57 protein-coding genes and 3 pseudogenes (2 of these 60 only partly in view) are annotated in these 56011 nt (G+C 59.7%); 43 read left to right on the top strand and 17 right to left on the bottom strand.

Annotation, left to right across the window (positions count from 1 at the left end):
• Positions 1 to 29: the final stretch of a rhodanese family protein gene (locus tag EL199_RS06395; RefSeq protein ID WP_004139855.1), read on the top strand. The gene continues 484 nt to the left of window position 1, outside the view; only the last 29 of its 513 coding nucleotides appear in the window; its start codon lies beyond the left edge, outside the window; the stop codon is at positions 27 to 29.
• Between the two features lie 24 nt (positions 30 to 53).
• The gene (locus EL199_RS06400; protein ID WP_004139856.1) at positions 54 to 260 is read left to right on the top strand and encodes a YgaP family membrane protein; all 207 of its coding nucleotides are present in this window, start codon (positions 54 to 56) and stop codon (positions 258 to 260) included.
• Positions 261 to 675: 415 nt separating this feature from the next.
• On the opposite strand, the gene EL199_RS06405 is transcribed toward EL199_RS06400, so the two are convergent.
• From EL199_RS06405 to lptF, 5 genes are all read right to left on the bottom strand, one after another.
• Complete coding sequence (locus EL199_RS06405) at positions 676 to 1053, bottom strand: RidA family protein (RefSeq protein ID WP_004139858.1); 378 nt, start codon at positions 1051 to 1053, stop codon at positions 676 to 678.
• Positions 1050 to 3257: a RelA/SpoT family protein gene (locus tag EL199_RS06410; protein ID WP_004139860.1), complete on the bottom strand. Its 2208-nt coding sequence runs from the start codon at positions 3255 to 3257 to the stop codon at positions 1050 to 1052. The genes EL199_RS06405 and EL199_RS06410 overlap by 4 nt, the downstream gene beginning before the upstream one ends.
• Before the next feature lie 3 nt (positions 3258 to 3260).
• The gene (rpoZ, locus tag EL199_RS06415; protein WP_004139863.1) at positions 3261 to 3518 is read right to left on the bottom strand and encodes a DNA-directed RNA polymerase subunit omega; all 258 of its coding nucleotides are present in this window, start codon (positions 3516 to 3518) and stop codon (positions 3261 to 3263) included.
• A gap of 140 nt (positions 3519 to 3658) precedes the next feature.
• Positions 3659 to 4711 carry an LPS export ABC transporter permease LptG gene (gene lptG / locus EL199_RS06420; RefSeq protein WP_004139865.1) on the bottom strand — a complete coding sequence of 351 codons (1053 nt, stop codon included), beginning with the start codon at positions 4709 to 4711 and terminating at the stop codon, positions 3659 to 3661.
• A complete protein-coding gene (gene lptF / locus EL199_RS06425; protein ID WP_004139866.1) occupies positions 4708 to 5766 on the bottom strand; it encodes an LPS export ABC transporter permease LptF in 1059 nt (352 codons plus the stop codon). Before lptF ends, lptG begins: the two co-directional genes overlap by 4 nt.
• Before the next feature lie 95 nt (positions 5767 to 5861).
• On the opposite strand from lptF, the gene EL199_RS06430 reads away from it, so the two are divergent.
• The 17 genes from EL199_RS06430 to EL199_RS06510 all read left to right on the top strand — a co-directional run bounded on the left by EL199_RS06430 (position 5862) and on the right by EL199_RS06510 (position 20080).
• A complete protein-coding gene (locus tag EL199_RS06430) occupies positions 5862 to 7313 on the top strand; it encodes a leucyl aminopeptidase (RefSeq protein ID WP_004139868.1) in 1452 nt (483 codons plus the stop codon).
• Positions 7313 to 7942 (top strand): 16S rRNA (guanine(527)-N(7))-methyltransferase RsmG, encoded by a 630-nt coding sequence (rsmG, locus tag EL199_RS06435; RefSeq protein ID WP_004139869.1) that lies wholly within the window; start codon positions 7313 to 7315, stop codon positions 7940 to 7942. The genes EL199_RS06430 and rsmG overlap by 1 nt, the downstream gene beginning before the upstream one ends.
• Complete coding sequence (locus EL199_RS06440) at positions 7939 to 8706, top strand: ParA family protein (protein ID WP_004139870.1); 768 nt, start codon at positions 7939 to 7941, stop codon at positions 8704 to 8706. Before rsmG ends, EL199_RS06440 begins: the two co-directional genes overlap by 4 nt.
• A gap of 16 nt (positions 8707 to 8722) precedes the next feature.
• A complete protein-coding gene (locus EL199_RS06445) occupies positions 8723 to 9601 on the top strand; it encodes a ParB/RepB/Spo0J family partition protein (protein WP_004139871.1) in 879 nt (292 codons plus the stop codon).
• A gap of 41 nt (positions 9602 to 9642) precedes the next feature.
• Positions 9643 to 10059: an ATP synthase subunit I gene (locus tag EL199_RS06450; protein ID WP_232008361.1), complete on the top strand. Its 417-nt coding sequence runs from the start codon at positions 9643 to 9645 to the stop codon at positions 10057 to 10059.
• 9 nt (positions 10060 to 10068) lie between these two features.
• Complete coding sequence (atpB, locus tag EL199_RS06455; RefSeq protein WP_004139873.1) at positions 10069 to 10866, top strand: F0F1 ATP synthase subunit A; 798 nt, start codon at positions 10069 to 10071, stop codon at positions 10864 to 10866.
• Positions 10867 to 10920: 54 nt separating this feature from the next.
• Complete coding sequence (gene atpE / locus EL199_RS06460) at positions 10921 to 11196, top strand: F0F1 ATP synthase subunit C (RefSeq protein WP_004139874.1); 276 nt, start codon at positions 10921 to 10923, stop codon at positions 11194 to 11196.
• A 28-nt stretch (positions 11197 to 11224) separates the two neighbouring features.
• Positions 11225 to 11695, top strand: coding sequence for a F0F1 ATP synthase subunit B (locus EL199_RS06465; protein ID WP_004139876.1), 471 nt, complete (start codon positions 11225 to 11227; stop codon positions 11693 to 11695).
• A gap of 4 nt (positions 11696 to 11699) precedes the next feature.
• A complete protein-coding gene (locus EL199_RS06470) occupies positions 11700 to 12245 on the top strand; it encodes a F0F1 ATP synthase subunit delta (RefSeq protein ID WP_004139878.1) in 546 nt (181 codons plus the stop codon).
• Positions 12246 to 12257: 12 nt separating this feature from the next.
• On the top strand, positions 12258 to 13799 hold the full coding sequence (gene atpA, locus EL199_RS06475; protein ID WP_004139880.1) for a F0F1 ATP synthase subunit alpha: 1542 nt from the start codon (positions 12258 to 12260) through the stop codon (positions 13797 to 13799).
• 10 nt (positions 13800 to 13809) lie between these two features.
• A complete protein-coding gene (gene atpG, locus EL199_RS06480) occupies positions 13810 to 14682 on the top strand; it encodes a F0F1 ATP synthase subunit gamma (protein WP_004139882.1) in 873 nt (290 codons plus the stop codon).
• Between the two features lie 30 nt (positions 14683 to 14712).
• Positions 14713 to 16092, top strand: a complete 1380-nt coding sequence (gene atpD / locus EL199_RS06485; RefSeq protein ID WP_004139885.1) for a F0F1 ATP synthase subunit beta — start codon at positions 14713 to 14715, stop codon at positions 16090 to 16092.
• Between the two features lie 18 nt (positions 16093 to 16110).
• Positions 16111 to 16527 (top strand): F0F1 ATP synthase subunit epsilon, encoded by a 417-nt coding sequence (locus EL199_RS06490; RefSeq protein ID WP_004139887.1) that lies wholly within the window; start codon positions 16111 to 16113, stop codon positions 16525 to 16527.
• Positions 16514 to 17167 (top strand): tyrosine-protein phosphatase, encoded by a 654-nt coding sequence (locus EL199_RS06495; protein ID WP_081447797.1) that lies wholly within the window; start codon positions 16514 to 16516, stop codon positions 17165 to 17167. The genes EL199_RS06490 and EL199_RS06495 overlap by 14 nt, the downstream gene beginning before the upstream one ends.
• A 150-nt stretch (positions 17168 to 17317) precedes the next feature.
• Positions 17318 to 17692: an exodeoxyribonuclease III gene (locus tag EL199_RS06500; protein ID WP_232008362.1), complete on the top strand. Its 375-nt coding sequence runs from the start codon at positions 17318 to 17320 to the stop codon at positions 17690 to 17692.
• A gap of 18 nt (positions 17693 to 17710) precedes the next feature.
• Positions 17711 to 18886 (top strand): hypothetical protein, encoded by a 1176-nt coding sequence (locus EL199_RS06505; RefSeq protein WP_004139893.1) that lies wholly within the window; start codon positions 17711 to 17713, stop codon positions 18884 to 18886.
• A gap of 24 nt (positions 18887 to 18910) precedes the next feature.
• A complete protein-coding gene (locus EL199_RS06510; RefSeq protein WP_004139895.1) occupies positions 18911 to 20080 on the top strand; it encodes a hypothetical protein in 1170 nt (389 codons plus the stop codon).
• On the opposite strand, the gene EL199_RS13295 is transcribed toward EL199_RS06510, so the two are convergent.
• Positions 20077 to 20424, bottom strand: a complete 348-nt coding sequence (locus EL199_RS13295; protein WP_232008363.1) for a hypothetical protein — start codon at positions 20422 to 20424, stop codon at positions 20077 to 20079. The genes EL199_RS06510 and EL199_RS13295 overlap by 4 nt on opposite strands.
• A 42-nt stretch (positions 20425 to 20466) precedes the next feature.
• Between EL199_RS13295 and EL199_RS06515 the strand changes: the two genes are divergently transcribed.
• Together EL199_RS06515 and EL199_RS06520 are read left to right on the top strand one after the other, a co-directional pair.
• Positions 20467 to 21246 carry a hypothetical protein gene (locus EL199_RS06515; RefSeq protein WP_004139901.1) on the top strand — a complete coding sequence of 260 codons (780 nt, stop codon included), beginning with the start codon at positions 20467 to 20469 and terminating at the stop codon, positions 21244 to 21246.
• Positions 21247 to 21361: 115 nt separating this feature from the next.
• Positions 21362 to 22036 carry an NAD(P)H-binding protein gene (locus EL199_RS06520; protein WP_004139903.1) on the top strand — a complete coding sequence of 225 codons (675 nt, stop codon included), beginning with the start codon at positions 21362 to 21364 and terminating at the stop codon, positions 22034 to 22036.
• 6 nt (positions 22037 to 22042) lie between these two features.
• On the opposite strand, the gene EL199_RS06525 is transcribed toward EL199_RS06520, so the two are convergent.
• Positions 22043 to 22678, bottom strand: a complete 636-nt coding sequence (locus EL199_RS06525) for a nitroreductase family protein (RefSeq protein ID WP_004139904.1) — start codon at positions 22676 to 22678, stop codon at positions 22043 to 22045.
• Positions 22679 to 22909: 231 nt separating this feature from the next.
• Here EL199_RS06525 and EL199_RS06530 point away from each other — a divergent pair, with 231 nt between their 5' ends.
• Positions 22910 to 23482 carry a hypothetical protein gene (locus EL199_RS06530; RefSeq protein WP_004139905.1) on the top strand — a complete coding sequence of 191 codons (573 nt, stop codon included), beginning with the start codon at positions 22910 to 22912 and terminating at the stop codon, positions 23480 to 23482.
• A gap of 120 nt (positions 23483 to 23602) precedes the next feature.
• Positions 23603 to 23884 (top strand): annotated as a pseudogene (locus EL199_RS06535) (aldo/keto reductase); the annotation flags it as partial.
• 377 nt (positions 23885 to 24261) lie between these two features.
• On the opposite strand, the gene EL199_RS06540 reads toward EL199_RS06535, so the two are convergent.
• Positions 24262 to 25053 carry a M48 family metallopeptidase gene (locus EL199_RS06540; protein WP_004139908.1) on the bottom strand — a complete coding sequence of 264 codons (792 nt, stop codon included), beginning with the start codon at positions 25051 to 25053 and terminating at the stop codon, positions 24262 to 24264.
• A 146-nt stretch (positions 25054 to 25199) separates the two neighbouring features.
• On the bottom strand, positions 25200 to 27731 hold the full coding sequence (locus tag EL199_RS06545; protein WP_004139909.1) for a glycogen/starch/alpha-glucan phosphorylase: 2532 nt from the start codon (positions 27729 to 27731) through the stop codon (positions 25200 to 25202).
• A 180-nt stretch (positions 27732 to 27911) separates the two neighbouring features.
• Here EL199_RS06545 and EL199_RS06550 point away from each other — a divergent pair, with 180 nt between their 5' ends.
• The 14 genes from EL199_RS06550 to rpoN all read left to right on the top strand — a co-directional run bounded on the left by EL199_RS06550 (position 27912) and on the right by rpoN (position 41568).
• The gene (locus tag EL199_RS06550) at positions 27912 to 29429 is read left to right on the top strand and encodes a porin family protein (protein WP_232008364.1); all 1518 of its coding nucleotides are present in this window, start codon (positions 27912 to 27914) and stop codon (positions 29427 to 29429) included.
• Between the two features lie 129 nt (positions 29430 to 29558).
• The gene (gene cysE, locus EL199_RS06555) at positions 29559 to 30224 is read left to right on the top strand and encodes a serine O-acetyltransferase (RefSeq protein ID WP_004139911.1); all 666 of its coding nucleotides are present in this window, start codon (positions 29559 to 29561) and stop codon (positions 30222 to 30224) included.
• Positions 30214 to 31344 (top strand): cysteine desulfurase family protein, encoded by a 1131-nt coding sequence (locus EL199_RS06560; RefSeq protein ID WP_004139912.1) that lies wholly within the window; start codon positions 30214 to 30216, stop codon positions 31342 to 31344. The genes cysE and EL199_RS06560 overlap by 11 nt, the downstream gene beginning before the upstream one ends.
• A gap of 103 nt (positions 31345 to 31447) precedes the next feature.
• Positions 31448 to 32758, top strand: a complete 1311-nt coding sequence (locus EL199_RS13660) for a threonine/serine exporter family protein (RefSeq protein ID WP_004139914.1) — start codon at positions 31448 to 31450, stop codon at positions 32756 to 32758.
• A gap of 27 nt (positions 32759 to 32785) precedes the next feature.
• Positions 32786 to 34342: an SLC13 family permease gene (locus tag EL199_RS06570; RefSeq protein ID WP_081447798.1), complete on the top strand. Its 1557-nt coding sequence runs from the start codon at positions 32786 to 32788 to the stop codon at positions 34340 to 34342.
• A gap of 210 nt (positions 34343 to 34552) precedes the next feature.
• Entirely contained in the window at positions 34553 to 34990 is a 438-nt protein-coding gene (locus tag EL199_RS06575; protein ID WP_004139916.1) for a CopD family protein, read from the top strand.
• Between the two features lie 9 nt (positions 34991 to 34999).
• The gene (gene ubiG / locus EL199_RS06580; RefSeq protein ID WP_004139917.1) at positions 35000 to 35695 is read left to right on the top strand and encodes a bifunctional 2-polyprenyl-6-hydroxyphenol methylase/3-demethylubiquinol 3-O-methyltransferase UbiG; all 696 of its coding nucleotides are present in this window, start codon (positions 35000 to 35002) and stop codon (positions 35693 to 35695) included.
• The gene (locus EL199_RS06585; RefSeq protein ID WP_004139919.1) at positions 35692 to 36363 is read left to right on the top strand and encodes an HAD family hydrolase; all 672 of its coding nucleotides are present in this window, start codon (positions 35692 to 35694) and stop codon (positions 36361 to 36363) included. Before ubiG ends, EL199_RS06585 begins: the two co-directional genes overlap by 4 nt.
• Positions 36360 to 37040: an SDR family NAD(P)-dependent oxidoreductase gene (locus tag EL199_RS06590; protein WP_004139921.1), complete on the top strand. Its 681-nt coding sequence runs from the start codon at positions 36360 to 36362 to the stop codon at positions 37038 to 37040. Before EL199_RS06585 ends, EL199_RS06590 begins: the two co-directional genes overlap by 4 nt.
• The gene (locus EL199_RS06595; protein WP_004139924.1) at positions 37037 to 38002 is read left to right on the top strand and encodes a KpsF/GutQ family sugar-phosphate isomerase; all 966 of its coding nucleotides are present in this window, start codon (positions 37037 to 37039) and stop codon (positions 38000 to 38002) included. Before EL199_RS06590 ends, EL199_RS06595 begins: the two co-directional genes overlap by 4 nt.
• Before the next feature lie 256 nt (positions 38003 to 38258).
• Positions 38259 to 38798 carry an LPS export ABC transporter periplasmic protein LptC gene (gene lptC, locus EL199_RS06600; RefSeq protein WP_126316037.1) on the top strand — a complete coding sequence of 180 codons (540 nt, stop codon included), beginning with the start codon at positions 38259 to 38261 and terminating at the stop codon, positions 38796 to 38798.
• On the top strand, positions 38782 to 39264 hold the full coding sequence (gene lptA / locus EL199_RS06605) for a lipopolysaccharide transport periplasmic protein LptA (protein WP_004139927.1): 483 nt from the start codon (positions 38782 to 38784) through the stop codon (positions 39262 to 39264). The genes lptC and lptA overlap by 17 nt, the downstream gene beginning before the upstream one ends.
• A 141-nt stretch (positions 39265 to 39405) precedes the next feature.
• Positions 39406 to 40128 (top strand): LPS export ABC transporter ATP-binding protein, encoded by a 723-nt coding sequence (gene lptB / locus EL199_RS06610; RefSeq protein WP_040354558.1) that lies wholly within the window; start codon positions 39406 to 39408, stop codon positions 40126 to 40128.
• Between the two features lie 15 nt (positions 40129 to 40143).
• The gene (gene rpoN, locus EL199_RS06615) at positions 40144 to 41568 is read left to right on the top strand and encodes an RNA polymerase factor sigma-54 (protein ID WP_004139929.1); all 1425 of its coding nucleotides are present in this window, start codon (positions 40144 to 40146) and stop codon (positions 41566 to 41568) included.
• A 146-nt stretch (positions 41569 to 41714) separates the two neighbouring features.
• Here the strand turns inward: rpoN and EL199_RS06620 are convergent, their stop codons facing one another.
• The gene (locus EL199_RS06620; RefSeq protein ID WP_126316038.1) at positions 41715 to 42923 is read right to left on the bottom strand and encodes an integrase core domain-containing protein; all 1209 of its coding nucleotides are present in this window, start codon (positions 42921 to 42923) and stop codon (positions 41715 to 41717) included.
• Between the two features lie 275 nt (positions 42924 to 43198).
• Here EL199_RS06620 and EL199_RS06625 point away from each other — a divergent pair.
• A pseudogene (locus EL199_RS06625) lies at positions 43199 to 43989 on the top strand (IS5 family transposase).
• A gap of 92 nt (positions 43990 to 44081) precedes the next feature.
• Here the strand turns inward: EL199_RS06625 and EL199_RS06630 are convergent.
• From EL199_RS06630 to EL199_RS06640, 3 genes are read right to left on the bottom strand one after another with little or no spacing between them, the layout of a single operon-like run.
• Positions 44082 to 44630, bottom strand: a complete 549-nt coding sequence (locus EL199_RS06630; RefSeq protein ID WP_391527313.1) for a transposase — start codon at positions 44628 to 44630, stop codon at positions 44082 to 44084.
• Positions 44518 to 44853 (bottom strand): IS630 transposase-related protein, encoded by a 336-nt coding sequence (locus tag EL199_RS13665; protein ID WP_081447799.1) that lies wholly within the window; start codon positions 44851 to 44853, stop codon positions 44518 to 44520. Before EL199_RS13665 ends, EL199_RS06630 begins: the two co-directional genes overlap by 113 nt.
• Positions 44854 to 44898: 45 nt before the next feature.
• Positions 44899 to 45306, bottom strand: coding sequence for a MerR family DNA-binding protein (locus EL199_RS06640; RefSeq protein ID WP_004139931.1), 408 nt, complete (start codon positions 45304 to 45306; stop codon positions 44899 to 44901).
• 100 nt (positions 45307 to 45406) lie between these two features.
• On the opposite strand from EL199_RS06640, the gene EL199_RS06645 reads away from it, so the two are divergent.
• From EL199_RS06645 to EL199_RS06655, 3 genes and pseudogenes are all read left to right on the top strand, one after another.
• Positions 45407 to 45616, top strand: a complete 210-nt coding sequence (locus EL199_RS06645; RefSeq protein ID WP_004139932.1) for a heavy-metal-associated domain-containing protein — start codon at positions 45407 to 45409, stop codon at positions 45614 to 45616.
• A gap of 101 nt (positions 45617 to 45717) precedes the next feature.
• Positions 45718 to 47877 carry a heavy metal translocating P-type ATPase gene (locus EL199_RS06650; RefSeq protein ID WP_004139933.1) on the top strand — a complete coding sequence of 720 codons (2160 nt, stop codon included), beginning with the start codon at positions 45718 to 45720 and terminating at the stop codon, positions 47875 to 47877.
• Between the two features lie 286 nt (positions 47878 to 48163).
• Positions 48164 to 48793: pseudogene (locus EL199_RS06655) on the top strand (transposase).
• Positions 48794 to 48830: 37 nt separating this feature from the next.
• Here EL199_RS06655 and EL199_RS06660 read toward each other — a convergent pair.
• The 3 genes from EL199_RS06660 to EL199_RS06670 all read right to left on the bottom strand — a co-directional run bounded on the left by EL199_RS06660 (position 48831) and on the right by EL199_RS06670 (position 54209).
• Positions 48831 to 52427 (bottom strand): DUF2339 domain-containing protein, encoded by a 3597-nt coding sequence (locus EL199_RS06660; protein ID WP_004139934.1) that lies wholly within the window; start codon positions 52425 to 52427, stop codon positions 48831 to 48833.
• Positions 52424 to 52831: a hypothetical protein gene (locus EL199_RS06665; protein WP_004139935.1), complete on the bottom strand. Its 408-nt coding sequence runs from the start codon at positions 52829 to 52831 to the stop codon at positions 52424 to 52426. Before EL199_RS06665 ends, EL199_RS06660 begins: the two co-directional genes overlap by 4 nt.
• 190 nt (positions 52832 to 53021) lie before the next feature.
• Complete coding sequence (locus EL199_RS06670; RefSeq protein WP_004139937.1) at positions 53022 to 54209, bottom strand: hypothetical protein; 1188 nt, start codon at positions 54207 to 54209, stop codon at positions 53022 to 53024.
• A gap of 167 nt (positions 54210 to 54376) precedes the next feature.
• Here EL199_RS06670 and EL199_RS06675 point away from each other — a divergent pair, with 167 nt between their 5' ends.
• Both EL199_RS06675 and EL199_RS06680 read left to right on the top strand, forming a co-directional pair.
• A complete protein-coding gene (locus tag EL199_RS06675) occupies positions 54377 to 55411 on the top strand; it encodes a threonine aldolase family protein (RefSeq protein WP_040354564.1) in 1035 nt (344 codons plus the stop codon).
• Positions 55412 to 55440: 29 nt separating this feature from the next.
• The gene (locus EL199_RS06680; protein ID WP_004139939.1) at positions 55441 to 55824 is read left to right on the top strand and encodes an MAPEG family protein; all 384 of its coding nucleotides are present in this window, start codon (positions 55441 to 55443) and stop codon (positions 55822 to 55824) included.
• A 63-nt stretch (positions 55825 to 55887) separates the two neighbouring features.
• On the opposite strand, the gene EL199_RS06685 is transcribed toward EL199_RS06680, so the two are convergent.
• Positions 55888 to 56011, bottom strand: the 3' portion of a protein-coding gene (locus EL199_RS06685) for an enoyl-ACP reductase FabI (protein WP_004139940.1). 671 nt of this gene lie beyond the right edge of the window; only the last 124 of its 795 coding nucleotides appear in the window; its start codon lies beyond the right edge, outside the window; its stop codon occupies positions 55888 to 55890.

Raw genomic sequence — 56011 nt, forward strand, 5'->3', positions numbered from 1 at the left:
TGCCGTGGAATCAGAAGGCATCGCGCTGATGCCAGCAAAAACAGGAGAAAACCATGAAATTTCAAACCAATATTGGCGGTCTCGATAAAGGGATACGCATCGGCGTAGGGGCATTGCTGATCGTGCTTGCCCTCTTGGGCATTATCGGCTGGTGGGGCTGGCTGGGTATCATCCCGCTGGCAACCGCATTTGTGCGCTTCTGCCCGCTGTATGCGTTGTTTGGCATCAATACTTGCCCGCTCAAATCCCGAGATGAATAAGGACGTCGTCCTTTCGTCACCACAGCACGCCCTGTGGTGATTTTTTTGTCCGCTCGTCGCTGGGGCTGTTTGCATTTCAGCGGATAAGCCCCTCTCCCAGTGGGACTGGAACAGCTTGCGTAGCGACAAGTATTGCTTGCGCAGCAAGAGAGAGGGGTTGGGGTGAGGGCAGGGATAAACAAACTTCGCATGACAACATACGTTTTAGGATTACCTCGTTTTGAATAATGCCGTCGCTACGCGATTTTTCACACCCCCGCTCCGCGGGGGAGGGGGACTCAAATTGCAAACAGCCCCTAAGGGCGAGCAGGGCAGGGCGGCGGCGTGGCGGGAAGGTGAGGGTCATGCGGGTTAAGGCGACCAGATAGCATTCGCGCGGGACTGGCCCGCGCGAGTGGTTGTGGTGTTGGCAGGTTTAGAGTGCCATCACGCCTTCGATTTCGATCTGCACGTCACGCGGCAGGGCGCGTACGGCTATCGCGGCGCGTGCCGGGAAGGGCGCGGTGAAGTAGCGTTTCATGATTTCGTTTACTTCGGCGAAGCGCTCCATGTCGGTGAGGAAGATGTTGAGTTTGACGATGTTGCTGAAGTCGCCACCGGCAGCCTGGCAGACGGCGAGCAGGTTGGTGAAGACGCGCTCGACTTGTGCCGGGAAGTCGTGTTCGATTTCCATGGTTTCGGGGTTAAGCGGGATTTGGCCGGAGAGGAAGACGAGGTTGCCGGTGCGCACGGCTTGTGAGTACGGGCCGATGGCGGCGGGGGCTTTGTCTGAATGGATGACTTGTTTACTCATGGATTTTGGCTCCTTTCTACCCGGCGGATTTGGATGGTGTCTTCCAGCAGGCGCAACCGCCGGGTGAGTTGCGCCAGGTGTTCGCGGTCGCGCACTTCAACCCATACGGTGAGGATTCGCCGGTGAAGGTCGTGCGCGGCGTGGTTCATCTGGAAGTCGGTGATGTTGGCGTCGGCGTCGGCGATGTGGCTGGAGACGTCGGCGAGCAGGCGCGGGTGTTCGTAGGCTTCGATTTCCAGCGCCGCCGGAAAGAGGCCTTTGCGTTCTTGCGCCCAAGTGGCGCTGATCCATTCTTCGTTGCCGTCGATGCCGCGCAGCGGGCATTCTTGGCGGTGGATGTGGATGCCGATGCCCGGCACGATTTGTCCGATGATGGGTTCTTGCGGCAGCGGGTAGCAGCATTGGGCGAGGCTGATGCCGCTTTCAAAGGCGCTGTGTACTTCGAGTTGGCGGGTGGTGTCGTCGTCCTGGGCGGCGGGGATGGTTTCGCCGTGGCCTTCCAGCAGGGCGGTGGCGACGAGTGCCGCCTGGCGCAGTCCCTGGCCGATTTGGGTCAGGAGGCTTTCGCGGGTGAGCGCGCTTTCTTGCAGGTAGTGTTGCCAGCGTGTTTTGCCGACGCTGTCCAGGGTGTGTCCGTGACGGCGCAGGGCGTTGCCGAGCAGGCGTTGGCCAAGTGCCTGGGCGTCGCTGCGGGCGAGTTCTTTGAGGTATTTGTTGATGGCGCCGCGCGCTTTGGCGGTGACGACGAATTGTAGCCAGCCGGCGTGCGGGTGCGCGTCTTCGCTGGTGATGATTTCGACGGTTTGCGCCATTTCCAGCGGTTTGTAGATGGGGTAGGCGTGGCCGTTGACTTTGGCGCCGATGCAGTGGTTGCCGATTTTGGTGTGGATGGCGTAGGCGTAATCGACCGGCGTCGCGTGGCGCGGCAGGTCGATGACTTCGCCTTTCGGCGTGTAAACGTGCATGTCGCCGGAGACGATTTCTTTTTTGATGGTGTCGTAGAACTGGAGCGGGTCGTCGGTGTAGTTCTGCACTTCTTTCAGGCGCGACAGCCATTCGCGCAGGGTTTTTTCGGCTTCGATGCTGCTCGCCTCGATTTGCACGGCGCGCTGTTTGGCGTATTGGTGCCAGACGGAGATGATGCCCGCTTCGGCGAGTGTGTGCATGTCGCGCGTGCGGATTTGTACGTTGAGGACGATGCCGCCGGGCATGAGGACGCTGGTGTGCAGCGAGCGGTAGCCGTTGCTCTTCGGGGCGGCGATGTAGTCTTCAAATTTGCCGTGGATGGGGCGGTAGAGGCTGTGCAGGCTGCCGAGGACGCGGTAGCAGTTGTCTTCGTTGTCGGTGATGATGCGGATGGGGACGGTGCGGATGGCTTCTTCGAAGCTTTCTTTGCGCTCCATGCGTTGATAGACGCCCCAGAGGTGGCGCTGGCGTTTGTTGATGGAGGCTTTGATGCCGAGCGTTTGCAGGCGCGGTTGTAGTGCGGCGCGGACGCGGTCAAGGGTTTCGTTGCGGGCGAAGCGCTCCAGATAGCGCTTGCGCAGGACGGCGTAGCGCCAGGGATAAAGGTAGGAAAAGGCGAGGTCTTGCAGCTGGATGCTGAAGTAAAAGAGGCCGAGGCGGCTGGCGATGGGCGCGTACACGTCCAGCGTTTCCAGGGCGATGCGGCGCTGTTTGTCGCGGCGCAGCGCACCAAGGGTCTGCATATTGTGCAGGCGGTCGGCCAGTTTGATGATAAGGACGCGCGGGTCGTCGGCGGTCGCAAGGAACATCTTGCGGAAACTGTCGGCGACCGCCGCCTGCGGCGCTTTTTGTTTGAGGCGGTCGAGCTTGCTGACGCCATCAACGAGGCGGGTGACTTCTTCGCCAAATTCCGCCGCCATGTCGGTTTTTTTCAGGATGGTGTCTTCGAGGACGTCGTGCAGGAGTCCCGCTTGTAATACGGGCAGGTCAAAGCGCTGGCGGGCGAGGATGCGGCAGACGGCGATGGGGTGGACGAAGTAGGGTTCGCCGGATTGGCGCTGCTGTCCTTCGTGCGCTGCCGCGCCGTAGATGGCGCAGCGCAGCACTTTTTCCTGGTCTTCCGGGTCGAGGTATTTTTTGAGTTCGTCGGCGAGTTCGTTGTACGCCGCTTGCAGGGTGTTGGCGCCGCTGAAGACGGCGAAGGGTTGGTATTCGAGGGCAAGCGGCGCGGGGTGCATGGGTTATTCCGTCATGATTTCAGGGTCTTCTATTTCCGGTTCAACGACCAGTACCGGGATTTTGTCGTTCAGCAGGCCGGAAATGGTGGTTTTGTCTTCGGCGATTTCGCGCAGGGCGATGACGGTGGTTTTGTCGTTTTCGGGCAGTACCAGCGGCTGGTGGCCGTCGGCGATTTGTCGTGCGCGCTTGGAGGCGGCGAGGACGAGGCGGAAGCGGTTGTTTTCGTCTTTAAGGCAGTCTTCGATGGTAATGCGGGCCATGTGTTCTCCGTGATGATTTGGTTCGGTTTAAGGGAAGGGGATAAGCGGGCATTTTAGCAAATGTTCCCGTGGTTGCGGGCTTCGTTTGTGTTATGTCGGCGGGTGTTTTGCGTCGCGCTTTGTTTGATGCGGCGGCGCTTTTATTGCCGCATGAGCAGTATCAGCGGCGGAAGGGTGAAGATGAGGATGGGGAGTGCCGCGCCGAGCAGTGGCGGCCAGTGCAACAGCAGGGCAAGGTTGGCGATGACGCCGCTTATGACGTAGTAGGCGACGCCGAGCAGGATGCCGGTGACGAGGCGCGTGCCTTGTTGGCCGCTGCGCGCGTTGCCGAAGGTGAAGGGTAGGGCGAGCAGGACCATCGCTGCGGTGGTGAGCGGGGTGAGCAGGCGTTGCCAGAGTTTGAGGCTTTGTTGTTGGTGGTTGAGGCCGTTGGCCGCCATGAAGCGGGTCAGGGTGTAGAGTTCACGCAGGGTTTCGGCGGATTTGACGGCGGAGAGGGCGTGCAGCGCCTGCGGAGTTGCGCCGTTTTGCCAGCTCTCCGGCGCGGTCAGGCGTTCGGTTTTGTCGGCGCGGGTGCGCCAGGCGCGCGGGTTTTCCAGTTGCCAGTCGGGCGCCTGCCAGGTGGCGCGGTCGGCTTCGCTGATGGTGATGCTGTCGGCGTCGCTGTAATAGCTGCGGATGCGGGCAAGGCTGCCGTCCGGGTTGAGCGCGCCGATGTGGATGTGGGTGTTTTGTTGTTTGAGCCAGATGCCTTGTTCGCGGCCGGGGTCGCTGCTTTGGCCGAGCGCCTGGTTGCGCAGCAGGCGGCTGCGGTCGGCGAGTTGGGGGGCGAGGGTTTCGCCGTTCACGATGTTCAGCACGCCGACGATGAGCGCGAAGGCGATGCCGGCACGGGCAAGGCGCAGGCGCGAGATGCCGGCGGCGCGGACGACGGCGATTTCGTTCTGAGCGGCGAGTTGGCCGAGTCCCATGATGGTGCCGATGAGGACGGCAGCGGGGGTGTAGAGCAGCAGTTTTTCTGGCAGGACGAGGAGGAGTTGCAGGAGGAGGATGGCGAGGGTGTAGTTGCCCTGGCCGAGGTCGTCGGCATCGACGGAGATTTGTACGATGTAATCAACGGCGAGGAGGAAGGCGAGCGCGATGAGGCTGGTGGCGAGGATGGTGCGCAGCAGGTAGCGGTCAAAGCGGGTCATGCGCGCCCCCGGCTGCGTTGCCAGCAGATGAGGATGAGGGCGAGTACGGCGCCGTGCAGCCAGTAGCTGCCGGGCAGCGGCGGGATTTGTTGTTTGCGGATGGCGATGGTGATGAGGTCGAGCAGGTTGATGTAGAGGGCGAAGGCGATGAAGGCGGGGACGATTTTTTGGTAGCGTCCCTGGCGCGGCTGGCTGCGCGCGAGCAAGGGCAGGGCGAGGGCGTAGATGAACAGCGCAACGGCGGGGTTGCTGCGGCTTTGCCATTCGCTGAGGTGTTCGGGGCTGGTGCCGAGTTCGCTGGTAGGGAGGTTGCGCAGGCGGTTGTCGCTGCTGGCGGCGAGGGTGTTGGCGCCGGGCAGGCGCAGGTCGGCGTGTTGGTAGGTGAAGAGGGTGGTGTGCGCCGGGTCGTGGTCGGCGTTCCAGGCGAGGCGGCGGCCGTCGTGCAGCAGCAGGTGGCGCTGTTGTTCGTCGCCCTGCATTTCGCCGTTTGCGGCGAGGATGAGGCTGTGGCCGCCGTCGGGTTCGTCGCGGGCGATGAAGAAGTCGCGCAGTTGGCCGCCTTCGATGGATCCGGTGTGGACGATGGTGCCGTCGTCCAGGCGGCGGTAGGTGTTGGGGGTAAAGAGGATCATGCCCGCTTCTTGTTGTGCCTGTTGGCGCAGCGCTTCCTGGCCGCGATAGACGCGCGGCAGCACGCTCATGCTGAGCGTGAGCAAGAGCAGGCCGATGGGGATGGCGCAGGCGAGCAGGGCGCGGGTCTGGTGGCGCGGGGCGATGCCGCAGGCGAGCGCGGCGCTGATTTCGTGGTCGCGGTAGAGGCGACCGAGGGTCATGACGGCGGCGAGGACGAAGGCGAGCGGCATCAGGATGACGAGGAAGCGCACTGCTTGCAGGCCGATGAGCATCCATACGGCAGAGAGCGCCATGTTGCCGGCAGCGGCGGCGGCGAGCAGGGTGGAGAGGCGGAAACTCAGGAGGATTGCTAGCAATATCAGGTTGGTAGCGAGGAAGACGGCGAGGGTTTCGCGTATCAGGTAGCGGTAGAGGATGGGCATGGTCGGGGTGAGTTTGTGCTATGCTATCGCGCTTTGTCAGCGCCTGTTTCTGTTTGATTTATGAGGGCGCAGCTTAACTGATTGGAGTGTGGTTTATGAAATTTTCTTTGAAGGCTTGTTCGCCCGCTGAAGTCGCCGCCGATGTGGTCGCGGTATCGCTTGCCGCCGATGGCAGTTTTTCGCCCGCGCTCGCTGTTTTGGATGCGGCGGCGGACGGTTTTTTTGCGCAACAGGCGGAAAAGGGCAATTTGCCGCCCGGCAACGGTACGCTGCGTCTGTTTGTGGATGTGCCGGGCATTGCCGCGCGCCGTGTCGCCGTGGTGCGTCATGACGGCAGCGAGCGTGCGCTGGAGCGGGCAACGGCCGCGGTGCAGCAGTTGGCGGACGAGTCCGGTTGGGCGAAGGTCGCGCTGTTGCTTGGTGCGGGCGCGGGCAGTATTGCGCTGATGGCGCGCGCCGCCGCGCATGACGCCTACCGCTTTGACGCTTTCAAGAGTAACGCGGGCAAAGCGCGCAAGCATGAATGGATTTTCGTCTGCGACAAGGCGGAGAAGAAGGCAGCGCAGGTCGCGCTCGATTTGTCCCGCGCCTGGGCGGCGGGCAGTTATTTCACCCGCGATTTGGTCAATACGCCGCCGAATGTTTGCGTGCCCGCCTGGCTCGGCGAGCAGGCGAAAGCGATGGCCAAGGATTATGATGCGCTTACCGTCAAGGTGTTGAAGAAGAAGGATATCGAAGCGCTCGGCATGGGCGCGTTGCTTGGCGTGGCGCAGGGGAGCGTCAATGAGCCGCGCTTCATTATTTTTGAGTACCGCCCGGAAAACGCGCAGAACGCCAAACCGCTGGTGCTGGTCGGCAAGGGCGTTACCTTCGACACCGGCGGCATTTCCATCAAGCCCGCGGGCGCGATGGATGAGATGAAGGGCGACATGGGCGGCGCGGCGGCGGTGTTCGGCGCGGTGAAAGCGCTGTGCGAAGCGGAACTGCCGCTGTATGTGGTCGGCCTGGTCGCCTCGGTCGAAAACATGCCGGACGGCAACGCCATCCGCCCCGGCGATATTCTGAAAACGATGTCCGGCAAGACGGTCGAGGTGCTGAACACCGACGCCGAAGGCCGTCTCATCCTCTGCGACGCGCTCACTTACGCGACGCGCTATCAGCCGCAGGCGGTGATTGACATGGCGACGCTGACCGGGGCGATTGTCGTCGCCCTTGGCGGTGTGCGCAGTGGTCTGTTTAGCAATGACGACGCGCTCGCCGATGCCCTGCTGCGTGCTGGGGAAGCGGCACGCGACCCCGCCTGGCGCATGCCGCTTGATCCGGAATATCGCGAGATGCTGCGCAGTCCGTTCGCTGACATCCCCAATATCTCCGGCGTGCGCGATGCGGGCGCAGTGACCGCCGCCGCTTACCTCTCGGAATTTGTCGATTACCCCTGGGCGCATCTGGATATCGCCGGCAGCGCCTTCAAAAGCAGCGGGCCGAAGGGCGGCACCGGGCGGCCGGTCGGGCTGTTGCTCGAATACTTCCGCGCGCAGGTGGCTTGATGCTGCCAGCCGGGGCGCAGGAAAAACTGGAGCGCGGGCTGGATGCGCTGCCGTTCGCCGTTGATGCGGCGCAGCGGGCGCAGTTCGCCCGCTATCTCGACCTGCTCAACAAATGGAATCAGGTGCATAACCTCACCGCCGTGCGCGACGTGGAAGAACAGGTATCGCGCCATGTCCTCGATTGCCTCGCCGTGCTGCCTTATATAGAAGACGCGGCGACGCTCGCCGACATCGGCAGCGGTGCCGGGTTGCCCGCGCTGATGCTCGCTATCATGCGCTCGCAACTGGCAGTCACCGCGCTGGAAAGCAACGGCAAAAAAGCAGCGTTCATCCGCGAAGCGGTGCGCGTGTTGGCGCTCGCCAACGTGCAAGTCGTAGCGCAGCGGGTGGAAGACTGGCAGGCGCCGCCACAAGCGGTCATCATCAGCCGCGCGCTTGCTGCCGCCGACCGCTTTATTGCCTTGACCGCTCATTTGGGCGACGCCAACAGCCGTTGGTTGCTGATGAAAGGACGCGAGGCGGAGATGCTGACCGTCCCTGGTTTCGCCATCCATGCGGTTTATCCGCTCACCGTGCCGCTGCTGGATGGCGAACGCACCCTGCTGGACATCCGCCGGGAGCGCGCATGAGCCACATCATCGCCATCACCAACCAGAAAGGCGGCGTCGGCAAAACCACCACCGCCGTCAGCCTCGCCGCCGTCCTTGCAGAAAGCGGTGCCGACGTGCTGCTGATAGACATGGACCCGCAAGCAAATGCGACCGTCGCCTGCGGGGTGGAGCGGCGTAGCGTCGAACACGGCGTGATGGACGTCATGCTCGGTACGCGCAGCGTTGAAGATACCTGTATCTATTGCGAAAACTCGCACATCTGGCTGATGCCCGCCAATGCCGACCTCACCGGCTCGGACGAAGCACTCTTTCAGGAAAATATGCGCCACGCGCTCCTGAAAAGACACATCCACGGCTGGGCGGAGCGCTTCGACTGGGTGCTGATTGACTGTCCGCCAACGCTCAACCTGCTTACCGTTAATGCGCTGGTTGCCGCCAACTACGTCCTCGTGCCGATCCAGTGCGAATACTTCGCCCTCGAAGGCGTCAGCGCCCTGCTCGATACCGTCGGCCAACTGCGCCAGACGGTAAATCCCGACCTGCGCGTCGCCGGCTTCATCCGCACCATGTTCGACAACCGCTCGCGCCTCACCCGCGAAGTCTCGGACAGCCTGGAAGCCTATCTAAAAGGGATGCTGTTCACCACCGTCGTGCCGCGCAACGTCCGCCTCGCCGAAGCGCCGAGCTACGGCCTGCCCATCGTCCAGTACGACAGCACCGCCAAAGGCGCTGTCGCCTACCGCGAAATCGCCGCAGAGCTGAAACAGCGACTGGGGCAATAAACAAGGAGAGACCAACATGCTGAAAACCAAACGCGGCGGCCTCGGACGCGGCTTCGAGTCCCTGCTCGGCGAAGCGGCGCGCGACGTCATCGCCCAACCCGAATTTGAAGCGCTCAAACAAATTGACGCCGCAAAAATCCGCCCCGGCATCTACCAGCCACGCAAAGTCTTCCACGACGACACCCTGCAAGAGCTGGCGCAGTCCATCGCCGAACACGGCATCCTGCAACCACTGGTCGTCCGCCCGATTGCCGACGGTCAATACGAAATCATCGCCGGCGAACGCCGCTTCCGCGCCAGCCAAATTGCGGGGCTGACGAAAATCCCCTGTGTCGTCAAAAATTACAACGACCAGCAGGCGCTCGCCGTCGCCCTCATCGAAAACCTGCAACGTAGCGACCTTAACATCCTCGAAATCGCCAGCGCCCTGCAACAACTGGTACAAGACTTCAACCTCACCCACGAAAAAGCAGCACAACTCGTCGGCCGCTCGCGCTCGTCTGTCACCAACATCCTGCGCCTGCTCGAACTGAGCCAGCCGGTGAAAGACGCGCTCTACAGCGGTGAAATCGAAATGGGGCACGCGCGCGCCATGCTGACCTTGAGCGAAAGCCAACAAAAAATGCTGCTCGCCGAAACACTAGCGCGCAAATACAGCGTGCGCCAAATCGAGGCGCGGGTAAAACAACTGCAAACCACGCCCGACCTGCCGCCGTTACCCAAACCGCGCGACGTCAATATCTACGCGCTGGAAGAGCGCCTCGGCAACTACCTCGGCTACCCCGTCGCCATCCGCGACAACGGCAAAGGGCGGGGCAGGGTGGTACTCAAATACAACAGCCTCGACGAACTGGACGGCATCCTCGCCAAATGGGGCTTTGACGCCGCCGAATAAACGCGGCGTCACGGCCAAATTCACCAAAAGAAACGACAATTTTGGCGAAATTACCGGAAGATGGATTTTTATTGACCCTCTCCGGCATAGCTCTTATAATCCGCGCACCACTGATGAAGGCAACCCTGAAATATCTGCTGAAAACACAAAGCGTTATCCTGATGATTCTGATGCTTTGCGTACTGGTAAGCCCGTGGCGACACGCCAGTCTCTCCGTCCTGATTGGCGGATTGCTTTGCCTGCTGACCACGGTGGCGGCATTACTGATATTCAGGCGATTACCGCAAGTATTACCGGCCAGACAGTTCGTCCGCGCGGTACTGCTCGCCGAAACACTAAAATGGCTGATAGTGGTCATTCTGGGGGCATGGCTGGTCCAGCACGGACAAGCGATCGCTATCCTGACTGGCTTCGCGGTAACTTACAGCGCCTATTTCTGGGCAATCTTGAAACACTAAGAGGAACGTATGGCAGAACAAAGCGCAGCAGAAATCATCAGCCATCACATGACCAACCTCAGCGTTGGCGAAGGCTTCTGGTCCCTGCATATCGATACCCTGTTCTTCTCCATCCTGCTTGGCGGACTGTTTTGCTGGTGGATGCGCAAAATGGGACAGCGCGCCCTGCAACACCTCGAAAACAACGAACCACCGGCGTTCGCGGTCAACGTCGCCGAAATGATCTTTGACTTCGTCGATGGCGTCGTCAAAGACTTCTTCGGCACCTCGCGCGCCGACATAGGCTCGCTCGCCTTCACCATCTTCTGCTGGGTACTGCTCTGGAACGTCATGGACATGGTTCCGGTGGATTTCCTCCCCGGCGTCGCTGCCCAGTTCGGTATCCACCATCTGAAAATCGTCCCTTCTACAGACGCTAACGCCACCTTTGCGCTTTCCATCACCGTCGTCGTTCTGACCTACATCTACCTCTTCAAAAATCACGGCTCCTTCGGTTTCGTCAAGGCGCTGGGCGGGCATCCCTTTGAGGCGAACAGCCTCGCTGGCAAACTGTTGCTTTATCCCATCAACCTTGCCCTGAAAATCGTTGAAGACTTCGCCAAAATGATTTCGCTCTCGTTGCGGCTATTCGGCAACCTGTTCGCCGGTGAGCTCGTCTTCATCCTGATTGCTTTCCTGCCGTGGTTCATCCAGTTCGTCCCCGGTGGCGTCTGGGCTATCTTCCACATTCTGATCGTCTCACTTCAGGCGTACATCGCCATGGTGCTTTCCGTCGTCTATCTCTCGATGACCGAGCCGCACCACTGACTTTCCCGTTTTCTTTCCGCTTTTTCCGTTGCTTAATTAACTTTGGAGGTTCCCATGGAAAAAATCGCAGCCATTGCCCAACTGCAAGGCTCTACCGCAATCGCAGCCGCGATCATCCTCAGTCTTGCCGCGCTGGGCACCGCGCTCGGTTTTGGCATACTTGGCGGCAAATACATTGAAAGCAGCGCCCGCCAGCCGGAAATGATGAACCCGCTGCAAGGCAAATTCTTCATCATCGCGGGCCTGTTGGACGCCGTTGCGATGATCGGCGTGGTCGTTGCCCTCATCCTTGTCTTTGGTAACCCGCTCTTGGGGGCGCTGAACGGCTAAGCACGGCGACCCGCCGGAAGGTGTCACTATGAATCTCAATCTGACGCTGATTGGCCAGATCGGAACATTTCTCGTCCTGTGGTGGTTTACCCACAAATACATCTGGCCGCTCTTCTCCAAAGTGGCAGAAGCGCGCCGCCAGAAAATTGCCGAAGGGCTGAGCATGGCAGATAAAGCCAAGCACAGCATCGCTGACGCCCAGGAAGAATCCGCCCGCCTCATCGCGCAAGCGAAAACACAGGCGACTGAAATCGTCGGTCGTGCGCAAAAACAGGCCGAACAATTGGTCGTGGATGCGCGTAGCGAGGCGAAAACCGCCGGTGAACGTGAAATTGCCGCGGTACGCGACAACTTCGAGCAGGAAAAACGCAAAGCGCGCGAAACCCTGCGCAGCCAGATCGCGGATCTGGTCGTTCAGGGCGCGGAAAAAGTCATTGGCCGCGAAGTCAAGGCCGATGACCACAAACGCCTGCTGAACGAACTGAGCGAGAAACTATAAAACCATGGCCGAGTCAAAAACCATCGCCCGTCCCTATGCCAGAGCCATTCTCGCCAATGCGACAGATGGCAAGGCGCAGCAACACTGGCAGCAGTTCCTGCATACCGCCAAAGCGGTCATGCAGGCGTCGGAAGTCCCGGAACACCTCGCGCTGCCAGGCTTCTTGGCACAACTGCAAAACTGGCTGGAACAGCTGCTGAAAAAACAGCGCAAGCAGGGCATCAGCGGCGAAGAACACAACTTGCTGCGCCTTCTGGAAGAACACGACCGTATCGCAGTATTGCCGGAAATCGCCGACGTCTATGACGAGCTGCTTTACGCGCAAAGCGATACCTGTATGGTGCGCGTAACGAGCGCCAAGCCACTTTCGTCTGACGACGAAGCGCTGCTGCGCAGCCTGATGCAGAAAAAAACCGGACGCGAAGTCGTGCTGGAAATCCATGAAGACCCTGCATTGCTTGCCGGAGTGGTGCTGGAATACGACGGGCTGGTCATTGACCAGACGCTGAAGGGCAGAATCGCCGAATTCGCCCAGAAACTCGATGACTAAGGGAAACGAATCATGCAACTCAATCCTGCTGAAATCAGCGGCTTTATCCAAGAAAAAATAGCCGACTACGACAACAAAGTCGAAAGCAAAGCCGAAGGCACGATTATCAGCCTTTATGACGGTGTCGCCCGCGTCCAGGGATTGCGGCAGGCGATGCTTGGGGAAATGATTGCCTTCCCCGGCGGCGTTTACGGCCTTGCGCTCAACCTGGAACGCGATAGCGTGGGCGTCGTTATCCTCGGCGAATATGACCACCTCTCTGAAGGCGACAAAGTCACCTGTACCGGACGCATCCTCGAAGTGCCGGTCGGGCGCGAATTGCTGGGTCGTGTTGTCAATGCCCTCGGACAGCCCATTGACGGCAAGGGCGACATCAAAACCAGTGAAAGCTCGCCCATCGAAAAAATCGCGCCCGGCGTTATCGAACGCCAATCCGTTGACCAACCGCTGCAAACCGGCCTTAAATCCATCGATTCGATGGTGCCGATTGGTCGCGGTCAGCGTGAGCTGATTATCGGCGACCGTCAAACCGGAAAAACTGCCATTGCGGTGGATGCCATCATTAACCAGCGCGATACCGGGGTGAAATGCATCTACGTCGCCATCGGACAGAAGGCCTCCTCCATCGCCGCCGTCGTGCGTAAACTGGAAGAGCATGACGCCCTCAAGCACACCATTATCGTTGCCGCAACCGCTTCCGATTCTGCGGCGATGCAATACATTGCGCCCTACGCCGGTTGTGCCATGGGCGAATACTTCCGCGACCGCGGTGAAGACGCGCTCATCGTCTATGACGATCTCACCAAACAGGCGTGGGCTTACCGCCAAGTCTCGCTGCTGCTGAAACGTCCGCCGGGTCGTGAAGCCTATCCAGGCGACGTCTTCTACCTGCACTCCCGTTTGCTGGAACGCGCTTCCCGCATCAATGCGGACGAAGTAGAGCGCCTCACCAAAGGTGCGGTCAAGGGCAAAACCGGCTCGCTCACCGCGCTGCCGATTATCGAAACCCAAGCGGGCGACGTTTCCGCATTCGTTCCGACCAACGTTATCTCCATCACCGACGGTCAGATCTTCCTTGAAACCGACCTCTTTAACGCGGGTATCCGCCCGGCAATCAACGCCGGTCTCTCTGTTTCGCGCGTCGGTGGTGCGGCACAAACCAAAGTTATCAAAAAACTCGGTGGCGGCGTGCGTCTCGCACTTGCGCAATATCGTGAGCTAGCGGCATTTGCCCAGTTCGCTTCTGACCTTGACGAAGCCACACGCAAACAGTTGGAGCGCGGTCAGCGCGTGACGGAACTGATGAAGCAGCGTCAATTTGCGCCGATGAGCGTCGCGGAAATGGCCGTTTCACTCTTTGCCGCAGAAAATGGTTATCTCGATGAAATTCCGGTCGAAAAAATCCAGGCTTACGAACATGCGTTGATGCAATACATGCATAGCGACCATCAAGAACTGTTGGACAAAGTGAACGAACGTGGCGCCTATGACGACGAAGTTCAACAAGGATTCACCGCCGCCCTGACCGCCTTCAAAGACAAAGGCGCTTGGTGAGGAATCCGCCATGTCTAATGCCAAAGACATACGCTCGCAGATAAAAAGCATCAAAAGCACGCAAAAAATCACCAAAGCCATGCAGATGGTGGCGGCTTCCAAAATGCGGCGCTCGCAAGATGCCATGCAAGAAGGGCGACCCTATGTGGAAAACATCCTGCGCGTCATTGCCCACTTGCTCAAGGCACACGGTGAAGTAGCGCATCCGTTTTTTAGCGAGAGCGACAAGCCGGTGAAGAAAGTCGGCTATATCGTCGTCAGCACCGACCGCGGCCTGTGCGGTGGATTGAACATAAACCTGTTCAAAAAGCTGCTGGCACATGTTGAAGAACAGTGTCAGCACGAGCGCGAACTGCAATTTAGTGTCTTCGGCCGCAAAGGCATCGCCTTCGTCAACCGCATCAACGGCAATATCATCACCACCGTTGATGCTTACGGCGACAATCCGGCGTTGCGCGACCTCATCGGTGGTATCAGCGCGATGATTGATGCCTACCGCAACGGTGAATTGGATCGGGTCTATCTCGTGGGTAACCGCTTCGTCAATACCATGACACAAGAGCCGATGATTATGCAGTTCTTACCTGCGACCATCATCAGCGACGATCACTACGCACCGGAATATTCCTGGGCATACGATTACGAACCCGACGCCGAGCAAATCCTCGACAAACTCGCGGTGCGCTATCTTGAATCAGTGGTCAAACAGGCGGTTGCGGAAAACATCGCCTGCGAAATGTCGGCGCGGATGATCGCCATGAAAAACGCATCGGACAATGCCGCCAATCTCATTGGCGAGCTCGAATTGCAATACAACAAAGCCCGTCAGGCCGCGATTACGCAGGAGCTGACGGAGATCGTCAGCGGCGCTGCAGCCGTGTGAATGAACGGATTGAATTAAAAAGAGGTAAAGATGAGTACCGGTAAAATAGTTCAGGTCATCGGCGCGGTCGTCGATATCGAATTCCCCGAAGACGCAGTGCCGAAAATCAATGACGCGCTGATTGCCGAACAAGGCGATACCGTCTTTGAAGTACAGCAACAATTGGGCGACGGCGTTGTGCGCACCATCACCATGGGTTCCTCCGAGGGCTTGGTTCGCGGCATGGAAGTCAAAAACACCGGCGAGCCGATTACCGTGCCGGTGGGCAAGGCGACGCTTGGCCGCATCATGAACGTACTCGGCAAAGAAATCGATCACGGTCCGAAAATCGAAGCCGAAGCCTACTGGGGCATTCACCGCAAAGCCCCCGCTTACGACGAGCTGGCGAACTCCACCGAACTGTTGGAAACCGGCATCAAGGTTATTGACTTGCTTTGCCCGTTCGCCAAAGGCGGTAAAGTCGGTCTCTTCGGCGGTGCCGGTGTGGGCAAAACCGTCAACATGATGGAGCTCATCCGTAACATCGCGATTGAGCACAGCGGTTACTCCGTTTTTGCCGGGGTTGGCGAACGGACGCGCGAAGGTAACGACTTCTACTACGAAATGAAAGAGTCCAACGTCCTCGACAAAGTGTCGCTGGTCTATGGACAAATGAACGAACCGGCGGGTAACCGCTTCCGCGTCGCCCTGACCGGTCTCACCATGGCGGAATACTTCCGTGACGAAGGCCGTGACGTCCTCTTCTTCGTTGACAATATCTACCGCTATACCCTGGCCGGTACCGAAGTATCGGCGCTCTTGGGGCGGATGCCGTCAGCGGTGGGCTACCAGCCGACACTCGCCGAAGAAATGGGCAAACTGCAAGAACGTATCACTTCAACCAAAACCGGCTCCATCACCTCCATTCAGGCGGTGTACGTACCGGCGGACGACTTGACCGACCCCTCACCGGCGACCACCTTCGCCCACTTGGATGCCACCGTCGTACTTTCCCGCCAGATTGCCGAGCTTGGCATCTATCCTGCGGTTGATCCGCTGGATTCCACTTCGCGCCAGCTTGACCCGCTGGTTATCGGTGATGAACACTACGAAACCGCGCGCCGCGTGCAAGGCGTGTTGCAGCGCTACAAAGAACTGCGCGACATCATCGCCATCCTCGGTATGGACGAACTCTCCGAAGAAGACAAACAAGTGGTGTACCGCGCGCGTAAAATCCAGCGCTTCCTCTCGCAACCCTTCTTCGTTGCCGAAGTCTTTACTGGTTCACCCGGCAAATACGTGCCGCTCAAAGAAACCATCCGTGGCTTCAAGGGCATCGTTGATGGCGAGTACGACCACATCCCGGAGCAGGCCTTCTACATGGTCGGCACCATCGACGAAGTGCTGGCAAAAGCCGAAACCGTCAAATAAACCCGCAGGGGACACACGATGGCGAAAACCTTTCACGTCAACATGGTCAGCGCCGACCGCCAACTCTATTGCGGCGAGGCGGAGCGTATCGTCGCCACCGCCGACCACGGCGAACTGGGCATCCTCGCGGGACACGCCCCGCTGCTGGCCGTCCTCAAGGCAGGACAAGTGCGCCTGACGCAAGAAGGCGGCAAAGAAGAAGTCATCTACATCTCTGGCGGCTTCATCGAAGTGCAGCACGAGCAGACCATCATCCTCGCCGATGATGCCGAACGCGCCGAACACCTCGACGAAGAACGGGTACGCGAAGCGCGCCGCCGCGCCGAGGATAAAATGCGCGACAAGGCCAGTACCAAGCTGGAACTGGCGCGCGCGCAGGCAGAGTTGGCGCAAACGATGGCGCAACTTGCCGCTATCCGCCGTGCCAAAAATTAAGCGACTGACCACCATCCTCACGGTGCTGCTCTGCCTACTAGCGAGCAGCACCGTTTCTTATGGAGAAAACGCAGCATCTCCGACTATCACCGCCCAAGAACGTGCGGTGCTTTTGGAAAGAACAAATCACCTGCACGAAGTCACACCGAGCCTGTATCGCAGTGAACAACTGGATCAAGACGATACTGCCTTGTTACAGGCGCTGAACATCCGCACCATCATCAACCTGCGCTACTTCAATCGCGGCGATGACCACCGCAATTTCGGCCATACCGGCATCCGCATCATCAACATCCCGCTGCTGACTTGGAACATTAAGGCTGAAGAAATGGCGCAAGTACTGTACACCATCGAACAGAGCGAAAAATACGGCAACGTACTGGTGCATTGCTACCACGGCGAAGACCGCACTGGCCTGACTATCGGCCTCTACCGCATCCTTTACCAGAACTGGAACACCGCAGACGCAGAAGCGGAAATGCGTCGCTATGGCTACAACCGCATCTGGCGCAATATCCCCCGCTTCTACAAACCGAAAAAACTCACCGCCGTACGCCGCGCTCTGGAAGAGCTACGCCGTAGCGACGACTCATCAGTTGCACACACGGCAAGCACAACATCCGGCGAATCTGCCAGATAGAAACTGCAAAAATTGCCTCTTTCTCAGTAAGCCAAAACCCTGTCTAAGAACGTGTTCATTGTCTCAGTCTCTGCTGTAAACTATCGGCATGAACAGAAAAACCTACCCAAGCGATATCAGGCGCGGGCGATTGCAGCGAGCGTTGGCGACGTGCGCGTCCTCAACCTCTACGTCCCGAACGGCAAAGCGATCGGCGACTTCAACATCACCCCGGCTGACCTCGACGTACACGATCCGGACGCCTGGCGCGACAAAATCCTCTGCTCGGCGCCGGAAAGACAGGCGCTTGCCGACATCCTCGCCCTCGGCTACCGCGACGCCTACCGCAACCTGCACCCCGACACCGTGCAATACAGCTGGTGGGATTACCGCATGGGCGGCCTGCGCCGCAACATTGGCATGCGTATCGACCTGACCTTGTGCAGCGACAACCTCGCCCTGCATGATGCCGGCATCGACACCGAACCACGCCACTGGGAACGCCCCTCTGACCACGCCCCGGCATGGGTGGCTATCAAACCCTGAAACAAACAAAGGAAAAACATGACACCCATCCAATACCTCTTTAGCGTTTACGTCAGCGCTCTCGGCACTATCCTGGGAACTCCGCAAGTCGAACCTGATCCGGCACTGATTGCGCAGCTCGAACAAGAACGCCCCGCTGCTGTCGGCAAAAACGGCGCGGATGCCCTTTATGCCATTCCCCAAGCCCCGACAGGCGAACTTACCCTATTTTGCAATGTCGACCAGGCCGACTGCCTTGACGCTGCGCGGCAAAACCTCGTCGCCTACCGCGCAGCCGCCCAACAGCACAAAAAAGCTTGGCAGGTGCAAGAAAAAGCCATCGCTGCCCTGCGGCAATACGACCATTTCCGCTACACCACGACCCTCGAAGGCCCGCTACCGCCCTACGACCGGATTTTCCGGCAGCGCATCCTCGCCGCTTACCGCTTTGCCGATGGCGAAAAAACAGCTGCCATCGAAAGCCTCTGCACCACGACGGCAGTGGGTTTGCACCTCCTCAACAACGACCAAAACGGCCTGTTCCCCGGCCTGATAGCAGCAGGGCTGATTGGAGCAAACACGACCATGCTGGCAGAAATGCTGGCCGAAAGCCCGGCAGGAACCCGCCTGCCTGCTATCTGCGACGAAATCAAAGTACAACCGGCGGAAAACCTGTCCCTATGTCCGCACCTGGCAGGAGAGTGGGAGTATCTATCCGCGCAACAGGCAAGATCCTTGCAAGAAATCCTTGACAGCTTAAAAGACATGGAAGACGAAGCGCGGCAAAACGGCTTTACAAACACCGCACCCCGGAAAGCCTTCATCAGTATGTTCAAACAGACACAAGCCTATATCGTGCATGAATCCACTCGTTTTTGCAGCGCCGAAAACAAAGCCGCCGTCGCGCGTGGCGAACTACCCGATCTCAATCCTGATCCCAATGCCAGAGCGCAATATTGCAACCCGTACAATGTCTTCTGCATCGCTTGGGCACAGGATTACACTCCCTTCCAAGCGCGGCTGCTCAACGTCAACCGCTACCTCACCGCGCTCGACTACCTGCGCCATCCCACAGACACCCCACCCGCGGGCTATCACATCGAAAACAATACCCTAACCTTCACCCGCTACCCGATACGCAGAAACGAAGAAGGGATGCAAACCGTCACCCTGCCGCTGCCCGGCAGCCGGTATAACAACCCAAAAGCACAATAACTGACTAAAACAGAAGGGAAAAACATGACTCCGTTCATTGCCAACGTTTTCCTCAGCGCACTCAGCACCATCGCAACCACTCCGCAAGTCGAACCCGATCCGGCACTGATCGCGCAGCTCGAACAAGAACGCCCTGCTGCCGTCGGCAAAAACGGCGCAGATGCCCTTTTTGCCCTGCCTAAAGCCCCAACAGAAGCCCTTACGATGCCCTGCAATGCCGATAGCAACCAATGCCTGAACGCCGCGCGGAAAAACCTTGCTGCCTACCGCAAAGAAGCCAAACAGCACCAGAAAGCCTGGCAGAAACAGGAAAAAGCCATTGCCGCCCTGCTGCAATATGGTCACTTCCGCTATCCCGCAAGCCTCTACGGCAAAGCACCGCCGTATAGCCAAATCAGCAAACAAAGCATCCGCGCTGCCTACCGCTTTGTAGAAGGAGAAAAACAAGCCGCGATGCAAAGCGTCTGCACCCATGCCACGCTGGGATTACACCTCATCAACACCGCACAAAACCAAATGCTTGACAGCGACTTCGGGGCAACCACCGTGATCCGCAATACCGCCCTGCTTGCAGAAATGCTGGCGGAAAGCCCGGCAGGTACCCGTCTGCCTGCTGCCTGCGACGAAATCAAAGTACAACCGGCGGAAAACCTGTCCCTCTGTCCGCGTATGTACAGCGAATGGCACATCATTTCTGAAGTACTGCAAAAAGACATGCAAGAAGGACTGACAAAAATGCCCTTCACAGACGAACAATACCGCGAGCTTGGCGTCAATTTCTTTCCGAACACCATGCTCACCAGCCTATTCAACCAAGCCGAAGCCTACGCCCTGCAAGAATTCTCGCGTTCTTGCAGCGCAGAAAATCGAGCCGCCGTCGCGCGCGGCGAACTGCCCAACCTCACCCCCGACCCTAGCCTCAGGGCGCAAAATTGCAGCCCGTACAACGGTCTCTGCATCGCCGCCGCGAGCTGGGACTACACCCGCTACCAAGCGCGCCTGCTCAACGTCAACCGCTACCTCACCGCGCTGGACTACCTGCGTCACCCCACGGATACTCCACCGGCGGGTTATCACCTCGAAAACAACACCCTGACCTTCACCCGCTACCCTGATCGCAAAGACGAAGAAGGAATGCAAACCGTCACCCTGCCGCTGCCCGGCAGCCGGTATAACAACCCAAAAGCACACTAACTGACTAAAACAGAAGGGAAAAACATGACTCCGTTCATTGCCAACACGTTTTCCTCAGCGCACTCAGCACCATCGCAACCACTCCGCAAGTCGAACCCGATCCGGCACTGATCGCGCAACTCGAACAAGAACGCCCCGTTGCCGTCGGCAAAAATGGCGCGGATGCCCTCTTTGCCCTGCCCAAGGTTCCTACTGTACCGGCACTTCAATGTCAGACAGACAGTACCGATTGCCTTGCTAAAGCGAGAGAGAACCTCGCTACCTACCACAAAGAAGCCACACAGCACCAAAAAGCCTGGCAGAAACAGGAAAAAGCCATTGCCGCCCTGCTGCAATATGGACACTTCCGCTACCTTGCCAATTTGGACGCACCGCCTTACGGGCACATGATTAGCGAACGCTTCCGTGCTACTTACCGCTTTGTGGATGGAGAAAAAGAAGCGGCGATGCAAAGCGTTTGCACCGATGCCGCACTTGGGTTGCACTTTATCAACACCGCACACAGCCAAATACTGGATGGCATCATCGGGGCATCCATGATTGGCCGAGACGTGCCCCTGCTTGCTGAAATGCTGGCGGAAAGCCCCGCAGGCACCCGCCTGCCCGCTGCCTGCGACGAAGTCAAAGTGCAGCCTGCGGAAAACCTGTCCCTGTGTCCGCGTATGTACGGTGAATGGCGCGGCATGTCTGAACGGTTACAGAATGCCCTGCAAGCAGAGGAGTTGAAGAAAAACGACGAAAAACTCTACAAAGAATCCGGCATAGATCCCAAAACCCACATTATCGCTGCTAGTTTTCGGCAACAAACCCTCGCCTACGCCTTGCATAAAGTCGCGCGTGCCTGTACGGCGGAGGCGAAAGCTGCCGTCGCACGTGGCGAGTTGCCCGACCTTAGCGCGAGCATTGAGGCTAAAGCGCAATATTGCAGCCCATACAACGGCATCTGCATCGCCATAGAAGGGTTGGACTACACCCGCTACCAAGCGCGCCTGCTCAACGTCAACCGCTACCTTACCGCGCTGGACTACCTACGCCACCCCACGGATCCCCCACCGGCAGGCTATCACATCGAAAATAACACCCTGACCTTCACCCGCTACCCTGATCACGAAGACGAAGAAGGGATGCAAACCGTCACCCTGCCGCTGCCCGGCAGTCGTTTATAGCGGGCCCCATTTGTATTCCATGCAACAATCCGCAGAAGAAAATCCTTGCTTCTGCGGAAAGCGGGGCAGGCATGCATGGAATACAAATGGGATGGCTATACATTAAGGAGTAATCATGACAACCCAAATGAAAAAAGACACTTGGAAAGCCATCATTATTGGCGCGACAGGCGCAACCGGGCGGGAATTGCTGGCGCAATTACTCGCGCATCCGCCATGCACACAAGTGGATATTTTCGTCCGCCGTGCGCCCACGTTTCAGCATGAAAAATTGCGTGTGCATATCGTCGATTTTATGCAGCCGGAAACTTGGGCAAGCGAAGTGCAGGGCGATATTCTCTTTTCCTGTCTGGGAACGACGCTAAAGGATATGGGCAGCAAAGAAGCGCAATGGCGCATTGATTATCAGCTGGTGTTGGATTTCGCTCGCGCAGCGCGGCAAAACGGCGTCGATAAAATGGTATTGGTATCTGCCGCGGGCGCGAATGCGGCTTCCCGCATTTTCTATTCGCGCATGAAAGGGGCTTTGGAAAATGCGATAGCCACTCTGGGATTTTCTTCGCTATGGATTTTTCGCCCGCCGTTATTGTTGCGTCCTGATAGCCGTCGCCCGATGGAAATCTGGAGCGCGCGAATCTTGCGCGGGCTAAATGCCATGGGGTTTATGAAAAATCAGCGCCCGTTACCGGTCGCGCAATTGGCGCAGGCGATGATTGCTGCCGTTGAAGAATCCCCTGAAATGCCAGCTATATTCAAGGCTAAAGACATTCGCGCCTTGTTGGGCGAGTAAGCAGCGTCAATCCGGCGTTGGCAGCGCATTCCAGCCGACAAGGCTTTCTGCCGGACGACGCAAGCTGCGGTGACCTTCCTTACTGCCTTTGCCGATGGCAATCAGCATCACGTCCAAATAATGCGGTGGCAGAGCGAGCAGTTCGCGTAACGCCGCCGGCTGATAACCGCTCATCGGCACGGTATTCCAGCCGGCATCTTCCGCCGCAAGCATGAAACTCATCGCCCACAGGCCGCAGTCCAGCATGAGCGCCTTGTCTGTTTCCGCATTATCCAGGCTGGCGTAAAAGCCGACGGCCGCTTCGGTGAGAAAATCGCGCACTTCGGCGCTGAAACAGCCGTTCTCAAATCCCTCCTGATGAATACGCGCCAGATTGTCGCGTTGATAGGCGCGGCGGTCGGCCAGTAGCAGCACGATAGCGGAAGCGGTTAGGATTTGTTGCTGGTTGTAGGCGACGGGCAACAGCTTTTCGCGCAGTGGCGCCTCGGTGATGATAAGAAACCGCCACGGCTGCGCATTATTGCCGCTTGGCGCGCGGCAGGCGGCGTTCAGCAGGCGCGTCAGCTCGTCGCGCTCAATGGCGGTATTGGCATCGTAATGGCGGGTGGAACGGCGTTTGTGCAAGAGTTCGCTTAGGTTCATGAAGTTCCGTGGTCTGAAATTTGGGGGCGACAGTATAATGCGCAACTTTTTGAATTGAAATAACTTAATTGAACATCTGCGGGTAATTTTTGCTATTGATGGGAGGGGCGATGGAAATGGCGATATAGATACTGCCGGGCTGGCGTTGTGTCGCGGAGGTGGTATTACCTTGTCGCTCCCGGCGTTATCTGGCACAATCCGCCTTGCATTTACTCAACGAAAGGAGCACTCATGAAGAAAATGCTATTAATCCCCGCCTTGGCTATGGCGCTTATCCCCTCACTAACTTTGGCGCAGCAAGAAAAAGGTAATGGTGTCGGTCTTGATGTCAGTAAATTTGATGTCGCCGGTGTGAAATTGGGCATGAGCAAGGATGAGGCCATTGCAGCCATTAAAGATAAATTCGGTTTCCAGGATGGCGATATAGAATATAAAGAATCGGATACGAAAAATACTGCTGAATTAACCGTTAAGGATAAAGTGCATAATATTTTTATCCGTTTTAATCGCAACATTAACGAAAGCGGTGAACTGGGCGCGTATTGGATAAACTATACCCTGCCTTCCAGCAAAGAAAATGCCAGTGCATTGAATGCCGCAGCACAGGAAAAATATGGCGAACCTACACAGGATGACGGAACCAAAATGTCGTGGTGTGCTGCACCTATCGTAGAGAAAGAGGTTACAACGGTCATTAAGTGTGATGAGAGTAGAGGCGCTGTATTGGTACGCCAAGGAACGATTATTTTCCTGCGTGATTCTCGTGAGCGGGATACAAAAGCGGCGGTACAACCCAAATTGTAAAAACCAACGGCATAGCGTGAAAGGGCGGTTAACCGCCCTTTTTTTATGCTACCGATTTGCCCGCTTGCGCGACCTCTGCCGCCAACTGCGCGCGCAGCCAGCGTTGCGCCGGATCGGTGTGGCTGCGTTCGTGCCATTGGCGTCAGCAATTTCACCCCGGACCGCGCCGTTGATTTGGGAATTTTCAACCAAACCATGCCGCAGATGAACCAGATTGAAATCAATTCTTTCCACCAGCGGCAGGCACAAGTGGAAGCCTTGCAGGCAGAAGGTATGCTTGTCGAAGCCTGGGCGCCTTTTGCCGAGGGCAAGCATGACATTTTCCACAAGCCCGTGCTGACACAAATCGGTGCGCAATACGGCAAATCGGTGGCGCAAGTCATTCTGCGCTGGCTGGTCGAGCACATTCCTCCTCCCCGTAGGGAGAAGCCCGGCAGCGGGCGGGTACTCATGCAAAATGCGGACGTATTTTGCATGGGGTAGGGGAGGGAGTGGGTAATATTGTTTATAAACTGAAATTCCGGTTTTTCACATTTGTAGCCCTCACTCCAGCCCAGACACTCTCCCGCAGGGAGAAGGCTTGTTTATCGAATTGTCACAGTGTGTTATTTGGCTTTTTTCGCCCAGAACAGGTCGCCGTGGCGGTTATGGCGGATGGCGGCGATGCGCCAGTTGATGACCGGGTGGTCGATGAAGAAGTTGTGCACGCTCACCCAGTATTGGCTGCCGTGGATGTGCTCTTTTTCGTAGGCGTCGATGTTTATCTTGCGGTAGAGGTGTTAGCCGACGGCGAGCATGATTAGTCCTTTGCAGTCACGGTCTGCGGCAAGCGCATAGCCGAGTTTGTCGCAGCCGTATTCGCGTGCGCGGCTTAGGGGCTCGCCGATGAGGTAGTTGAGTCCGGGCATGTTGCCGATAAAGGTGAGCAGGTTGTACCACCACATGACGTGTTTCAGGCGGATGTGGCCGAGTTCGTGGCCGAGGATGAAGCGCAGCGCGTCGCGGTCGTCGTTGGCGAGCGCGCGTTCGAGGATGTCGGCGTAGATGACGCCAAAGGCGCGGTAGCCGGGCATGCAGGTGGCAAAGGCGTTGAGCGTGCCGTTGCCGTTTTGTATGTAGAGTTCGGGGACGGTTTTCAGGCCGAGTTTTTCTGCCATGGCTACCCATTCGGCGTGTACTTCGCCGAATTGTTCGGGGGTGATGCGCACGCCGTCGGCACGCGCCTTGCCGTATATTTTGCCGATGGTGTAGGCAATCATCAGCAGGAAGCCAAGCGGGATGAGCGCGACGAGCAGCGGGTTCAGTCTGTCCACCATGTCGAGCAGTTCGCGGTCGTCCGCGGGGACTTTTTGCAGTACGGCAGCGTCGTCAAGTTCGGCTGTTTCCGGGTGGTCGGCGCGGTATTCGGCAATGATGTTTTGTTGGAGGAAGGCGACGGTGTCTGCTTTGGCAAAGGAGAGGGCAAAGAGGATGAGCCAGACGCCGAGGGTGAGCGTGGCGGCGAGGGTAAAGAGTGGGCGCTCGTAGCGGTGGCGCGATTTTTGGATGAGTTCGGCGTGGTTTTGGCACATGGTGGTTTTTCCGGATGGTTAATGGGCGGCGCAGTATAGCGGAGTGGGTTCGGGGAACACGGTTTGGTTCTGGCGCCACCGTGTTTTTAGTGGGGTTCTGGACAGGGTATGAAAAACCGCCCCGGAGGGCGGTTGGGTTTTTGGGGTTATTTGCCTTTTTTCTTCGGCGCCGCTGCGGCATTTGCCGGAGGGGGCTCGGGGACTTCGCTCAGTCCACCGCTCACGTTAATCGGGGTTTCCGGTAGCGGCTTGATGTACCAGATGTCTTTGGCGTAGTCCTCGATGGAGCGGTCGGAGGAGAAGTAGCCCATGTGCGCGATGTTGGTAATCGCTGCTTTCGCCCAGGCATCCTGGTCGCGGTAGCGGCGGTCGACGCGGTCTTGCGCTTCGATGTAACTGCGAAAGTCTGCCAGTACTTGGTAGTAGTCGCTGAAGACGTGCAGGTTTTCGTGGTAGCGGCTCGGCTCTTCCGGCGAGAACGCGCCCGAGGTGATCTGGATGATGGTTTCGTGCAGTTCGGGGTCGTTTTCGAGGTAGAGCAGCGGGGAGTAGCCGCGTTGGCGCAGCGCTTCGACTTGTTCGACGGTGTTGCCGAAGATGAAGATGTTGTCTTTGCCGACGGCGTTCAGGATTTCGACGTTGGCGCCGTCCAGGGTGCCGATGGTGAGCGCGCCGTTTAGCGCGAATTTCATGTTGCTGGTGCCGGAGGCTTCGGTGCCGGCGAGCGAGATTTGTTCGGAGATGTCCGCCGCCGGGATGATGATTTGCGCCAGGCTGACGCCGTAGTTGGGGATGAAGACGACTTTGATGAGGTCGCGGATGCGGCCGTCGTTGTTGATGACTTTGGCGACGTCGTTGATGAGGTGGATGATTTTTTTCGCGGCGTAGTAGGCGCTCGCGGCTTTGCCCGCGAAGATGTATACGCGCGGCACCCAGTCGGCATCCGGGTTTTTCAGGATGCGGTTGTAGCGGTTGATGATTTGCAGGACGTTCAGCAGTTGTCGCTTGTATTCGTGGATGCGCTTGATTTGGACGTCAAAGAGCGCGTCCGGGCTGACTTTGATGCCCAGTTCGCTGTTGATCCATTCGGCGAGTCGGCGTTTGTTTTCGTGTTTGACGGCGCGGATTTCGGCGCGCACGGCGGCGTCTTCTTTGAGCGGATCGAGTTTGACGAGTTGTTCCAGATGGTTGCGCCAGCTTTCGCCGATGTGTTTGTCCAGTACTTGTGCGAGGCCACGGTTGGCAAGGGCTATCCAGCGGCGCGGGGTGACGCCATTGGTAACGTTGGTGAAGCGCTCGGGGTAGAGGCGGGCAAAGTCGGCGAAGATGGATTTGACCATCAGCTCGGAGTGGATTTTGGCGACGCCGTTGATTTTGTGCGAGCCGATGACTGCCAGCCACGCCATGCGCACACGGCGTTCGCCGCCTTCGTCAATGAGGGAGACGCGGCGGATGAAGTCGCCGTCGTAGCCTTGTTTGCGCAAGCCGTCGAGGAAGTGTTCGTTGATTTCAAAGATGAGTTGCAGGTGGCGCGGCAGGACGCGACCCATCATTTCCACCGGCCAGGTTTCGAGCGCTTCGCCCATCAGGGTGTGGTTGGTGTAGCTGAAGATTTTGCCGCAGGCCGCCCAGGCGTCGTCCCATTTGACGCGGTGTTCGTCAATCAGGATGCGCATGAGTTCGGGGATAGCAAGCACCGGGTGGGTGTCGTTCAGGTGGATGGCGACGGTGTCGGCCAGTGTGCTGATGTCCGGGTTTTCTTTGAGGTGGCGGCGGACGATATCCTGCACGGAAGCGGAGGTGAGGAAGTATTCTTGGCGCAGGCGCAGTTCGCGGCCGACCGCGGTGGAGTCGTCCGGGTAGAGGACGCGCGAGACGTTTTCGGAGGTGTTTTGTTTTTCCATCGCCGCGAAGTAGTCGCCGCGGTTGAAGTCATTGAGGTTGAAGACGTCACCGGCGTGTGCCGACCACAGGCGCAGGGTGTTCGCCGCTGCGGTGCCGTAGCCGGGGATGATTTGGTCGTAGGCAAGGGCGGTGATTTGTTCGCTGTTGTTCCAGATGCATTGTTCGCCCTGGTAGTGGATATTGCCACCGAAGCGGATGACGTAGTGTTTGCTCGGACGGCGGAATTGCCAGGCGATGTCCTGCTCCGTCCAGGTATCCGGGCGCTCAACTTGTTTGCCGTTTTCGATATCTTGGCGGAACATGCCGTATTCGTAGCGGATGCCGTAGCCCATCGCCGGGATGCGCAGGGTGGCAAGGCTGTCCATGAAGCAGGCGGCGAGGCGTCCCAAACCGCCGTTCCCCAGGCCCGGATCGCCTTCTTCGGCGATGATGTCGTTCAAATCCTGTCCCAGTTCGGCGAGCGCTTCGCGCAAGGCGTCGTAAACGTCTTCGGCGATGAGCGCGTTGGACAGCGCCCGCCCCATCAGGAATTCCATGGAGAGGTAATAGACGCGGCGCAGGTTTTCACGGCGCAGATAGCGGGTGGTTTGCAGCCAGCGTTCGGCGGCGAGATCGCGCACGACGAGCAAGGCGGCATTCAGCCAGTTGGTTCTGGTCGCATCCGCTGGCGGACAGCCGAGGCTGAAAATGAGCTTATATACCAGCGCTTCCTTCAGGCTTTGCACATCGCTGCCCGGTGCGCGGTATTCGTATTTTTGATTATGACTGAGCATGAGCTCCTCTCTATTGGGTGAAATTATTAAAATAATACGCCTATCGCCGCTTTTTGGGAATTACGCGTGCAGATTCCCGCCGCATCGCCTGCGATATTGCGATGGATTCATAGCCAATAAAAAAAGCATTGCTTTATAATGCGCCGCTTTGCGTTACCCATCACAACAAACGAGAACCTCATGAATATCACCCGAATGACCCTCGCCGTAACTACCGGCCTGCTGCTCACCGCTACTGCTGTCGCCCAACCCGCACCGCCTGCCGGACGTGACATTCCCGTCCCCCTTGACCGCGGTAACGAACGCCTTTCAGAAGACAACATCGGCAAGGCTGCCGTAGAAAACGCGCCGAAACAGCCCACGGTGCGCCCCGCCAACACCCTGCCGAGCGACGCGGCCAGTAGCAAGGAAGACATCGTCTATACCCCCGAATACCTGATGGAACACCCGGACGAGCTGGAAAAACTCCTGGTCGAACTTATCCGCCGCAACGAAACCGACGGTCTCAAACTGCTGTTGCCGATTTATGCCAAAGTACCGAATCGCGATGACTCGCTCATTGACTGGGGCAATGCCATCATCGCCATGAACGAGAACCGTACGGATGACGCCGTCCGTCTCTATCGCAAACTCGTCGCCGCCCTGCCGGACAACCGCATGCTGCGCTTCCAGACGGCACTGGCGCTCTACCGCAACAACGAAATGATCGCCGCCAAAGAACAGCTGCAAAAACTGCGCAGCTCGGATGTCTCCGAAGCAGACCGCAAAGCGCTGGACGAATACATCGCTGCCATTGATCGCCGCGACCAATGGTCATTCAACGGCAGTCTGAGCTACGTTCACGACAATAACGTCAACGGCGTTGCCAAAAAAGGCACACGCCTGGAACTGGGCAACGGCCGCACCTTCACCGCCAGCCGTGAGCAAGAAAAAGCCAACGGCATCAGCTACAGCATCGGTGCGGACAAAAAATGGTCGCTCAGCGACAACCTCTACAGCTCGCTGCACGGCGACATCAGCGGTGTGTACTACTACAACAACAAAAACTACAACGACATCACTGCCCGCCTCGCCGCCGGTGGTGGCTACCGCAACGCGCGCATTGACGTAGAAGTCACCCCGTTCGTACAAAAACGCTTCTACGGCCAGGGCAGCAGCGGCGACGGCAACCTGCACAGCTACTCCGAATCCGCCGGGCTGCACGTGGACACCTCCTACTGGCTGACCCCGCGCTGGCGCTGGCAAAACAGCCTCGATTACAGCTACGACAAACACATCAAAACCTACAACTACCTCGACGGCAACCGCGTCAGCATCGGTAACACCGTCATGTTCTCGCCGAACCAAAAACAATACTGGTTCGCCGGACTGGATCTCAGCCACAAAAGCGCACGCAGCGCGAGCGATGCCTACAACCGCTTCTCCACCCGCCTTGGCTGGGGGCAAGAATGGGGCAAAGGCATCTCGACCCGCCTGATCGGCAGCTTCGGCAAACGCTACGCCAAAGGCGAAGACTTCTTCAACATCAAGCGTCGCGACAACGAATACAACGCCAACCTGGCGCTGTGGCACCGCAACATCCACTTCTTCGGCATCACCCCGCGCATCGTCTTCTCCTACAGCAAGATCGACAGCAACAACAAGTTCTACAGCTACGACACCAGCAAAGTCTATCTGGACTTCAGCCGCTCCTTCTAACCGCAGCTGCCGCAAAAAAGCCGGACACGTTCCGGCTTTTTTCATGTCTGCTGCAAAACAGCGACTTTTTCCCCCGCGGCCGCATCGTTGTGCTACATTCCCGCCAATTTTTCCCAATACAGAGGTGATATGAACTGGTTACAACTCATCCGTGAAGACTTCTCCGTAGTATTCGCACGCGACCCGGCGACGCGCAGCCGCTTTGCCGTACTCACCCTGCACACCGGCTTCTGGGCGGTGGCGTGTTACCGCATGCAGCACGCACTGTGGAAGCTCGGCCTGCGCTGGCTGGCGCGCTGGCTGTCATTGCTGTCGCGCTGGCTGACCGGCGTGGAAATCCATCCGGCAGTCAAAGCCGGGCGGCGACTATTCATTGACCACGGCATGGGCATCGTCATCGGCGAAACCACCGACCTCGGCGACGACGTCAGCATCTACCAAGGCGTGACCCTCGGCGGCACCTCGTGGAGCGCGGGCAAACGCCACCCCTCCATCGGTTCGAACGTCATCCTCGGCGCGGGCGCCAAAGTCATCGGCACCGTGCGCGTCGGCGATCACGCGCGCGTCGGCAGCAACGCCGTCGTCGTCAAAGACGTCGAACCCTACACCACCGTCGTCGGCGTCCCGGCGCGGGCAGTGCGGGTGCGCCGCGAAGACTGCGAGTCGTTCACCTCCTATGGTGTCGGCCATGACGCCATCCCCGACCCGATAGCGACCCTGCTCGAACAACTCAACGAACGCGTCGCCAAACTGGAAGCCGAAAACGCCGCACTGAGACAACGCGATGAGCGCTGATTGGGCATACTTCGACTACGCCGCCACCGCCCCCTGCGAGCCGCAAGTCGCGGCACAACTGGTAGCCGACCTCAGCGCGCCGTGGGCGTTCGCCAACACCGGCGCAACCTACCAACCCGCACTCGAAAACCGCCGCCGCCTCGAAGACGCGCGGGCGCAATTGGCGGCGAACATCGGGGCGGAGGCGCGCGAAATCGTCTACACCAGCGGCGCGACCGAAGCGGACAACCTCGCGCTCAAAGGCGCACTCGGCTACCACGGCGTCAAGCGCCCGCACCTCATCACCGTCCAGACCGAACACAAAGCCGTGCTTGACCCCGCCGGAGCGCTGGCAAAAGCGGGCGCCAAAGTGAGCGTCCTGCCCGTTAGCCGCGACGGCCTGCTTGACCTCGCCGCGCTTGACGCCGCGCTCCATGACGCGCCGACACTGGTGAGCGTCATGGCGGTCAATAACGAAACCGGCGTCATACAGCCCATTGCTGACATCGCCGCGCGGGTACACCGCGCCGGCGCGCGGCTGCACGTGGACGCCGCACAAGCACTCGGCAAACTGGCGATTGACGTACGCGCCTGGGACGCCGACATGCTGAGCCTCTCCGGCCACAAAATCGGCGCGCCGGTCGGCATCGGCGCGCTCTACGTGCGGCGCCTGCCGAAAATGCGCCTGCAAGCCCAACAACACGGCGGCGGACAAGAACGCGGCCGCCGCTCTGGCACCTCGCCGGTGGCGCTCATCCGTGCCTTTTCGCTCGCCGCCGACATCGCCACAAACGCACGGGAAGCGCGTTGGCAACAAGTGGCGGCATTGCGCGCCCAACTGCTAAGCGGACTGCCCGCCGCCATGCATACGAACCTTCCGGAAACCACACCGCAAGTACCGCACATCGTGAACCTCTTTACCGGACTTCCCGCAGCGGACGTCCTGCGCGCGGCAGACGCTGCAAGACTGGCGCTGGCGGCGGGCTCGGCATGCAGCGCCTCGGACGAAGGCTCGCACGTCCTGAAAGCCATGGGGCTAGGCGACACGGCGACACACAGCGTGCGCATCAGCCTCTCGCACCTAACGACCGCGGCAGAAATCGCACGCCTCACCGCATTCCTGCGCGAGCTGGCGCCCTAGCGCGCAGCGCCTGCCCCAACCGACACCTAACCGCCCCGCCGATACTGCCGGCGCGCGCGGGAAGCGGTAAAATTGCCGCCATCCGTTTTTTCTTGAAGATTCTATGAACAGGCAAACGCCGCCCGTTGCCGCGGCACATCTGGATGAGGAAGCGCAACACGAAGTTACCCGCCTCTGCGTGCAGTCGGCGCTGTTGCTGCTGCAATACGGCGCGGAGAGCAATCTGGTGGTCGGGGTTTCGACGCGGCTCGGCTATGCCCTCGGCGCGACGCGGGTGGAATGCACGCTTACCGCCAATTCGATTGTCTTGACGACGGTTTTTGACCGCTATTGCATCACCACCGCGCGGCGCAATGTGGACCGCGGCGTCAATATGACGGTGGTCAGCAGCGTGCAGCGCATCATGCTCGCCGCCGAGGAAGGGCGGCTTGACCGCGTTGGCGTGCATGAAGCGCTGGAGGCGGTGCAGCAGCGGACGCAGGTGTATCCGCCGTGGCTGGTGCTGGTGATGGTCGCGCTGTCCTGCGCCTGCTTTGCCCGCCTCTCCGGTGCGGACTGGCCGGTGTGCGCGCTCACTTTTGCCGCCAGCGTCTGCGGGATGCGGGTGCGGCAATGGCTCGGCGGCCTGCATTTCAATGCGATGCTGGTGTTTATGGCGACGGCGTTTGTTACCAGTCTCATCGCCGGGCTGGGGCTGCGTTTTCAGGTGGGCAACGACGCCCATATTGCGATGGCGTCTGCGGTGTTGATGCTCGTCCCCGGTTTTCCGCTGATCAATTCGCTTTCGGATGTGCTCAAGGGCTTCATGAATATGGGCATCGGCCGCTGGGCGCTGGCGACGGTACTGACGCTTGGCTCGTCGCTCGGTATTGTCATGGCGCTTGCCGTGCTGGGTATTGATAACTGGAGCAGTACGGCGGTGGCGCGTCCGGCGTTGCGTGCGCTGCTTGATGCCGCATGGTTGTTGGCGAACGATTGGTTTTTTGCCGCCATTCCGGCGGTCGGTTTTGCGCTTTTGTTTAATGTGCCGCCGCGCGCGCTCAAATTCTGCGCGGCGCTGGGCGCGCTCGGCCACGGCACGGCGACGCTATTGAAGCTCGCGCAGGTAACGCCGGTTTTTGCGACGTTTTTTGCCGCCGCCCTCGTTGGCTCGCTCGGCGTCTGGCTGGCGCAGCGTTATCACCGCGCGCATCCGAAGGTGTTTACCGTTGCCGCCGTCATCCCGATGTTCCCCGGCATTCCCGCGTACAAGGCGATGCTGGCGCTGGTACTCATTGAGAAGGAAGGCTATTCGCCGGAGCGCTTCGCGGTGATGGTCGATCAGTTCGTGCAGACGGGCTTTTTGCTGTCGGCGCTGGTCTTTGGCCTCGCCCTGCCGGGGCTGCTATTTTACCGGCAGAAGCCGGTGGTTTGATTTTTTAACCTGATAAAAGAGGCAATTATGCAAGAGACAAAACCCGGCCACACGTCGCGCTGGCGTGCGTTCGTATCACGTTGCCGCGAACGTTGCCGCAAACTCGTCCATGACGCGCGGGCGTCTGCCGTCGCCAGTTGGCACGCATTCGTGGCGCGCTGCCGCAGGCTTCCCCGTGATACGGCAGTCTATATCGCCACCACCTGGCGCGCGCTGTCGCCGGAAAGCCGCAAGAAAATCAAACAGGCCATCGCCGCCTTCGTCATTTCCGTTGTTCTCGCGCTCGTGGTCGCGGGCGAGGGCTTCAGCTACGCGCAATATTGCACGCTGTTTCTGCTCTTTTTCGCCATCCAGCTCTGGATTACCGAAGCGGCGCCGCCGTTTGCCGTCGGCGTTTTCATCGTCGGCTTCCTCGTCTATGCGCTCGGCAATGCGGACGGCATTGACGTCGGCCAGTATGTGAAAACCTGGTCGGACGGCATCATCATCCTCTTTCTCGGCGGCTTCTTCCTCGCCGAAGGGATGCAGAAAACCCGCCTGGATTACAAGCTGCTGCAAAAGCTGCTGCCGCGTTTCGGCCAGCAGGCGCGCTATATCCTCCTCGGCCTGATGCTCACCACCGCCTGCATTTCAATGCTGATGAGCAACACCGCCACCACCGCGATGATGATTGCCACCGCCGCGCCGCTCTATACCAACAGCAAGGGCAGTTTTTCGCGCGCGCTGTTGCTCGGCATTCCGGCGGCGGCGTCCATCGGCGGCATGGGCACGATTATCGGCTCGCCGCCGAACGCGATTACCGTCGGCGCGCTGGCCAAACAGGGCATACATGTCGGCTTTCTTGACTGGATGATTGTCGGCATGCCGCTCGCCATCATCCTTACCCTCGTTTTTTGGCGCATCCTCGTCAGCGCCTACAAAATCGGCAAAGATCCGCTCGACACCAGCTTCCTCACCGCACCCAGCGATGAGGCGCCCGCGGTGAATGCCCTGCAAGAGCAAATCATGATAGCCATCCTCGTCCTGACCCTGTTCTTCTGGATGCTGGGCAAACAGCTTTTTGGCATCCCGACTGCCGCCGTCTCCGGCATTCCCATCGCCGGGCTGACGCTTACCGGTATTTTGACCGGCAAAGACGTGCGCGCCCTGCCGTGGGACACGCTGATGCTGGTCGCAGGCGGTCTCGCGCTCGGCCTTGCCATCGAAGAGCAGCACCTCGCCACCTATTACGTGGAAAAATTGAAGCACGTGCAGATTGACTACACCGTACTCGTCGTCCTCTTTGCGCTGATTACCGTCAGCCTGTCGAACTTCATGAGCAACACCGCGGCGACCGCCATCCTCATCCCGGTCGCGCTTTCCTCGACCGCGCTCATTGGCGACCACAACCCGATTGCGCTGCCGCTGATTATCGGCCTGTCGGCATCGTGCGCGCTGTTCCTGCCGGTCTCCACCCCGCCGAACGCCATTGCCTACAGCACCGGCCTGCTCAAGCAGTCTGAATTCCGCCTGGGCGGCGTGAGCGTTGGCCTGATTGGCCCGGCACTCATCATCCTCTGGGTGCTGATGACAAACGGCAGCTAAGACCCACGAGCAAAGCAAAAACCCCGCTGATGCGGGGTTTTTTGTCTATCGTCGGTTTTTAGGGATGCGGAAAACGCGGCAGGATAGCGGTTATCGCGGGGCGGTGCCATAGCGTGATTTGATGATGTCCGTGTTGTCAGCCGCGCGGCTTAGCAATATCCATGCCAATGCGGTAAACTGCGCGGTATAATTCATCATAGAGGCTTGTTCATGACGTATTTGACCTGGAAGGCGCTGCATATTATCGGTATGGTGTGCTGGTTTGCCGCGCTGTTTTATTTGCCGCGGTTGTATGTTTATCACGCGATGGCGCAGGATGACGGCGAGGAAGCTACGATGCGCCGCTTCTGCGTGATGGAGCGCAAGCTATACATCATGGGGCATATCGGCATGGGGCTGACGCTCGTCTTTGGCGGGCTGCTGCTCTGGGCAGGCGGCTGGGCGTTCTTGAAGGGGCAGGGCTGGCTGCACGCAAAGCTGGTTTTGGTCGCGGGGCTGGTGGCGTATCAGGTTTTTTGCGGGCGCATCAACCGCACGTTTGCCGCGGGACGCAACCGCCGCAGTCATGTGTTTTATCGTTTTTTTAATGAGGTGCCGAGCGTGGCGCTGATTGGCATTGTCCTGTTGGCGTCGCTCAAGCCGTTTTGAGGAGGTTTTATGGTTTCTGCTCCGCTTTCCGCCGATATTGGCAGTTTTCAGCAGCACGGCAGCGCGTTTTGGGATGTGCAGGGGCCGTACCGCACGCTGCATCAGATTAATCCCGCGCGTTTGCAGTTCGTGGAGCGTTTTGTGGTGTTGTCGGGCTTGCGCGTGCTGGATGTGGGCTGTGGCGGCGGTATTTTGAGCGAGGCGCTGGCGGAACGCGGCGCGTCGGTGCTGGGTATTGATCTTGCAGAGAGCGCGTTGCAGGCGGCGGAAGCGCACCGCGCCGGGCAGGCGGTCGAATACCGGCTGGAGTCCAGCCGCGAGACGGCGGCGCGCGGCGAGGTGTTTGACGTGGTTACATGTATGGAGATGCTGGAGCATGTCGCCGATCCGGCGGCGGTCTTGCGCGATATTCACGCGCTGTTGAAACCGGGCGGTTGGGCGTTTTTTTCGACGATTAACCGCACGTTTAAAGCCCGCCTCGGCGCGGTTTATGCTGCCGAATACCTGCTGCATCTCGTGCCGCAGGGCACGCATCAATACGACTGGTTTATCAAGCCGGCGGAGCTCTCGCGCATGGCGGAACGCGCCGGGCTCACGCCTGTCGCCTTCTGTGGCATGGATTATTTGCCGCTGCGGCAATCGGCGTGCCTCTCGCGCAATCTCGACATCAATTATTTGTTCGCCGCGCGCAGGGAGGCGGCATGAGTGCGCCGTATCAGGCGGTGTGGTTCGATTTGGACGGCACGCTGCTCGACACCGCCCCCGACCTCATCGCTGCGGTCAATCGCGCGCTGGTGCAGCATGGTCACGCCCCCGCGCCGCCGGAAGTCATCTTGCCTTATGCCGGGCATGGTTCGCGCGCGATGCTGATGCACGCCCTTGCCGCCGCCGCGGATGATCCGCGCCTGCCCGCCTTGCAGGAGGCGTTTTATGCCGATTATTTACAGCATATTGCCGACCACACCCGCTGGTTCCCCGGCATGGAAGATTTGCTGGCGGCGCTGGAGGCGCGCGGCGTGCTGTGGGGCGTGGTGACCAACAAGCTGGAGCGCTTCACTTATGCCATCGCCCGTCATTTTGGTTTTGAGTTGCGCGCGGCGGCGCTGGTTTGCGGCGATACGCTGGCAGTCGGCAAACCTGACCCGGCGCCGCTCGTCTATGCCTGTTCGCTGGCGGGGGTGCGGCCGGAGCGCTGCATCATGATTGGCGACAGCAACGCCGACGTGCAGGCCGCCAGCCGCGCCGGCATGCCGTCGATTTACTGTGATTATGGCTACACCAGCCGCGCCGAACTTACCGCCGCTGACCGCCCGCTGGCGTTCGTGCCGGATGTCGCCGCGCTGCGTCCTTATCTTTTGGGAGTTGAACCATGAAAACCATCCTCCTCACCGGCGCCTGCGGCGGTATCGGTCAGGCGCTCGCCCGCGCGCTGGACGCCGAAGGCTATCACCTGCTGCTGCTTGACCTTGACCCGCTCTCGCTGGAAGCGCTGGACGGCGAATTGCGCGGCGACCACACGCTAGTGCCGTTTGACCTGTGGCGCAGCGGCTACGACGCCTACACCCGCCTCGCCAAAATGATTGCGGAAGACCACGGCAAACTGGACGCGCAGATTCATCTGGCGGCGGTTTGCGGTGGCCTGCGCCCGCTCATTCACGACGCGCCGGAAAGCTGGCTGCAAGGGCTGCAAGTGAACCTGACCGCGCCGCTGTGGCTGTTCCAGACGCAGCGTGAACTGCTGGAGGCAGGCACCAACCCGCGCGTCATCTTCAGTCTGCACAGCCAGCACCGCGTGCAAAGCGCCTACTGGCACAGCTATGGCGTCGCCCAGGCGGCGCTGGAAAAACTCATCGCCACCCTGCACGCGGAAAAACACGCCTATCCGGCGATTGGCTTTGCCACCGTGGACCCCGGCTGGGTGGATACCCCCTTGAGCCGCGCCGTCTACCCCGCTGGACAGGCGCATTGGCGCGCTGCTGAAGCGGCGGTGCCGCTCTATCTGGACGCCCTGCGCGGCAACCCTGAACCGCTGGAACAACACCACGCATGAAGAACGACACCCGCCTTGCCCACGCCCGCGACGTCTTGCGCCTCGAAGCTGACGCCGTGCGCGCGCAGATTGACCACCTCGGCGCACCCTTCCTCGCCGCCTGCGAGCTGCTGCTCGCCACGCGCGGCCACGTCATCGTTACCGGCCTCGGCAAATCCGGACATATCGGCGAAAAAATCGCGGCGACGCTCGCCAGCACCGGCACGCCCGCCTTCTTCGTCCACGCCGCCGAAGCCGGACACGGCGACCTCGGCATGATTACCGCCGACGACACCATCCTCGCCATCTCCTACTCCGGCGAAAGCCAGGAAATCCTGATGATGCTGCCCATCGTGCGCGCCCTGGGCGTAAAAACCATCGCCCTCACCGGCCGCCCGCAGTCGAGCATGGCGCAACAGGCCGACCTGCACCTGCCCGTCGTCGTCGCAAAAGAAGCCTGCCCGCTCGGCCTCGCGCCGACCACCAGCACCACCGCGACCCTGGCGCTTGGCGACGCGCTTGCCATCACCCTGATGCAGGCGCGGCAATTCAATGAACAGGACTTTGCCCGCTCGCATCCTTACGGCAGATTAGGGCGGCGCCTGATGACCAAAGTCGGCGACGTCATGCGCCGCGACGCCGCCGTGCCGCAAGTGGCGCGCGACGCCAGCGTACAAACCGCGCTCTTCCAAATCACCGACAAAGGGCTGGGCGTCACACTGGTCAGCGACGGCGACCGCCTGCTCGGCATCTTCACCGACGGCGACCTGCGCCGCGCGCTGGAAAAATACCCCGACGCCTTACAACGCCCCATCGCCGAAGTGATGACTCGCGCGCCCCAAACCACCGCGCCCACCGTGCTCGCCGCCGAAGCACTACAACACATGGAAGCGCGCCACATCACCGCGCTGCCGGTACTGGACGGCGAGCGCATCGCCGGCATCATCCACATCCATGACCTGTTGCGGGCGGGAGTCGCGTGATGGCATTTATAGCAATCCACGCAAAGCCCTGTACGGTGTTGCGCCGCCTCGCCGTACAAAAGCGTACTGTCTTCGGCGGCGCGCCTTGTACAGAACCTTGCGTGTATCGCTATACATACGCCACGAGCGCTCACCTGTATGTAAAAAGAAAGATCATAGGGTGCGCCTTGGCGCACCGCCTGCCGCATATCGCAAGCGTCATCCGCTGCCCCTCCCCCACAGGGAGAGGGAGCCTATGGATCGCGGAGGCGCGCCCATGAACCGCCGCAATCTCCTCTGGATTGCCGCAGCCGCCATCGTCGCCCTGTGGTGGTGGCAGCGCGAAAACCGCGGTGCCGTCCTGCCCCTTGCCGAAGACCCGGTGCGCCTGTCGCTCACCAACAGCACCCTCTACCAATACGACGCCGACGGCGCACAAGTGAGCGTGCTGCACAGCCCGCAGGCCGAACACCTGAAAAACGGCGAAGACCGCCTGGACCAGCCCGAAATGCGCGTCCGCCTGAAAAACGGCGAACGCAGCCTGCGCGCGGCATTGGCCGAACGCAACGCCGCCAAAAACCGCATCACCCTGAGCGGCGGCGTCGTCGGCGAACAGACAAGCGGTACGCACCACTACCACGTCACCACCGCGAGCCTGCACTACCACCCCGAACAACAGCAAGCCGAAACCGCCGACCCGATAACCCTTACCAGCGAAACCAGCCGCACCGAAGCCATCGGCGCGCGCTGGGACATGAACACCAACCACTTCACCCTCGACCACAACCTCAAGAGTACCTATGAACCTGCGCCCTAAACACCTCGCACTCGCGCTCCTTGCTGCTGCCACCGCCGTCGTCGCCCAAAACAAAACCACCAACAACCCGCAACAACTGCCGATTAACCTCAAGGCAGACAGCGGCGAATACGACGCCAACGCCGGCATTGCCACCTACACCGGCAACGTCGTCGTCACCCAGGGCGAAATGAACCTCAAGGGCGACAAAATCGTCATCCGCCTGCAAGAAGGCAAAATCCACAGCATCGAAAGCTGGGGCAAACCGACCACCTTCCACTACGTCCCCGCCAAAGAACCGCCGATTGATGGCAGCGGCCAATACATGAAATACACCGTGCCGACCTCCACCGTCGAAATCGACAAAAACGCCCACGTCAAACAAGACAAAAACGAAACCCGCGCCGACCACATCACCTACGACCTCAAACGCGAACACGTCACCGGCCGCGGCGTGAACATGACCTTCCAGCCGAAGACAAAATGAACGACGAATCAAAAATCTGCCGCTGAAAAAGCCCCTCTCCCTCTGGGACAAGCATTGCTCGCGAAGCGAGAGAGGGGTTGGGGTGAGGGCAGCCACAGCGTTGCCACCGCCAAAGCCTATACCCACAAGCCAAACCAAACCATGCTCATCGCCGAACACCTCGAAAAAAACTACCGCAAACGCCGCGTCGTCAAAGACGCCAGCTACCAAGTGGACGCCGCACAAGTCGTCGGCCTGCTCGGCCCGAACGGCGCGGGCAAAACCACCAGCTTCTACATGACCATCGGCCTCGTCCGCCCCGACCGTGGCCGCATCCTCCTGGACGGCCAAGACATCACCGCGCTGCCCGTGCACCGCCGCGCCCAGCTCGGCCTCTCCTACCTGCCGCAAGAAGCCAGCGTCTTTCGCAAACTCAGCGTGCGCGACAACATCCTCGCCATCCTCGAACTCGCCACCGACCTCAACAAAACCGAACGCGAAGCGCGCGCGCACGAACTCATGCAAGACCTCGGCATCGCCGACCGCGCCGACACCCTCGGCCAAAGCCTCTCCGGCGGCGAGCGCCGAAGATGCGAAATCGCGCGCACCCTCGCCTGCAACCCGCGCTACATCCTCCTAGACGAACCCTTCGCCGGCGTGGACCCTATCGCCGTCGGCGACATCAGAAACATCATCACCCACCTCACCGATCGCGGCATCGGCGTACTCATCACCGACCACAACGTGCGCGAAACCCTAAAAAGCTGCGACCGCGCCTACATCCTCTCCGACGGCGCCATCATCGCCGAAGGCAGCCCTGCCGAAATCGTCGCGCACGAAGAAGCGCGGCGGGTGTACCTCGGCGAAGACTTCACCCTCAACTAACCCGGCATAAGGAACATGCAACAAAACCAAAGCCTTGACCTCAGCCTCAAACAAGGGCTAACCCTCACCCCGCAACTCCAGCAGGCCATCAAGCTGCTCAACATGAACAGCTTGGACCTGCAAGTCGAAATCAGCGCCATGCTGATGCAAAACATCATGCTGGAGCGCAAAAACGACAGCCTGCAAGAACGCGGCAGCGGCAGCGACGAAAACGAAAACAGCGAACACGACCCCGACAACGGCCTGATCCAAACCCTCTCCGGCGAACTCGAATACGACAGCACCTGGGACGAACACTACGACCACGACTGGAAAGACCACCAGCCCTACCACGAAGAAGAAAGCAACCTCGAACTCTACCTGAGCGGCCGACCCGACCTCGGCGCCTGGCTCGAAGAACAAATTAACCAAATGCCGCACCTGAGCGAAGCGCGCCGCCGCGCCGCCCTCATCGTCGCCTTCGAACTCGACGACGACGGCTACTACCGCGCCGACAACCACAAACTCGCCGAACAATACCAACTCAGCGCCGCCGACATCGCCGACGGCCTGCGCATCGTCCAACAATGCCAGCCGACCGGCATCGCCGCGCGCGACCTCGAAGAATGCCTCAACCTGCAAATTGCCGCCCTGCCGGCAGATACCCCGTGGCGGGAAGAACTACAAAAAATCATGCAGCGTTACTTCGGCTTCATCAGCAAAAACCCGGCGATGATCCGCCAGCGCCTCGGCATGAATGAAGCCACCTACAACCACGCCATTGCGCTCCTGCGCAGCCTCGATCCGCGCCCCGGACAAAGCTACACCGAACAGGCGCCGCAATACATCGAACCCGAAATCATCGTCCGCGAAAAAAACGGCATCAGCTACATCGAAACCGGCGAAAACATCCGCCCCGAACTCACCATCAACCAGGACTACGCCAAAATCGCCGAAATCGCCAAAGGCGCGGACAAGACCCTGCTGCAAGCCCAACTGCAAGAAGCGCGCTGGTTTCTGACCGCCATCGACAAACGCGCCGACACCATCCGCCGCGTCGCCCACATCATCGTCGCCCTGCAACAAGACTTCTTCCAAGAAGGCGAAGCGGCGATGCGGCCGCTCTCCCGGCAAAAAGTCGCGGAAATGCTGGAAATCCACGAAAGCACCGTCAGCCGCGCGGTCAATGGCAAATACCTCATGTGCAAACGCGGCATCTACGAGCTGCGCTACTTCTTCTCGGCACAACTCGAAAACAGCGAAGGCGACGACCAATCCATCATCGCCATCAAAGCGCTGATTGCCGAAATCATCAACGGTGAAAAACCCGAAAAACCGCTCTCCGACCAAAAAATCACCGACCTGCTCAACGAACAGGGACACAAAATCGCGCGCCGCACCGTCACCAAATACCGCGAAAGCATGGACATCCCGACGACGACGCTCAGACGCAAACGCTGAAGCGGAGGGCAAAACCGCGATAGCGGAAGCCCACGATATCTAAAAGCCTGTGCAAAATCGCGGAGAAGTTATTTTTTAGCGTTCTGCGTCGTGAGCAAAGCAAGGCAAGCCGCCGGGTAGAACACAGACCTTGTTTACACTTTAACCTAAACACGTTGTTTACACCGAGGGGTTTCCGGGCGGGCAATCTCGCGCCATTGTGTCAGCGGTTCAATCCTGCCCGTCCGGTCGTTGAGAAAGCCAAGCGGATGAGAGCGGTAGCGCACTTCCCACACACCGTCGCCGTACGGCAGAAGCGCTATCCGCTCGCCCGCAAGCAGCGCGCTTGCATGTACCATCCGTCCGCGCCATTTGATTTCTCCGCTTTGCCGTACGCTGCGAATGAGCGCCTGGCTGTCGTATTCGTATGGCACGATGCGCCCGGTGTATGCGCGCGGCGACGGTCGGTACAGGGCCGATGGCACCGCGCCGCCCAACCCTTCATGCATGCGTTCTTCGTTGTATTCTTTCATAAATGCGTCGAGGCGCATCCGCAATGTCGAAAGCTCCTCCCGCACGCTGTCCACCCCTGCCAGCCATGCTTTCAAGCTGCGGTGCATGCGTTCGTGTCGGCCATTTTGTTCGGGATGCCCCGGGTTAGTGCGCTCCACCCGGATGCCTAAGTCTATGAATTGTTTGGACAAGCAGCTCAATCCACCCAGGCTGCGCGCGGCAAAGGGTGCGCCGTTGTCGCTCAGGATGCTCCAGGGCATGCCGTTTTCGGCAAACAGCCGCTCGAACTGCGGCCAGACGCCTGCGTAAGCAGTACTGGCAAGTCCATGACAACACAGCAGTTTGCGGCTGTAGTTGTCGCTGACGGTCAGCGGGAAGCAGCGTCCGCCGCGCATGGCGAAATCCCCCTTGAAGTCCACACTCCAGCTTTGGTTGGGCGCATCGGCGGCGGTAAACGGGCTGGCATCGGCGCTGATGCCGCGCCGGGGCTTGCGCGCTTTGACCAGGCCAGCGCGCTTGAGGATGAGGTCACCGGTGCTGTCGGCAGGCCAGGCCTCATGCGGCGCACGGCGGCGCAGCAGGGCAAGCAGCTTTTTCGCACCCCAACTGGGATGCTCGCGCTTGGCGGCGCAGAGCAGCTCGCACAGGCGGGCATCGGTGGCGCGTGGGCAGCCTGCCGGGCGGCTGGAATGGTCGGCAAGGGCGGCCATACCGCCCTGTTTGAAGCGCACAATCCATTTGTCGCCAGTCACGCGGCTGATGCCAAACTGGCGGCAGAGCGCGATTTTGCTGTATTTCTGGCTGAGCCAGGCGTTGATGAACATTTCTCGTTGTTGCATGACGTTCGTTTGTCTCCAGGGCATGGGTATCTCCGAGGGGGCGATACCGTGATGTTGGATGTAAACGAGGTCTTTAGGTTGTTTTGTAAAGGAGGTCTTTGGGTTGTACCCCGATATGTCCCCTCCCCCTGTGGGGGAGGGTTAGGGTGGGGGTAGCAAGCAATTGAAAAATTGGAAATTCATCTCGCAAGCTGCATAAGCTCACTCACCGTCCGCTACGGGTCTCGCCCTGCGGGGAAGCGGCTCTTTTATACCTAAGAACGTGTTCATTGTCTCAGACTCTGCTGTAAACTATCGGCATGAACAGAAAAACCTACCCAAGCGATATCAGTCGCGGGCAATTTGCGCCTCTCCTTCCCCTGCTGGAAAGTGCCCGTAAACGCACAGCGCCACGCCAGGTGGACTTGTACGATGTCTCGTGCCACTCTCTATCTGCAACGCACTGGCTGCTCCTGGCGCGCTTTGCCGGGCGATTTCCCCAAATGGCGCACCGTGCATTCCTACTTCCAGAGATGGACTGAGCCACGCGAGAGTGGTATCAGCATCCTTGAGGAAGTATTAAAAAAATCAGGTAGTTGCGGAGCGCCGCAAGCAGGGACGCAATGAAGCAACCACTTTCCTGATTATTGATGCGCAGAGTGTGAAGAACACGGATACGGCCATGAAAAAAGGCTACGATGCGGGCAAAAAGGTTAGCGGTATCAAGCGGCATATAGCGGTTGACACGCAGGGTTTGCCGCATGCGCTTGCGGTAACGACGGCGGATATTACGGATAGAAAAGGCTGCCTGCTAGCCTTGGAACGTGACAGGGATAATCTTGGTGCGGTACAAAAAATCCTTGCTGACGGTGGTTACACGGGTAAGGCATTTGCTTCGTCGGTACAGGAGTTGATGGATGCGGAGGTAGAGATTGCCAAACGAAACGAATTGCACCGTTTTGCAGTATTGCCGAAGCGATGGGTAGTAGAGCGCAGCTTTTCCTGGTTGGAAAAGAACAGACGGCTTTGGAAAAACTGCGAGCGTAAGTTGAGTACCAGTCTGCAAATGGTCGTTTTGGCTTTCTTGGGAGTCCTGCTACGAAGATTATGAACACGTTCTTACACACATCCGGACAGGGAATATTTGCTTGTCAGCTTCAATAAGGAGATGAGTATTTATAGTCAAAACCCAGAAAAATGATATCAGTAACCAGGATTGATCGTTGCACTATAAAAAACGCCAAGCGGCGAAAATACTGGGCTATAGGACGGAAGCCACAGCACCGTATGTCCCTCAGCCTTTAACGCATCCAGCGTGTCCTGCCGTTTGTGGAAAGGGGCGTTGTCCATCACGATCACGCTGCACGCGGGTAGTTCCGGCAGCAGGATTTCTGTCGCCCACGTGTGGAAAACATCGCTGTCTATGCTGCAATCAAAGGCAGTGAAAGCAAATGGCACCGTGCCGCACAGGGCGCCGATAACGTTGGTTTGTGCCTTGCTCCATCCAGATACCCCTACGTATTTTTGCCCGTGTGGTGCATAGCCGTAAGGACGGGAAATGTCTTTTCTGAAGCCGCTCTCATCGATATAAACAAATGGATGCAGACGTTCTTCGTAGACACTTTTTACTTCGAGGAATTCACGGCGTTTTTCTTCGTCTGCCTTGCGGTGGCGGAAGTCTTTTTTTAACGGTGATGCGATAGCGCTTGAGCGCCTTCCAGATACCGTTTTGTGAGCAGCCCAGACGTGCAGCTCTTTCCCATTGATAGTCATCAGGGTGCTCGGCCACGTCTTGCCGGATGACTTCTTCTGTGAGCAGGCGGGGCGTAGAACGGCGGCTGCCTTTGGGTTGTGGCTGTTTCTTCCAGGTAGCTAGGGTGTTGGGGCTGATACGGTGTCTGGCCGCTACTTCGCGATAGGTGCTATTTTCGAGTTCTGCAAGGATTCTTTTACGGATATGGGCTGGATAGGCCATGATTTTGATGGTTACTGTTTTCCTGCTTTTTAACTATATCTACGTTCAGTCACACCCTTGCGGCTCATCTTGCTGCAAGCCGTCCAGAATCGCGCAGGCGGGTGTGTCGTCACCGTGGCAGGCGTCGTGCCAGCGCTGTAATTCCGCCACCATCGCCTGCAAGTCGCCGATTTGTGCGCGCAGGGTGGCAATGTGTGCGGCGGTGAGCGCTTTCACTTCGCTGGCGTGGCGAGTGGGGTTTTCCTGCAAACGCAGCAGGGTAGCGATTTGTTGCAAGGAGAAGCCGACGGCGCGTGCGTGTCGGATGAAGTGCAGGCGGGCGAGGTCGGCGCTGTCGTAACTGCGGTAGCCAGCGGCGCTGCGCGTGGCGGGCGCGAGCAGGCCGCGTTTTTCGTAATCGCGGATTTGTTTGGCGGATAGACCGGTGTGGCGGGCGGCGGCGCTGATGTGCATGGGGGTTGACCTTGTCTGCGGGTAAAGGTTTATAGTGCCACCCGACGCGGGGGCATGCAAGCGCGCGTCATTTTTTCTGTTTGTTTCTCAAGAGGTTTTTATGCAACACATTACTTTGAATATCGACGGCATGACCTGCAACGGCTGCGTGGCAAGCGTCACCAAAATCCTGCAAGGCGTGGACGGCGTGGCAAGCGCGGAGGTGAGCCTCGCCGACAAGCGCGCCGAGGTGGCGTTCGATGCGGAGAAGACCAGCGTTGATGCGCTGATTGCCGCCGTGGAAGACGGCGGTTATGACGCTTCCCTATAAAGAAAAGAGATGCCCCCGCCGCCCGGCGGGGTTTTTTCTGCTTGACCCTGACCCTGCGTCAAGCCTCAAGATGCGCCTAACTATTCACAGAGGAACATTCCATGCAACAAAAAATCCGCTTCCAGATTGAAGGTATGACCTGTCAGGCCTGCGCTTCGCGCATTGAGAAAATGCTGAATAAGAAAGACTTTATCGAATCGGCGGGGGTGAACTTCGCCAGTGAAGAGGCGCAGGTCACGTTTGACGACAGTAAAACCAGCATCGCTGACATCATCGCCATCATCCAGAAGACCGGCTACGGCGCACAGGAAAAAACGGAAGAGTTACCCCAGGCCGCACCAGAAGCGCATATCGGCTGGCGGCTGTGGCTGCTCTTTGCCATCAATATCCCCTTTCTTATCGGCATGGCGGGGATGCTCGTCGGGCGGAATGACTGGATGATTTCGCCGTATGTGCAGTTTGCACTCGCCAGTATCGTGCAACTGTGGCTCGCCGTGCCGTTCTACAAAAGCGCTTGGGCCAGCATTAAGGGCGGGCTGGCCAATATGGACGTACTGGTCAGCATCGGTACCGTCGCTACCTACGCCTATTCCACCGCCATGCTCTTCTTTGCCCCGCACGGCGAACATGGTCTCGCACACGGCGGACAAATCTACTTCGAGGTAGGGGTGATGGTTATCGGCTTTGTCTCGCTCGGCAAATACCTCGAACACCGCGCCAAAAAAAATAGCCTGAACAGCCTCAGTCTCTTGCTCAAACTCACCCCGCCGCAAGTCATGGTCGAGCGCGATGGCCACTGGCAAACCCTGCCGCTAGATCAAGTGCAAATCGGCGACCACATCCGCGCCAATCACGGTGAGCGTATCGCTGCCGACGGTACCGTTGAGAGTGGCAGCGGCTGGGCGGACGAAAGCCACCTCACCGGCGAATCGCGTCCTGAAGCCAAAGAAGCGGGTAGCCGCGTCCTTGCCGGAGCGCTGATGAGCGACGGCAGTATTACCTACCGCGCCGAACAGCTCGGCAGCCACACCCTGCTCGGTGACATGATGAACGCCCTGTCCGAAGCTCAGGGCAGCAAAGCACCGATTGCGCGTCTCGCCGATAAAACCGCTGCCATCTTCGTGCCGACCGTCGTTGCCATCGCCGTTGCCACCTTCATTCTCACTGGTTTCATTAAAGACGATTGGACGCGCGCATTGATGCATGCCGTTGCCGTGCTTGTCATCGCTTGCCCCTGCGCCCTCGGTCTCGCCACCCCCGCCGCCATCATGGTCGGCATGGGCAAGGCCGTACAGCGCGGTATCCGCTACAAAGACGCCGCCGCGATGGAAGAAGCCGCGCACGTCAATACCGTCGTTCTCGACAAAACCGGCACCCTGACCGAAGGGAAACCCAGTATTGTCGCCGCCTATACGCCTGCTGGCGACGAAGACAATCTCTACCGTCTCGCCGCTGCCGTCGAACAACACGCCACGCACCCGCTCGCCCGTGCCATCGTGCAAGCGGCACAAACGCGCGGCCTCGACTTGCCGGAAACCCACGACGCCAAAACTGATGCTGGTGCAGGCATTCATGCAGAGATCAAGGGCGTCGGCAGCGTCAAAGTCGGCAAGCCTGACTACTGTGGCCTGCAACTGCCCGCCGGCCTTGACTCCATCTGGCAGACTGCCAGCATTGTTGCTGTTGCCGTGGACGACCGCCCGCTTGGTGCCTTCGCCCTTGCCGATACGCCAAAAGCCGATAGCGCCGCTGCCATCGCCCGCCTGCATGCGCACGGTATCGCCACACACATTATGAGCGGTGATACGCAAAACACCGTCAGTTACATCGCTACCCAACTCGGCATTACCCAGGCTACCGGTGGCATGAGCCCGCGTGACAAAGCTGCCGCCGTACAGGCGCTCAAAGCTGCTGGAAAGGTAGTCGCAATGGTCGGTGATGGTATCAACGACGCGCCCGCACTTGCTGCCGCCAACGTTAGTTTCGCCATGCAGGATGGGGCGGACGTCGCTGCGCACACCGCTTCTGCGACCCTGATGCAGCACAGCATCAATCAACTGGTGGATGCGCTGCTCATCAGCCGCGCCACCCTGAAAAACATCAAACAAAACCTGTTCTTTGCCTTCATCTACAACGTGCTGGGTATCCCGCTTGCCGCATTCGGCTACCTCAATCCTATTATTGCCGGCGCAGCAATGGCGCTGAGTTCCATCTCCGTGCTGGGCAATGCAATGCGGCTGAAACGGGCAAAAATTGAGTAATTAAATAGGCATAGGTGTCTACTTAACGCTCGAGACTGAATTGAATGAGAGGTATGGTTTTTTCTGCGCTGTTCGTGGCGCAAAGACGTTTTGGCCACTGGCGACACATTTATAACCATGAATGTCCACACCAAGCACTGGATATGGTAATTCCCGCAGAACACCTCTATCAGCCTGGTCGGCCGCTTTGCGCTAGGGTCTGCTGACAAGTAAATCTCTAACCATATTAGGGTCTGTTGACCTTAGAACGTGTTCATTGTCTCAGCCTCTGCTGTAAACTATCGGTATGAACAGAAAAACCTACCCAAGCGATATCAGTCGTGAGCAATTTGCGCCTCTCCTTCCCCTGCTGGAAAGTGCCCGTAAACGCACAGCGCCACGCCAGGTGGACTTGTACGATGTCTCGTGCCATTCTCTATCTGCAACGCACTGGCTGCTCCTGGCGCGCTTTGCCGGGCGACTTCCCCAAATGGCGCACCGTGCATTCCTACTTCCAGAGATGGACTGAGCCACGCGAGAGTGGCATCAGTATCCTTGAGGAAGCATTAAAAAAATCAGGTAGTTGCGGAGCGCCGCAAGCAGGGTCGCCATGAAGCAACCACTTTCCTGATTATTGATGCGCAGAGAACGCGAGCTGGATAATCTTGGTGCGATACAAAAAATCCTTGCTGACGGTGGTTACACGGGCAAGGCATTTGCTTCGTCGGTACAGGCGTTGATTGGTGCGGAAGTAGAGATTGCCAAACGAAACGAATTGCACCGTTTTGCAGTATTGCCGAAGCGATGGGTAGTAGAGCGCAGCTTTTCCTGGTTGGAAAAGAACAGGCGGCTTTGGAAAAACTGCGAGCGTAAGTTGAGTACCAGTCTGCAAATGGTCGTTTTGGCTTTCTTGGGAGTCCTGCTACGAAGACTATGAACACGTTCTAAGCCCATCCATCTACTAAACGACGCCGCTATTCCTCGGCGTCTTTTTTTGGTGCGGGGGCGTAGTAGCTAACGAGCAGGAGCAGTACGCCGACGCCGATGAAGGAGACGATGCGGGCGATGCCGTTGCTGTCGCCCAGTTCGACGACGAACAGTTTGACGACGACGATGCCCATCAGTGCCGCGCCTGCCGTCCACAGGCGGCGTTGTTGGCGGCGGTGGCCGCTCGCCATCAGCGCGATGGCACCCAGCGCCCAGGTGAGGCTGAGGCTGGCCTGCACGCCAAAGGAGGCGAGGAGGTCGTGCACGCGCCAGGGGACGCCGAGGTAGTGGTGCCAGAGGCGCAGGATGTCGAGGCTGATGATGATTCCGCCGAGGACTGCCAGCGGCAGGGCGCGCGGCAGGCTTGCCGTCCAGACAGCGAGGTCGCTTTGTTGCCACCAGCGCCACAGCAGCCAGAGTGCGGCAAGGCTGGTGATTTCCAGCGGGTTGGCGAAGGGCAGGTAGGGCAGGGGCGGGCTGCCACCGCTGTGGTGCAGGTTGTAGTAGGCGAGTGTCGCCAGGATGAGCGCGACCAGCGGCAGGGCGGCGACGCCGTGGTAGGTGTCGCGGTAGCGCTCTGTCCAGGGGAGCAAGGCGGGCAGGGTCGGCAGGGTGAGTGCCAGTAGCGGCGCGGCGAGGAGCGCGGGCATGTGCCACAGGCTGTCGATGCCGAAGGTGGCGACGGCGGTCGCGCTCGCAAGGCGCATCAGGTTGAGGGTGTGCAGGTTGTAGCCGAGGGCGTGCAGCCACGGGCGGATGCGGGCGACGCTCGGATGCGGGTCGCCCTCGCAGCGCGTCAGGGTCAGGGCGTGCAGGGCGATGGCGGCGAGGTTCACCAGCAGCCATTCGCCGCTGGCGGCACTGGCGGGATGGTAGTAGCCGCTGAGGATGAGGAGCAGCGGGTAGAGCGGCAGCCAGGCGAGGGCGAGGCGGCCGGCGTCGCGCCAGTCGAAGCGGCTTAGGCCGTGCAGCAGCGCGGCGACGATAAATAGCGCCCATACGGCGTGGCTTTCCGGGAAGGGAGCGGCAAGCCAGGGTTCAATGGCGTAGAGGAGTTTGGTGCTGCCAAAGAGGAGGAGCGGGGTCGCGACGATGTAGTGCCGTGGGTCGTAGCGGCGTTCGTGGTCGTGTAGCCAGGCGGTGGCGAGCATGGTGAGGGCGACGAGGGCAAGGCTTGCCGGGTGTTTATCGGCAAGGAGCATGGCGAGGCTGCTGCTGAGGAGGGTCAGTATGTTGAGGGTTATGGCATAGACGCGCGGCGCCGGATGCGGTTCGTCGTGTTCGCCGGTGCAGTAGGCGTACTGGATGAGGGAGAGGAGGAAGGCGGTCGCGGCGATGAATGGCGCGGCCCATTCTGGCGGCAGGGCGAGGAGCGGTAGGGCAACAGCGGCGCTGTAGGCGGCGATGGCGCTGCCGCGCTGGCCAATGGTTTCCCAGGGCGGCACGGGTTCGCGCGCGCTTTGCCACCAGCCGAGGATGTTGGCGCTGCCGCAGGCGGCGATGATGAGGGTAATGCCGAGCGAGCCTTGCAGCAGGGTTTCGCCGTAGGGGGTGGGGCGGTAGGTGGTGATGAGGGTGAGCAAGGCGAGGGCGGCGAGGGCGAGTCCTGCCTGGCGCGCGGTAGGGTTGGCGAGGCGCAGACCGAGGTGGTACACGGCGCTGGCTTCGATTAGCCAGATGGCGGCCGCCCAGGCGAACGGCAGGAAGAGCAGCGGCAGGGCGAGGGTTATCAGGATGGTGGCAAGGAAGGTCGCGGCGAGCAGGTTGCGTTCCCAGTCGGCGCGGGCTTCGTCGTTGTTGTGGGCGGCGATGAGGAGGATGGCGCTGCCGCTCATGGCGGTAATCAGCGTCGCGCTGGCTGCGCCTTGCAGGATGATGGCCGCGTACGGGGTGAGGCGGTAGTGCGCGAGCAGGGCGACGGCGGCGGCGAGTTGCAGCGTGAGCGCGCCGAGGCGGCTGATGGGGTTCTTGTGGCGCGTGGCGAGGTAGTAGACGAGCGCCGCTTGCAGGCTCCAGCTGCTTGCCGTCCAGCGGCCATCGAGGGTGAGCGGGATGGCCAGCACGGCAAAGAGCGCGGCGAGGATGAGGCTGGCTTCATGCAGCGGGCGCATTTCTTCGTCTTGCCGCGCCAGCAGGGCGACGCCGCCGTACCACAGGGCGAAGGCGAGCGCTGACCACGCCGCGCCGTAGGGCAGGTGGGCGGCGAGGCTGTATTGCAGGCCGTAGCAGCCAAGCGCAGTCGCGCAGAGCAGGGTGCTGTCGAGGTTGCCGATGCGCTGGAAGCCGCGCAGACAGTAGTCGAGGAGGGCGGTCAGGCTGGCGTTGTTGGCAAGCGTCGGCGGGTCGTCCGCGGCGGCGCGCTGGCGGCAATAACGCCAAACGATGGCGGTATAGAGGACGAGGTGGTAAATGAGGAAGGGTTCGACGCTCATGAACTGCGCCGGGTCGTAAGCCGCGCTGCCCCAACTGCCGGCGATGGCGAGCGTGCCGCTGAAGCCGATGAGGTTGAGCGAGCGCCATGCCTTGTAGCGGGCAATGAGGGCGACGCCGCTGTTCAAGAGGGCGAGATAGGCAAAGAGCGCGAGATAGTTGTTGCTGCCGCTGGCGGTGAGTACCGGCGCGGCAAGGCCGCCGATGAGGGCGATTTGCGCCAGCACCCGCGCATTTTGCAACACGGCGAGGGCAACCAGCAGCGCGGTGGTGGCGCTCATCAGCGCGAAGGCGACGGCGGGGTCGAGCAGGGCGTGCAGCTTGAGTGCGGCGAGCGCGGTGAGATACAGGATGGCGAGCGCCGCGCCCTGAATGGCAAGGGCGTAATCGCGGCGTTTTGTGCGCAGATGCCAACCGGCGGCGGCAAGCACCGCAGCGGTGGCGGCGACGGCGCAGTAGCGCAGCGGAATGGAGATGTGAACGCGCGTCGAGGCGTAGCGCAGCAGGAAGGCGAGGCCGAGGAAAAGGATGGCGATGCCCGCTTTCAGCAGCAGGTTTTCGCTGAAGAATGCGGCGAGGCGCGAAGGCTTGTTGTGGCGGACAGACGCGGGGCGCGGTTTCGGCGGTGGCTGGCGACCGGCGACGAAGGTGTTGTCGTCGGCGGGTGTGGGAATGGGGTGGGATTTGGGCGGTCGGGCAGGCTTCGGTGGCGCGGCGCTTGCGGCGGCTTTGGCCGGAGTCGTGATGAGGTCGTCAAGGTCGGGCAGTTGCCAGTCGTCGGACGGCGCTTCTGCGATAGATTCTGGCGGCGGAAAACGCTTCGGCATCTCGGCGCTGACCGCCTGCGGCGTTTCCGCCAGGCGCAGCGGCATCGTATTGACGGCGCGTGGCTGATGGGCGACCTTCGCCTGCAGTTGTCGTAGCTCGCCGCGCAGCGTGTTTACTTGTTGCTGCAAATCATAGACGAGCTGGCGCAGCGTGCTGATGTCATCGGCGGCGGGTTGCGGCGCTTGCGGGCGCGTGCCGTAAAGGACGAGTGCGGCAATAATGCCGAGCGCGCTGAAAATGCCGTTGCCGCCGAGGAAAACATCCGCAGCCAGCGCTCCCGGCAAAATGACACAAAAATAAAGAACCGAAACCGCGCAGCCGCTCATAACCTCGTGCTCCAACGGGCGGGCAAATAAAGGGCGAGGAAAACGGCGGCGACATTGGCAAGCATCAAGACGACGTCTTGCGCGCTGAGATTCTCGCGCAACTGCGCCAGCATCATCGGCAACATCGTGCCGTGCATCTGCCGCAGCGTATCAAAACCGAGATACCACACCGTCTCGCCGACAAAACGGGCGAAACTCAACAGATAAACGAGCGGCAGCGCGGCAAGGCTGAAGGCGAGCGGGCGGGCATAGCGGGTGATGGCGAGGGTAAATGCCGCCGAGATGGCGGCAACCAGCGGATAGACCCAGTGAAAATGCGTGGCGACGGCGGCCAAGGGAATGAGGTGCAGCACGGAAATATCGAGAAGATAGTTCGCGGCGAAAAGGGCAAGCGATTTGAACATGGGCGACTCCCTGCGATTAAGATGCGGTTCATCTTAACACTACGCGGGCGGATTCCAGCGGCTCCCATTGGGAACCCGTTTAATATCTGCCAGAAGCACCTTCACCGCTGCGGGCTTCTACCTGTAAGGGGATTTTTAAGCAAGGAAACGCATTGTGCCGTTTTTGATGATGCACCACGTTTGCGCCACCTTATTGTTCTTCCCATTCTGCCAGCCCCGTCGCCTTGCTGATTTGCTTGCGGTATTTGCGCGCATAGGTGCGACCACCGGCTAAGACGCCAAAGCGTTCCAGTTCGCGCGTTGTTACGCCATCGTGGCCGATGAGGCAGACCGTCCACATGTCTTCTGCGGTTTGCACGGTAGCGACCGCCTGCCAGTCGGCGAGCGGCTGCGTCTCTTCCACCCGCCAGCGAAAGTATTGCCGCCGCACGCGCTCGATGCTTTGCCGGGCGGCGTGGTAGCGCCAGTAGCCGTTGCCGTCGCCCGGGACGACCGCAAGGAGCGCAGCAACAAGGATGACGCCACCGGAAAAGGTCCAAATGTCGGGTTTGCTGGCAAGGGAAAGCGTCAGCAGCAAGAGGGCAAGCCCCGCCAGAATCTTGAACGCGCGGATAGCCGGCTTGAGCGCCGGTATAAAAAGGCGGTTACGCCGGGCAGGGGTGCTACTGCCTTTACGCGGGATGGTGCGGTATTGCGGGGCGTCGTCGCTTTCTTCCGGCATCATTTTGCCGAGGCGCCAATATTGCCAGGCAAGCCACAGTTGCGGCAGAGCGACGAAGAAAAGCAGTTCCAGTATGCCGCGGCGCAGGTTGTGGCGCGCTTTCTCAAAGGCGGCGATTTGCGCCGCGTAGTCGTAGATAACTTGCTCGCCGACGCGCAGTTCGTAAATCCTGCCGTCGTAGTGCCATGCCTGCGCCTGCTGTCCGGCGTAGGCATAGGCGCGCTGGCAGGTGTCGCTGCTTGTCTGCGAGCAGTGCAGGCGGTAGCCATCGGCAGGGAACCAGCACGTGTTGCTTTGGGCATTGGCGTCGCATTGTTCTTTTGCCGGTATGGTGAAGGCGGCGTGCAGCAGTTCGGCGCGCGGCTGGCGGTAGTCGCCGTTTTGCCAGTCATCAAGCAGCAGCAGTCCTTCGGAATACAGCATGGCGGCGACAATCAGCGGCAAGATGCTGCCAGTGCCGATGGCGATAAACTTATGAAAACGGTGGCGGACACGGCGGCTGTGCTGGTGGCGCATCAGGCTGACTATGATCAGCCCCACCCAGACAATAGCGGTGATAAAGCGTGCGGATGCGATGTGGTTTGGCAGCAGCCAGCCGAGGATGAGGAAAGCGGCGAAATAGCCGTGCGACAAGCGGTCGAGTGTGGCGGGGTTCATGATGAATGGGAGATAAACGGAACGGCGAAAGGTGCGCCAAGTCTATCCCCATAAAAAACGCAAAGCGAGAAAGCCGGGGCGAAACCGGCTGCCGCTATGGGGGACAACCGCAGGCCAGGCGGATATTTCCCTATAATGCCGCCCTTCAGCCCCAACAGGAGAAACCCATGACGCAATTCGGCTGCGACTACCTCAGCGGCTGCCATCCGGCCATCCTTGATGCACTCGTCGCGACCAACCTCGAACAAACAGCCGGTTACGGCCTCGATCCTTACTGCGAAGCGGCGCGGGCGCGTATCCGCGCCGCCGTCGGTAGTGAGGCGGCGGATGTGCATTTCCTCGTTGGCGGTACGCAAACCAACGCCACCGTTATCGCCAGCATTCTGCGCTCGTGGCAGGGCGTCATTGCCGCCGACAGCGGTCATATTGCCGTACACGAAACCGGTGCGATTGAAGCGGGCGGCCACAAAGTGCTGACCCTGCCTGCTGCCGACGGCAAACTGGATGCGGCGCAACTGCGCGATTTCATGGAGCGCTACTGGCTGGCAAGCGGCGTCAAGGAGCACATCGTGCAGCCGGGGATGGTCTATCTTTCACAGCCGACCGAACTCGGCACCGTCTATAGCAAGGCGGAACTCGCCGCGTTGGCGCAAACCTGCCGCCATTACCGTCTGCCGCTGTTTGTCGATGGCGCGCGCCTCGGCTACGCGCTGGCGCCGGAAGTAAGCGACCTCACCCTGCCCGATCTTGCCGCGCTGTGCGACGTTTTCTACATCGGCGGCACCAAATGCGGCGCGCTGTTCGGCGAAGCGGTGGTCATCATGAACGATGCCTACAAAGCCAACTTCCGCGCGATGATGAAACAGGGCGGCGGCCTGCTCGCCAAAGGGCGGCTGCTCGGCATCCAGTTCGATGCCCTTTTCCGCGACGGTCTCTACCAGCGCATCTGCGCCACCGCAGTCACCTACGCGCGCGAGATCCGCGCGGCGTTTGCGGCAAAAGGCGTGGCATTCTACGGCGCCTCCACCACCAACCAGCAATTCCCCATTCTGGCGCGTGATGCGGCGGAATACTTCCAGCGCGAATTTGGCTTTTCCTACTGGGAAGCGCACGGCGAGCAGGAGGTGCTGCGCTACTGCACCAGTTGGGCGACCACGGCGGAGGATGTGCGCGCGCTGGTGGACGCGGCAGGGCGGCTGTGATGCTTGCATGATGAACCCTGGAGCCAACCATGACCCTTGCCTATTGGAGCATTCTCGCCGCCGCCTTCTTGCCGATTGGCTGTGCCGCCTACGCCAAACGCCTCGCCGGTTTTTCCTGGGCGGATAACCACGACCCGCGCGTCTTTCTTGCCCGCACTCGCGGCAAAGCGGCACGCGCTAACGCGGCGCAACAAAACAGCTATGAAATCTTCCCGCCGTTTGCCGCCGCGGTCATCATCGCGCACGCGACGGGCAACGCCGCACAAGCGACTATCAATCTCTGGGCGCTGCTGTTCGTCGCGAGCCGTCTCGCTTTTATTTATTGCTATATCAGCGACCGCCCGACGTGGCGCTCGGCGGTGTTTGGCGTCAACTTGCTCTGCATCGTCGCGCTGTTTGTCGCGGCGGCGTAGGGCGTGCGCAAGACGAAAAAACCACCGCATGCGGTGGTTTTTTTATGGGTGCGGCGGGCGGCGTTATTCGTCGTCGCTCATTTGCACCGAGGAGTAGATGTTGTAGCCGCCATCAACGTAGGTGATTTCGCCGGTGATGCCGGAGGCGAGGTCGGAGCAGAGGAAGGCGGCGGTGTTGCCTACTTCT

This window comes from Cardiobacterium hominis, assembly GCF_900637305.1.
Taxonomy (GTDB): domain Bacteria; phylum Pseudomonadota; class Gammaproteobacteria; order Cardiobacteriales; family Cardiobacteriaceae; genus Cardiobacterium; species Cardiobacterium hominis.

Coding starts and splice junctions, on each gene's coding strand:
- EL199_RS06585 (WP_004139919.1), top strand. CDS start 35,692: ATGAGTGCGCCGTATCAGGCGGTGTGGTTCGATTTGGACGGCACGCTG.
- EL199_RS06530 (WP_004139905.1), top strand. CDS start 22,910: ATGAAGAAAATGCTATTAATCCCCGCCTTGGCTATGGCGCTTATCCCC.
- EL199_RS06540 (WP_004139908.1), bottom strand. CDS start 25,053: ATGTGCCAAAACCACGCCGAACTCATCCAAAAATCGCGCCACCGCTAC.
- EL199_RS06675 (WP_040354564.1), top strand. CDS start 54,377: ATGACGCAATTCGGCTGCGACTACCTCAGCGGCTGCCATCCGGCCATC.
- rpoZ (WP_004139863.1), bottom strand. CDS start 3,518: ATGGCCCGCATTACCATCGAAGACTGCCTTAAAGACGAAAACAACCGC.
- lptF (WP_004139866.1), bottom strand. CDS start 5,766: ATGCCCATCCTCTACCGCTACCTGATACGCGAAACCCTCGCCGTCTTC.
- EL199_RS06405 (WP_004139858.1), bottom strand. CDS start 1,053: ATGAGTAAACAAGTCATCCATTCAGACAAAGCCCCCGCCGCCATCGGC.
- atpA (WP_004139880.1), top strand. CDS start 12,258: ATGCAACTCAATCCTGCTGAAATCAGCGGCTTTATCCAAGAAAAAATA.
- EL199_RS06400 (WP_004139856.1), top strand. CDS start 54: ATGAAATTTCAAACCAATATTGGCGGTCTCGATAAAGGGATACGCATC.
- EL199_RS06490 (WP_004139887.1), top strand. CDS start 16,111: ATGGCGAAAACCTTTCACGTCAACATGGTCAGCGCCGACCGCCAACTC.
- EL199_RS06465 (WP_004139876.1), top strand. CDS start 11,225: ATGAATCTCAATCTGACGCTGATTGGCCAGATCGGAACATTTCTCGTC.
- EL199_RS06410 (WP_004139860.1), bottom strand. CDS start 3,257: ATGCACCCCGCGCCGCTTGCCCTCGAATACCAACCCTTCGCCGTCTTC.
- EL199_RS13660 (WP_004139914.1), top strand. CDS start 31,448: ATGAACAGGCAAACGCCGCCCGTTGCCGCGGCACATCTGGATGAGGAA.
- EL199_RS06515 (WP_004139901.1), top strand. CDS start 20,467: ATGATTAGCGAACGCTTCCGTGCTACTTACCGCTTTGTGGATGGAGAA.
- EL199_RS06595 (WP_004139924.1), top strand. CDS start 37,037: ATGAAGAACGACACCCGCCTTGCCCACGCCCGCGACGTCTTGCGCCTC.
- atpD (WP_004139885.1), top strand. CDS start 14,713: ATGAGTACCGGTAAAATAGTTCAGGTCATCGGCGCGGTCGTCGATATC.
- atpE (WP_004139874.1), top strand. CDS start 10,921: ATGGAAAAAATCGCAGCCATTGCCCAACTGCAAGGCTCTACCGCAATC.
- EL199_RS06430 (WP_004139868.1), top strand. CDS start 5,862: ATGAAATTTTCTTTGAAGGCTTGTTCGCCCGCTGAAGTCGCCGCCGAT.
- EL199_RS13665 (WP_081447799.1), bottom strand. CDS start 44,853: ATGGCCTATCCAGCCCATATCCGTAAAAGAATCCTTGCAGAACTCGAA.
- EL199_RS06650 (WP_004139933.1), top strand. CDS start 45,718: ATGCAACAAAAAATCCGCTTCCAGATTGAAGGTATGACCTGTCAGGCC.
- EL199_RS06440 (WP_004139870.1), top strand. CDS start 7,939: ATGAGCCACATCATCGCCATCACCAACCAGAAAGGCGGCGTCGGCAAA.
- lptB (WP_040354558.1), top strand. CDS start 39,406: ATGCTCATCGCCGAACACCTCGAAAAAAACTACCGCAAACGCCGCGTC.
- ubiG (WP_004139917.1), top strand. CDS start 35,000: ATGGTTTCTGCTCCGCTTTCCGCCGATATTGGCAGTTTTCAGCAGCAC.
- EL199_RS06640 (WP_004139931.1), bottom strand. CDS start 45,306: ATGCACATCAGCGCCGCCGCCCGCCACACCGGTCTATCCGCCAAACAA.
- EL199_RS06520 (WP_004139903.1), top strand. CDS start 21,362: ATGACAACCCAAATGAAAAAAGACACTTGGAAAGCCATCATTATTGGC.
- EL199_RS06575 (WP_004139916.1), top strand. CDS start 34,553: ATGACGTATTTGACCTGGAAGGCGCTGCATATTATCGGTATGGTGTGC.
- EL199_RS06445 (WP_004139871.1), top strand. CDS start 8,723: ATGCTGAAAACCAAACGCGGCGGCCTCGGACGCGGCTTCGAGTCCCTG.
- EL199_RS06525 (WP_004139904.1), bottom strand. CDS start 22,678: ATGAACCTAAGCGAACTCTTGCACAAACGCCGTTCCACCCGCCATTAC.
- cysE (WP_004139911.1), top strand. CDS start 29,559: ATGAACTGGTTACAACTCATCCGTGAAGACTTCTCCGTAGTATTCGCA.
- EL199_RS06670 (WP_004139937.1), bottom strand. CDS start 54,209: ATGAACCCCGCCACACTCGACCGCTTGTCGCACGGCTATTTCGCCGCT.
- EL199_RS06560 (WP_004139912.1), top strand. CDS start 30,214: ATGAGCGCTGATTGGGCATACTTCGACTACGCCGCCACCGCCCCCTGC.
- EL199_RS06645 (WP_004139932.1), top strand. CDS start 45,407: ATGCAACACATTACTTTGAATATCGACGGCATGACCTGCAACGGCTGC.
- lptC (WP_126316037.1), top strand. CDS start 38,259: ATGAACCGCCGCAATCTCCTCTGGATTGCCGCAGCCGCCATCGTCGCC.
- atpG (WP_004139882.1), top strand. CDS start 13,810: ATGTCTAATGCCAAAGACATACGCTCGCAGATAAAAAGCATCAAAAGC.
- EL199_RS06590 (WP_004139921.1), top strand. CDS start 36,360: ATGAAAACCATCCTCCTCACCGGCGCCTGCGGCGGTATCGGTCAGGCG.
- EL199_RS06545 (WP_004139909.1), bottom strand. CDS start 27,731: ATGCTCAGTCATAATCAAAAATACGAATACCGCGCACCGGGCAGCGAT.
- EL199_RS06505 (WP_004139893.1), top strand. CDS start 17,711: ATGACACCCATCCAATACCTCTTTAGCGTTTACGTCAGCGCTCTCGGC.
- EL199_RS06665 (WP_004139935.1), bottom strand. CDS start 52,831: ATGTTCAAATCGCTTGCCCTTTTCGCCGCGAACTATCTTCTCGATATT.
- EL199_RS06620 (WP_126316038.1), bottom strand. CDS start 42,923: ATGCCCTGGAGACAAACGAACGTCATGCAACAACGAGAAATGTTCATC.
- lptG (WP_004139865.1), bottom strand. CDS start 4,711: ATGACCCGCTTTGACCGCTACCTGCTGCGCACCATCCTCGCCACCAGC.
- EL199_RS06660 (WP_004139934.1), bottom strand. CDS start 52,427: ATGAGCGGCTGCGCGGTTTCGGTTCTTTATTTTTGTGTCATTTTGCCG.
- lptA (WP_004139927.1), top strand. CDS start 38,782: ATGAACCTGCGCCCTAAACACCTCGCACTCGCGCTCCTTGCTGCTGCC.
- EL199_RS06550 (WP_232008364.1), top strand. CDS start 27,912: ATGAATATCACCCGAATGACCCTCGCCGTAACTACCGGCCTGCTGCTC.
- rpoN (WP_004139929.1), top strand. CDS start 40,144: ATGCAACAAAACCAAAGCCTTGACCTCAGCCTCAAACAAGGGCTAACC.
- EL199_RS06510 (WP_004139895.1), top strand. CDS start 18,911: ATGACTCCGTTCATTGCCAACGTTTTCCTCAGCGCACTCAGCACCATC.
- rsmG (WP_004139869.1), top strand. CDS start 7,313: ATGCTGCCAGCCGGGGCGCAGGAAAAACTGGAGCGCGGGCTGGATGCG.
- EL199_RS06680 (WP_004139939.1), top strand. CDS start 55,441: ATGACCCTTGCCTATTGGAGCATTCTCGCCGCCGCCTTCTTGCCGATT.
- EL199_RS06570 (WP_081447798.1), top strand. CDS start 32,786: ATGCAAGAGACAAAACCCGGCCACACGTCGCGCTGGCGTGCGTTCGTA.
- atpB (WP_004139873.1), top strand. CDS start 10,069: ATGGCAGAACAAAGCGCAGCAGAAATCATCAGCCATCACATGACCAAC.
- EL199_RS06470 (WP_004139878.1), top strand. CDS start 11,700: ATGGCCGAGTCAAAAACCATCGCCCGTCCCTATGCCAGAGCCATTCTC.